The sequence below is a fragment of the Tateyamaria pelophila genome (genome assembly GCF_019966495.1).
GTDB lineage: Bacteria > Pseudomonadota > Alphaproteobacteria > Rhodobacterales > Rhodobacteraceae > Tateyamaria > Tateyamaria pelophila.
The window spans coordinates 1-56746 of record NZ_JAIMIA010000003.1 but is presented as its reverse complement, the minus strand read 5'-3'; the positions used below and the strand labels follow the sequence as shown (position 1 = coordinate 56746).

General features: G+C 59.2%; 55 protein-coding genes and 4 tRNA genes. 28 read left to right on the top strand and 31 right to left on the bottom strand.

Annotated features, from left to right (window positions below; all coding sequences use genetic code 11):
- Nucleotides 1-12 precede the first annotated feature (12 nt).
- From LC354_RS01895 to LC354_RS01885, 3 genes are all read left to right on the top strand, one after another.
- The gene (locus LC354_RS01895; protein ID WP_223421137.1) at nt 13-1098 is read left to right on the top strand and encodes an ABC transporter permease; all 1086 of its coding nucleotides are present in this window, start codon (nt 13-15) and stop codon (nt 1096-1098) included.
- A 15-nt stretch (nt 1099-1113) separates the two neighbouring features.
- Entirely contained in the window at nt 1114-2565 is a 1452-nt protein-coding gene (locus LC354_RS01890; protein ID WP_223421136.1) for an ABC transporter permease, read from the top strand.
- Nucleotides 2566-2670: 105 nt separating this feature from the next.
- Nucleotides 2671-4758, top strand: a complete 2088-nt coding sequence (locus LC354_RS01885; protein WP_223421135.1) for a dipeptide ABC transporter ATP-binding protein — start codon at nt 2671-2673, stop codon at nt 4756-4758.
- A 560-nt stretch (nt 4759-5318) separates the two neighbouring features.
- Here the strand turns inward: LC354_RS01885 and LC354_RS01880 are convergent.
- Nucleotides 5319-5906, bottom strand: coding sequence for a lytic transglycosylase domain-containing protein (locus tag LC354_RS01880; protein ID WP_223421134.1), 588 nt, complete (start codon nt 5904-5906; stop codon nt 5319-5321).
- 183 nt (nt 5907-6089) lie between these two features.
- Between LC354_RS01880 and ssb the strand changes: the two genes are divergently transcribed.
- Nucleotides 6090-6593, top strand: coding sequence for a single-stranded DNA-binding protein (gene ssb / locus LC354_RS01875; RefSeq protein WP_223421133.1), 504 nt, complete (start codon nt 6090-6092; stop codon nt 6591-6593).
- A gap of 204 nt (nt 6594-6797) precedes the next feature.
- Here ssb and LC354_RS01870 read toward each other — a convergent pair.
- The 9 genes from LC354_RS01870 to tgt all read right to left on the bottom strand — a co-directional run bounded on the left by LC354_RS01870 (nt 6798) and on the right by tgt (nt 14324).
- Nucleotides 6798-6874 (bottom strand) — tRNA-Asp (locus LC354_RS01870).
- A gap of 48 nt (nt 6875-6922) precedes the next feature.
- Nucleotides 6923-6999: transfer RNA gene (locus tag LC354_RS01865), tRNA-Asp, on the bottom strand.
- Between the two features lie 274 nt (nt 7000-7273).
- Complete coding sequence (locus tag LC354_RS01860) at nt 7274-8212, bottom strand: pirin family protein (protein WP_223421132.1); 939 nt, start codon at nt 8210-8212, stop codon at nt 7274-7276.
- 175 nt (nt 8213-8387) lie between these two features.
- Nucleotides 8388-8463 (bottom strand) — tRNA-Val (locus LC354_RS01855).
- Nucleotides 8464-8551: 88 nt separating this feature from the next.
- Nucleotides 8552-9127 carry a histidine phosphatase family protein gene (locus LC354_RS01850; RefSeq protein ID WP_223421207.1) on the bottom strand — a complete coding sequence of 192 codons (576 nt, stop codon included), beginning with the start codon at nt 9125-9127 and terminating at the stop codon, nt 8552-8554.
- 251 nt (nt 9128-9378) lie between these two features.
- A tRNA-Val gene (locus LC354_RS01845) sits at nt 9379-9453 on the bottom strand.
- 59 nt (nt 9454-9512) lie between these two features.
- Nucleotides 9513-9968 carry an HU family DNA-binding protein gene (locus LC354_RS01840; protein ID WP_223421131.1) on the bottom strand — a complete coding sequence of 152 codons (456 nt, stop codon included), beginning with the start codon at nt 9966-9968 and terminating at the stop codon, nt 9513-9515.
- A gap of 218 nt (nt 9969-10186) precedes the next feature.
- Nucleotides 10187-12595, bottom strand: coding sequence for an endopeptidase La (gene lon, locus LC354_RS01835; protein ID WP_223421130.1), 2409 nt, complete (start codon nt 12593-12595; stop codon nt 10187-10189).
- A gap of 601 nt (nt 12596-13196) precedes the next feature.
- Nucleotides 13197-14324 (bottom strand): tRNA guanosine(34) transglycosylase Tgt, encoded by a 1128-nt coding sequence (gene tgt, locus LC354_RS01830; RefSeq protein WP_223421206.1) that lies wholly within the window; start codon nt 14322-14324, stop codon nt 13197-13199.
- 122 nt (nt 14325-14446) lie between these two features.
- Between tgt and LC354_RS01825 the strand changes: the two genes are divergently transcribed.
- From LC354_RS01825 to LC354_RS01810, 4 genes are all read left to right on the top strand, one after another.
- Nucleotides 14447-16003 (top strand): pentapeptide repeat-containing protein, encoded by a 1557-nt coding sequence (locus tag LC354_RS01825; RefSeq protein WP_223421129.1) that lies wholly within the window; start codon nt 14447-14449, stop codon nt 16001-16003.
- Entirely contained in the window at nt 15955-16470 is a 516-nt protein-coding gene (locus LC354_RS01820) for a pentapeptide repeat-containing protein (RefSeq protein ID WP_223421128.1), read from the top strand. The genes LC354_RS01825 and LC354_RS01820 overlap by 49 nt, the downstream gene beginning before the upstream one ends.
- A 62-nt stretch (nt 16471-16532) precedes the next feature.
- Nucleotides 16533-17909, top strand: coding sequence for a 30S ribosomal protein S6--L-glutamate ligase (gene rimK, locus LC354_RS01815; protein ID WP_223421127.1), 1377 nt, complete (start codon nt 16533-16535; stop codon nt 17907-17909).
- A gap of 69 nt (nt 17910-17978) precedes the next feature.
- Nucleotides 17979-18575, top strand: coding sequence for a pyridoxamine 5'-phosphate oxidase family protein (locus tag LC354_RS01810; RefSeq protein WP_223421126.1), 597 nt, complete (start codon nt 17979-17981; stop codon nt 18573-18575).
- A 99-nt stretch (nt 18576-18674) separates the two neighbouring features.
- Here the strand turns inward: LC354_RS01810 and LC354_RS01805 are convergent, their stop codons facing one another.
- Entirely contained in the window at nt 18675-19481 is an 807-nt protein-coding gene (locus LC354_RS01805) for a hypothetical protein (protein WP_223421125.1), read from the bottom strand.
- A 294-nt stretch (nt 19482-19775) separates the two neighbouring features.
- Here LC354_RS01805 and LC354_RS01800 point away from each other — a divergent pair, with 294 nt between their 5' ends.
- On the top strand, nt 19776-20909 hold the full coding sequence (locus LC354_RS01800) for a carboxylate-amine ligase (RefSeq protein WP_223421124.1): 1134 nt from the start codon (nt 19776-19778) through the stop codon (nt 20907-20909).
- A gap of 120 nt (nt 20910-21029) precedes the next feature.
- Here the strand turns inward: LC354_RS01800 and LC354_RS01795 are convergent, their stop codons facing one another.
- Entirely contained in the window at nt 21030-21614 is a 585-nt protein-coding gene (locus LC354_RS01795; protein WP_223421123.1) for a GNAT family N-acetyltransferase, read from the bottom strand.
- Nucleotides 21615-21990: 376 nt separating this feature from the next.
- On the opposite strand from LC354_RS01795, the gene LC354_RS01790 reads away from it, so the two are divergent.
- On the top strand, nt 21991-22542 hold the full coding sequence (locus tag LC354_RS01790; RefSeq protein ID WP_223421122.1) for a GNAT family N-acetyltransferase: 552 nt from the start codon (nt 21991-21993) through the stop codon (nt 22540-22542).
- Nucleotides 22543-22863: 321 nt separating this feature from the next.
- Nucleotides 22864-23226, top strand: a complete 363-nt coding sequence (locus tag LC354_RS01785) for an SUF system Fe-S cluster assembly protein (protein WP_223421121.1) — start codon at nt 22864-22866, stop codon at nt 23224-23226.
- Nucleotides 23227-23534: 308 nt separating this feature from the next.
- Here the strand turns inward: LC354_RS01785 and LC354_RS01780 are convergent, their stop codons facing one another.
- Complete coding sequence (locus tag LC354_RS01780; protein WP_223421120.1) at nt 23535-23684, bottom strand: hypothetical protein; 150 nt, start codon at nt 23682-23684, stop codon at nt 23535-23537.
- 287 nt (nt 23685-23971) lie between these two features.
- Between LC354_RS01780 and LC354_RS01775 the strand changes: the two genes are divergently transcribed.
- From LC354_RS01775 to LC354_RS01765, 3 genes are all read left to right on the top strand, one after another.
- On the top strand, nt 23972-24352 hold the full coding sequence (locus LC354_RS01775; RefSeq protein WP_223421119.1) for a HesB/IscA family protein: 381 nt from the start codon (nt 23972-23974) through the stop codon (nt 24350-24352).
- Nucleotides 24315-24677, top strand: coding sequence for a TfoX/Sxy family protein (locus LC354_RS01770; protein ID WP_223421118.1), 363 nt, complete (start codon nt 24315-24317; stop codon nt 24675-24677). Before LC354_RS01775 ends, LC354_RS01770 begins: the two co-directional genes overlap by 38 nt.
- A gap of 128 nt (nt 24678-24805) precedes the next feature.
- Nucleotides 24806-25039, top strand: a complete 234-nt coding sequence (locus LC354_RS01765) for a hypothetical protein (protein ID WP_223421117.1) — start codon at nt 24806-24808, stop codon at nt 25037-25039.
- A 183-nt stretch (nt 25040-25222) separates the two neighbouring features.
- On the opposite strand, the gene LC354_RS01760 is transcribed toward LC354_RS01765, so the two are convergent.
- Nucleotides 25223-26125, bottom strand: a complete 903-nt coding sequence (locus LC354_RS01760; protein ID WP_223421116.1) for an isopenicillin N synthase family dioxygenase — start codon at nt 26123-26125, stop codon at nt 25223-25225.
- A gap of 90 nt (nt 26126-26215) precedes the next feature.
- On the opposite strand from LC354_RS01760, the gene tpiA reads away from it, so the two are divergent.
- Nucleotides 26216-26962: a triose-phosphate isomerase gene (gene tpiA / locus LC354_RS01755; RefSeq protein WP_223421115.1), complete on the top strand. Its 747-nt coding sequence runs from the start codon at nt 26216-26218 to the stop codon at nt 26960-26962.
- Between the two features lie 83 nt (nt 26963-27045).
- On the opposite strand, the gene LC354_RS01750 is transcribed toward tpiA, so the two are convergent.
- The 5 genes from LC354_RS01750 to LC354_RS01730 all read right to left on the bottom strand — a co-directional run bounded on the left by LC354_RS01750 (nt 27046) and on the right by LC354_RS01730 (nt 33601).
- Nucleotides 27046-28587, bottom strand: a complete 1542-nt coding sequence (locus LC354_RS01750; protein WP_223421114.1) for a TRAP transporter large permease — start codon at nt 28585-28587, stop codon at nt 27046-27048.
- 3 nt (nt 28588-28590) lie between these two features.
- A complete protein-coding gene (locus tag LC354_RS01745; protein ID WP_223421113.1) occupies nt 28591-29280 on the bottom strand; it encodes a TRAP transporter small permease in 690 nt (229 codons plus the stop codon).
- 113 nt (nt 29281-29393) lie between these two features.
- A complete protein-coding gene (locus LC354_RS01740; RefSeq protein WP_223421112.1) occupies nt 29394-30395 on the bottom strand; it encodes a DctP family TRAP transporter solute-binding subunit in 1002 nt (333 codons plus the stop codon).
- Between the two features lie 246 nt (nt 30396-30641).
- Complete coding sequence (locus LC354_RS01735) at nt 30642-31871, bottom strand: sigma-54-dependent transcriptional regulator (RefSeq protein ID WP_223421111.1); 1230 nt, start codon at nt 31869-31871, stop codon at nt 30642-30644.
- Nucleotides 31868-33601 (bottom strand): sensor histidine kinase, encoded by a 1734-nt coding sequence (locus tag LC354_RS01730; RefSeq protein WP_223421110.1) that lies wholly within the window; start codon nt 33599-33601, stop codon nt 31868-31870. Before LC354_RS01730 ends, LC354_RS01735 begins: the two co-directional genes overlap by 4 nt.
- A gap of 74 nt (nt 33602-33675) precedes the next feature.
- Here LC354_RS01730 and LC354_RS01725 point away from each other — a divergent pair, with 74 nt between their 5' ends.
- Nucleotides 33676-34851, top strand: a complete 1176-nt coding sequence (locus LC354_RS01725) for a cytochrome P450 (RefSeq protein ID WP_223421109.1) — start codon at nt 33676-33678, stop codon at nt 34849-34851.
- 45 nt (nt 34852-34896) lie between these two features.
- On the opposite strand, the gene LC354_RS01720 is transcribed toward LC354_RS01725, so the two are convergent.
- Together LC354_RS01720 and LC354_RS01715 are read right to left on the bottom strand one after the other, a co-directional pair.
- A complete protein-coding gene (locus tag LC354_RS01720) occupies nt 34897-35379 on the bottom strand; it encodes a hypothetical protein (RefSeq protein WP_223421108.1) in 483 nt (160 codons plus the stop codon).
- A 144-nt stretch (nt 35380-35523) separates the two neighbouring features.
- Nucleotides 35524-35991, bottom strand: coding sequence for an Lrp/AsnC family transcriptional regulator (locus tag LC354_RS01715; RefSeq protein ID WP_223421107.1), 468 nt, complete (start codon nt 35989-35991; stop codon nt 35524-35526).
- A gap of 141 nt (nt 35992-36132) precedes the next feature.
- Here LC354_RS01715 and cysG point away from each other — a divergent pair, with 141 nt between their 5' ends.
- The 6 genes from cysG to LC354_RS01685 all read left to right on the top strand — a co-directional run bounded on the left by cysG (nt 36133) and on the right by LC354_RS01685 (nt 41753).
- Nucleotides 36133-37569: a siroheme synthase CysG gene (cysG, locus tag LC354_RS01710; RefSeq protein WP_223421106.1), complete on the top strand. Its 1437-nt coding sequence runs from the start codon at nt 36133-36135 to the stop codon at nt 37567-37569.
- Nucleotides 37569-37868, top strand: a complete 300-nt coding sequence (locus LC354_RS01705) for a DUF2849 domain-containing protein (RefSeq protein WP_223421105.1) — start codon at nt 37569-37571, stop codon at nt 37866-37868. Before cysG ends, LC354_RS01705 begins: the two co-directional genes overlap by 1 nt.
- On the top strand, nt 37868-39535 hold the full coding sequence (locus LC354_RS01700; RefSeq protein ID WP_223421104.1) for a nitrite/sulfite reductase: 1668 nt from the start codon (nt 37868-37870) through the stop codon (nt 39533-39535). Before LC354_RS01705 ends, LC354_RS01700 begins: the two co-directional genes overlap by 1 nt.
- Before the next feature lie 5 nt (nt 39536-39540).
- Nucleotides 39541-40353, top strand: coding sequence for a phosphoadenylyl-sulfate reductase (locus tag LC354_RS01695; RefSeq protein WP_223421103.1), 813 nt, complete (start codon nt 39541-39543; stop codon nt 40351-40353).
- A complete protein-coding gene (locus LC354_RS01690; RefSeq protein ID WP_223421102.1) occupies nt 40350-40760 on the top strand; it encodes a DUF934 domain-containing protein in 411 nt (136 codons plus the stop codon). The genes LC354_RS01695 and LC354_RS01690 overlap by 4 nt, the downstream gene beginning before the upstream one ends.
- Before the next feature lie 141 nt (nt 40761-40901).
- Nucleotides 40902-41753: a ferredoxin--NADP reductase gene (locus LC354_RS01685; RefSeq protein ID WP_223421101.1), complete on the top strand. Its 852-nt coding sequence runs from the start codon at nt 40902-40904 to the stop codon at nt 41751-41753.
- A gap of 230 nt (nt 41754-41983) precedes the next feature.
- On the opposite strand, the gene LC354_RS01680 is transcribed toward LC354_RS01685, so the two are convergent.
- The 3 genes from LC354_RS01680 to LC354_RS01670 form a co-directional block, all read right to left on the bottom strand.
- Nucleotides 41984-42253: a glucose-6-phosphate isomerase gene (locus LC354_RS01680; protein WP_223421100.1), complete on the bottom strand. Its 270-nt coding sequence runs from the start codon at nt 42251-42253 to the stop codon at nt 41984-41986.
- Nucleotides 42254-42519: 266 nt separating this feature from the next.
- Nucleotides 42520-42747, bottom strand: a complete 228-nt coding sequence (locus tag LC354_RS01675) for a hypothetical protein (protein ID WP_223421099.1) — start codon at nt 42745-42747, stop codon at nt 42520-42522.
- 412 nt (nt 42748-43159) lie between these two features.
- Nucleotides 43160-44083, bottom strand: coding sequence for a translation initiation factor 3 (locus LC354_RS01670; RefSeq protein ID WP_223421098.1), 924 nt, complete (start codon nt 44081-44083; stop codon nt 43160-43162).
- A 254-nt stretch (nt 44084-44337) separates the two neighbouring features.
- Here LC354_RS01670 and infC point away from each other — a divergent pair, with 254 nt between their 5' ends.
- Entirely contained in the window at nt 44338-44838 is a 501-nt protein-coding gene (gene infC, locus LC354_RS01665) for a translation initiation factor IF-3 (RefSeq protein ID WP_223421097.1), read from the top strand.
- 280 nt (nt 44839-45118) lie between these two features.
- Here the strand turns inward: infC and LC354_RS01660 are convergent, their stop codons facing one another.
- The 5 genes from LC354_RS01660 to LC354_RS01640 form a co-directional block, all read right to left on the bottom strand.
- On the bottom strand, nt 45119-45907 hold the full coding sequence (locus tag LC354_RS01660) for an FAD binding domain-containing protein (RefSeq protein WP_223421096.1): 789 nt from the start codon (nt 45905-45907) through the stop codon (nt 45119-45121).
- Between the two features lie 95 nt (nt 45908-46002).
- The gene (locus tag LC354_RS01655; RefSeq protein ID WP_223421095.1) at nt 46003-48363 is read right to left on the bottom strand and encodes a xanthine dehydrogenase family protein molybdopterin-binding subunit; all 2361 of its coding nucleotides are present in this window, start codon (nt 48361-48363) and stop codon (nt 46003-46005) included.
- Between the two features lie 127 nt (nt 48364-48490).
- Complete coding sequence (locus tag LC354_RS01650) at nt 48491-48976, bottom strand: (2Fe-2S)-binding protein (protein WP_223421094.1); 486 nt, start codon at nt 48974-48976, stop codon at nt 48491-48493.
- Nucleotides 48977-49108: 132 nt separating this feature from the next.
- Entirely contained in the window at nt 49109-50101 is a 993-nt protein-coding gene (locus LC354_RS01645; protein ID WP_223421093.1) for a molybdopterin-binding protein, read from the bottom strand.
- On the bottom strand, nt 50098-51063 hold the full coding sequence (locus LC354_RS01640; RefSeq protein WP_223421092.1) for an XdhC family protein: 966 nt from the start codon (nt 51061-51063) through the stop codon (nt 50098-50100). The genes LC354_RS01645 and LC354_RS01640 overlap by 4 nt, the downstream gene beginning before the upstream one ends.
- A gap of 266 nt (nt 51064-51329) precedes the next feature.
- Here LC354_RS01640 and LC354_RS01635 point away from each other — a divergent pair, with 266 nt between their 5' ends.
- Together LC354_RS01635 and grxD are read left to right on the top strand one after the other, a co-directional pair.
- Nucleotides 51330-51569 carry a BolA/IbaG family iron-sulfur metabolism protein gene (locus tag LC354_RS01635; protein WP_223421205.1) on the top strand — a complete coding sequence of 80 codons (240 nt, stop codon included), beginning with the start codon at nt 51330-51332 and terminating at the stop codon, nt 51567-51569.
- A 215-nt stretch (nt 51570-51784) separates the two neighbouring features.
- Complete coding sequence (gene grxD / locus LC354_RS01630; protein ID WP_223421091.1) at nt 51785-52147, top strand: Grx4 family monothiol glutaredoxin; 363 nt, start codon at nt 51785-51787, stop codon at nt 52145-52147.
- Between the two features lie 113 nt (nt 52148-52260).
- On the opposite strand, the gene LC354_RS01625 is transcribed toward grxD, so the two are convergent.
- Both LC354_RS01625 and LC354_RS01620 read right to left on the bottom strand, forming a co-directional pair.
- Complete coding sequence (locus tag LC354_RS01625) at nt 52261-52653, bottom strand: cell division protein ZapA (protein ID WP_223421090.1); 393 nt, start codon at nt 52651-52653, stop codon at nt 52261-52263.
- Nucleotides 52646-53137 (bottom strand): hypothetical protein, encoded by a 492-nt coding sequence (locus LC354_RS01620; RefSeq protein ID WP_223421089.1) that lies wholly within the window; start codon nt 53135-53137, stop codon nt 52646-52648. The genes LC354_RS01625 and LC354_RS01620 overlap by 8 nt, the downstream gene beginning before the upstream one ends.
- A gap of 295 nt (nt 53138-53432) precedes the next feature.
- Here LC354_RS01620 and tkt point away from each other — a divergent pair, with 295 nt between their 5' ends.
- The 3 genes from tkt to LC354_RS01610 all read left to right on the top strand — a co-directional run bounded on the left by tkt (nt 53433) and on the right by LC354_RS01610 (nt 56544).
- Nucleotides 53433-55448, top strand: a complete 2016-nt coding sequence (tkt, locus tag LC354_RS01615; protein ID WP_223421088.1) for a transketolase — start codon at nt 53433-53435, stop codon at nt 55446-55448.
- Nucleotides 55449-55864: 416 nt separating this feature from the next.
- Nucleotides 55865-55990 (top strand): hypothetical protein, encoded by a 126-nt coding sequence (locus LC354_RS27635; protein WP_263289272.1) that lies wholly within the window; start codon nt 55865-55867, stop codon nt 55988-55990.
- Complete coding sequence (locus LC354_RS01610) at nt 55987-56544, top strand: SIS domain-containing protein (RefSeq protein WP_223421087.1); 558 nt, start codon at nt 55987-55989, stop codon at nt 56542-56544. The genes LC354_RS27635 and LC354_RS01610 overlap by 4 nt, the downstream gene beginning before the upstream one ends.
- Nucleotides 56545-56746: the final 202 nt, after the last annotated feature.

Genomic DNA, 56746 nt, shown 5'->3' with positions numbered 1-56746 from the left:
CAGGGGCGACATATGGGACTATTCATTCTTCGACGACTGGGCGTGATGATTCTGACGGCAATTTGCCTCACATTCATCGTGTTCTTTTTGACAAATCTTTATCCAAACCTGGAAAAGCTCGCCAAGACCCAAGGCAACTTCCGCATGTCCGAAGAGGAGGTGCAGAGCTGGCTTGAGCCGCGTGGCTATACGGATCCGATGTTGATCAAGTACGGCCGCTGGCTGGGGGTCGCGCCGGGATGGGTCAATGTGGCCGCGGATGGCACAGTGACCGGAAAGTGCTTTACCGAGGACACGCCCGTCGAAGAGCGGCCCACCTTCTGCGGTGTGCTTCAGGGCAACTGGGGCACGTCTCTGGTTTTTCAGGACGACGTCGGCAGTCTGGTTGCCACACGACTGGCAGCCACAGGCAAGCTGATGGGCTTTGTACTGCTCCTGATGGTGCCGCTCTCGCTGCTGGTCGGCGTGCTTGCGGGGATGCGCGAAGGCTCTGGGCTTGACCGGTCGCTCTCGACCTTCTCGATCGCAACGACAGCCACGCCGGAATACGTCTCCGGGGTTGTGTTCATCGCCCTTCTCGCCTCGTCCAAATTCGGCATATCGCCCATCTTGGCGGAATGGGGCTGGATCGATGGCAGAACACTGTTTTCCGGCTCCGCCACCCAGGCGATCGACAATGCGACATTTGCGAACTTTACCCTGCCCGTCCTGACGATCGCGCTTTACGGGATGGGGTATATCGCGCGGATGACGCGGGCATCGATGACCGAAGTGATGACGGCGCAGTATATAAGGACTGCACGGCTCAAGGGGGTCAGCTTTGGCAACATCGTGATGAAACATGCCCTGCGCAACGCGCTGATCGCGCCTTTCACCGTGATCATGTTGCAAATTCCGTGGCTTCTGAACGGTGTCGTCATTGTCGAGACGCTCTTTAACTATAAGGGCTTTGGCTGGTTGCTGGTACAGGCGGCGGGCAACAATGACATCGAACTTCTTCTGGCCGTTTCGGTCGTCTCTGTGGTCGTGGTGCTGATCACGCAGCTGATATCGGATATCGGCTACGTCTTTCTCAACCCACGCATCCGCATTTCTTAAGGGAGGGTCAGAATTATGGAACCTTTGACGTGGACAGGCACCGTTGGCGAATTTCTCGATCCGGTGACCTTTGTTTTGGGCATTCTCTTTGCATTGACCGTGACGGCGCAGATCGTTTTGAGCGTGGTCAGCAGCGGCGACAGGGTCGTGACAAACCCGGATGGCACGCTAAGCTCAGCCGGTGGCGCTTATGGAATGGTTTCGATGGGCACCCGTTGGCTGGGGACAAGCCTGATCGGACTGGCGCTGCTCTATATCGTGATCGGCGCGATTTCAGGCCCAACCGGCGTCGGCATTGTCGGCGGTATGAGCCAGCAATTGATCCCGGTCTGGATCGCGCTGATCGTCACCTTTGTCGTTTCGATCAAGTTCAAGCGCAAACTGGGACTTTATGGCAAACTCTTTGATTCGACCGTGGGCATGATTGGTTTTGCGCTGGTGATGTTCTGGGTCTTTGCAGGGGTTATGGCCGGTGTGTTTGACTGGATCACCACCTTCGACAGCCTCAGCCAGGTCTCCGGCATGAAGAACAAAGGCCCCGGAACACCGCTCTTTGGCGCGGAAGATGGCGAATACCCCTGGTACCTGCTGGGTGGTGACAACCTTGCCCGCGACGTGTTCAGCCGCCTGTTCAAGGGCGCATGGGTGGTGGTGCAGATCGCACCGCTGGCCACGCTTTTCGCCTTTATGGTCGGCATCACGCTGGGCCTGCCTGCGGGATATTATGGCGGCAAGCTGGACACGGTTCTGTCCTTTCTTGCCAACTTGATCCTCGCCTTCCCGGTGATCTTGCTGTTCTACCTGCTGGTGACGCCGGAAATCGTGGCCACGGGCATTCCGAATTACATGGCGACGGTCCTCTTTGTCTTTCCGCTGGTCTTTGTCGGTGTCTTGCTGAACTCGCGCTACTACACGCAGCCAAGCATCCGCACGCCGCTCTTGATCGTGGTGTTGGGCATCATGGGCTGGATTTACCTGTCGCTGATTTCAGACAGCGGAACGAAGGTGAACTTGCTGCCTGAGTTCCTTGACCTCTTTGACATTGAGGGCGGCATTCTGGTGGTCTTTGTATCCGTGGTCTTTGTGAACGCGCCAACCGTGTTTCGGATCGTCCGGGGCCTGGCACTGGATATCAAGACACGCGACTACGTGGCAGCGGCCCAAACCCGCGGTGAAGGACCCTGGTACATCATGCTTTGGGAAATCCTGCCCAATGCGCGGGGTCCGCTGATCGTCGATTTCTGTCTGCGTATCGGCTATACCACGATCCTGCTGGGCACTTTGGGCTTCTTTGGTCTGGGTCTGGAAAGCGAAAGTCCGGATTGGGGCACGACCATCAACACCGGTCGCCAACTTATTCGCGCCTACGTTCATCCCCTTCTGCCGCCTGCGCTGTCTCTGATGACGCTGGTGCTGGGTCTGAACCTGTTGGCGGACGGATTGCGCGAAGAGAGCCTGAAAGACTGAGTTGAGAATGCGGGACCGGGGGCCAGCCCCCGGACCCCCGGGATTTGTTAGAACAGAGAAGCAGGGGACACTGTATCCCCGCACCTCCGACAGGGAGAGCAACACATGGCGAAACTGGATTATGAAGGCCCGATCCTCGAGATCGACAAGCTGAGTATTTCCTTTTTTACGCGGCTGCGGGAAATTCCTGCGGTCATGGATTTTTCGGTGACGGTGCAGCCCGGTGAAGCGGTCGGGCTGGTGGGCGAATCGGGTTGTGGGAAATCCACGGTGGCGCTTGGCGTCATGCAGGACCTTGGCAAGAACGGGCGCATCGTTGGCGGCTCCATCAAGTTCAAGGGTCAGGATTTGCAGGAGATGACCGCCGACGAGTTGCGCGCCATTCGCGGCTCGGAGATCGCAATGATCTATCAGGAGCCGATGGCTTCGCTGAACCCCGCGATGAAGATCGGACGGCAGTTGATGGAAGTGCCGATGATCCACCAGGATATGTCGGAAAAGGATGCCTATGACCGCGCGCTGCAGGTGGTTACCGACGTCAAGCTGCCCGACCCCAAGCGGATCCTGAACTCCTTCCCGCACCAGCTTTCGGGGGGTCAACAGCAGCGGATCGTGATTGCCATGGCGCTGATGTCGGAGCCATCCTTGCTGATCCTGGATGAGCCGACCACGGCGCTTGATGTAACCGTCGAAGCAGCCGTGGTTGAGTTGGTCAAGGATCTGGGCAAGAAATACGGCACGTCCATGCTCTTCATTTCGCACAACCTTGGTTTGGTTCTGGAGACCTGTGACCGGATTTGTGTGATGTATTCCGGCGAAGCCGTGGAACGTGGCAGCATCGAACAGGTCTTTGACGAGATGCAGCACCCCTACACGCAGGCGCTGTTTCGGTCGATCCCCCTGCCCGGCGCGGACAAGAACGCGCGTCCGCTTGTGGCGATACCCGGCAATTTCCCCCTGCCCCATGAACGGCCGCCCGGATGTAACTTTGGCCCGCGCTGTGACTACTTTGAAGCGGGACGTTGCGATGCGGATAAAACCATCAGAATGGCCCCGGCCAATGAGGATGGCAGCCATGAGACCCGGTGCCTGAGATTTCAGGAGATCGACTGGAACGCCCCGATGGAACTGGCCGACGTCAAGACCAAGGGCGAGATCGGCGATGTTGTCCTGAAAATGGACAACCTCAAGAAGTACTATGAGGTTGCGGCCTCTGCGCTCTTTTCCTCCGGTGAAAAGAAGGTGGTCAAGGCCAATGAAACGTTGAGTTTCGAGGCGCGCGAATCCGAGACCCTCGCCATTGTGGGAGAATCCGGCTGCGGCAAGTCCACCTTTGCCAAAGTGTTGATGGGTTTGGAAACCGCTACCGAAGGGACCATCACCCTGGGCAACAACCAGATCCAGGATATTCCGATTGAGAAACGGGACACGCAAACCGTGGCCGACATTCAGATGGTGTTTCAGAACCCGTTCGATACGTTGAACCCCTCCATGACGGTGGGGCGCCAGATCATCCGCGCGCTTGAGATTTTCAAGATCGGCAAGAACGAAAGTGAGCGGCGCGACCGGATGTTGGAACTGCTTGATCTGGTAAAACTGCCCCGTGAATTCGCCGGCCGGATGCCGCGGCAATTGTCTGGCGGACAAAAGCAACGGGTGGGGATTGCCCGCGCCTTTGCCGGGGATGCCCGCATCGTTGTAGCGGACGAGCCTGTGTCGGCCCTTGATGTGTCGGTGCAGGCGGCCGTCACGGATCTTTTGATGGAAATTCAGCGCGAGCACAAAACCACGCTGCTGTTCATCAGTCATGATCTGTCGATTGTGCGCTATCTCAGCGACCGGGTCATGGTGATGTATCTTGGCCATGTCGTGGAGCTCGGCACGACGGATCAGGTCTTCTCCCCCCCCTATCACCCCTACACGGAAGCGCTTTTGTCGGCGGTTCCCATTGCCGATACCAGCGTACAGAAACAGCATATCGTGCTCGAGGGCGACATTCCGTCGGCGATGAACCCGCCACCCGGTTGCCCCTTTCAGACCCGCTGTCGCTGGAAATCGGAAGTGCCGGGCGGGCTTTGCGAGAAAGAGGTGCCACCGGTGCGCATGCTGGCACAAGGTCATCAGGTCAAATGCCACCTCAGCGACGAAAAACTGGCCACGATGGAGCCGGTCATCAAAATCGCGGCCGAGTGAGAAACAGGTCGCATCCTGCGGCCTGTTTTCCGGTATTCTGCGATCCTCTGGGTGAAATGCGCGGAGGGGTTTCACCCTGTGAGTTTGGGGCGCACGGCAAAGTGGCCGCTTGGCAGATGTGTGCCGCATTCAAAGTGGCGCCAGCGCAACACGCAAGAACAAACCGGCGTCCATATTGTCGATCGTCATCAGTATATTGGACGCTTAAATATCCCGTTCTGCGACAGAAAAAGCCCCATTTGCATTCAATGCGTAGGATTGAAATTACTCTGTGCGAGCGCCATCCGACCTGAAATGCCCCTCTGCACTTCACCGCATTTTCTTGCGGGTCGGACCCACGCTCTTGGCGGGTAAATGGAGTGCGTGCAAAAGGATGCAGGGTCTGACTGAGCTAAGCCATCGTGAAATCCGGCATCCGCACATTGCAAACCACTGGTGGCATACGGTTGCTGTCGGACACCTTCGTTCATCTGGATTGGAAAGTCGCAAGGTGTCTGCAAGCTGACCTGAAAATTCGGCCAAGGTGCATCGGAACGTTCGGGAAAATGCTCAGGGCAGGATCAGCTGCCCCAGATCACCCGGACGTAGTTGCGGGTTTCCTTGTAGGGCGGGACACCATTGTGTCTTTTGACCGCATTCGGCCCGGCATTATAAGCCGCCAGAGCGAGGCGCCAATTGCCAAATGTTTGAAATTGCTGCTTAAGATAGCGCGCGCCGCCCTCCAGGTTTTCGGCGGGATCCTTACGATCCACGCCCAATGCACGGGCGGTTTCAGGCATCAGCTGGGCCAGACCATAGGCGCCCTTGTGTGACACAGCTTTGGAATTCCAACCTGATTCTTGCTGCACCAGCCGCAAAAACAGGTTCACCGGCACACCATGTTTCTGTGCCGCAGATTTGGCCATGGTCAGGTAAGGCCCGTTGTACTTGCCCTTGAATTTCAGGCCCTGGCCGTCCCATTTGGTGGGCGTCACCACGGTTGGCGGTTTCAGGCGCACCGAATTGGAATACTGTTTGGACGCGCGATTATCGAGGATACCAGTTTGAGATTTGAACAGCTTTGATCTGCTTCGGCTGGAAAAAACATCCGCCGCGGCGGCCTGTCCCATCAAAGCAAAAATCACCAATACACTTGTTGCTGCCCGCATCGTGCCTACTGTCCTCAAACGAATTATCTTCCGCTTCGCGTATCAAATAGCCCTTTTTTTGCATTTGATCCAGTCAGAAGCTTACACACGGCTTTAACCATGTTTCGGCGAAGTATAGGTTGGCGAAAACCAAGGGTGCGGTACGGAATCGGTATCGCCCGCAAAGACAAGAAGGGGAATCACATGGCAGGGTCGGTGAACAAGGTCATACTGATCGGCAATCTGGGGCGTGACCCGGAAGTGCGCACGTTCCAAAATGGTGGAAAAGTCTGCAATTTGCGGATTGCAACGTCAGAGACGTGGAAGGATCGCAACACCGGCGAGCGCAAGGAACGGACCGAATGGCATTCGGTTGCGATCTTCTCGGAACCGCTGGTGCGTGTCGCCGAGCAGTATCTGAAGAAAGGGTCCAAGATTTATATCGAGGGCCAACTCGAAACGCGCAAGTGGCAGGACCAGTCCGGACAAGACAAGTACAGCACCGAAGTCGTATTGCGCCCCTACCGGTCCGAACTGACCATGCTGGATGGTCGTGACAGCGGCGGTGGCGGCGGGAACTTTGGCGGTGGCGGTGGTGGTGGCCAGATGGGTTACGATGATCGGGGCGGAGACTATGGCGGCGGCGGGGGTGGCGGATCAAGCAGCCCGGCACCCAGCCGCGATCTTGACGATGAAATTCCGTTCTGAGCGATTGTCTTTCTAAACGCCGAAGTCAGAAAAGTTTTGGACAGGCTGCCTTCCCGGCAGCCTTTTTTTCGACTTGATCAACGTCTCGGTCTGTCATGGCTTCGGCGAAACAGACCCGTCGCGCAGCCATTTTCCGACACGGAAAATGGCCAGAAAACCTACTGTTTTCTGTTTCGGCCAAAACTGTCGGCTTGGGGAGGGAAGTGGCGCGGTTGACGGGGCTCGAACCCGCGACCCCCGGCGTGACAGGCCGGTACTCTAACCAACTGAGCTACAACCGCGCATTTGCCTTTCGGCGTGCCCATTTCTCCGGGACCAGAGTGCAGCAGTGGCGCGGTTGACGGGGCTCGAACCCGCGACCCCCGGCGTGACAGGCCGGTACTCTAACCAACTGAGCTACAACCGCCCGCTGCGTTGTGCGGTCATATGTGCAGTGCGGTGGCGCGTCAAGCCGGGTTTTGCCTGAAACTCACCGAATTCTGCGTTCAACGTATCGCAACCATTTCGGTCGCCCCTCTTTTGTGTCCTCACCCTCCAGATTGCGCTCGCTGTCACACCATCTGCAGAGGCCGACTTCATTCTGATTTCACAGATCGACGTCTGCATCACCCACATCAAACCCAAGACCAGGCAAACCATTCTTCAGCTCAAAACGTCCGCGTGCCGGTTTGTACTGTCCCTTATCTCTCGGGCAGTGGAATGAACTCATCCTCATCACCAGGAGGCAGGTGAAACCGACCATGCGCCCAATCGCCCGCGCGCCAGGCTTCCTTGGCAGCCTCAATCCGCTCTTTGCTGGATGCCACAAAATTCCACCAGATATGACGCGATCCCTCAAGTGTTGCGCCCCCCAGCAGCATTAGTCGCGCACCGGCCTCGCCTGCCGTGACGGACATCTGATCACCGGGCCGGAAGACCATCATCTGTCCGGCGTCATAGCTTTGTCCCGCGACCACGATCGATCCCTGCACCACATAGATCCCGCGATCCTCGTGATTGTCCGGCAAGGGCATGCGCGCCCCTGCCTCCAACACCGCATCGGCGTAAAACATCTCGGACGCTGTCTTTACCGGTGCCCGTTCGCCCCAGGCGTCCCCCAGAATCAGCCGCACTTCTTTGCCTTCGCCCTCCAGAACGGGCAGCGAGTCTTTCGGGGCATGTTCAAAGGCCGCCGGATCATCCTCGGCATCCTTGGGCAACGCGACCCAGGTCTGAATGCCAAACAGGCTGTGCGGTTTTTCGCGCACCTGCCCATCGGTCCGCTCGGAATGAGTGATTCCATGTCCCGCAACCATCCAGTTGACCGCCCCCGGGTCGATCCATTGATCCGTGCCGACACTGTCACGGTGATGGATTTTGCCCTTGTAAAGATAGGTGACAGTTGCCAGTCCGATATGCGGGTGCGGGCGGACGTCAATCCCTTTGCCGGTGACAAATTCGGCGGGACCCATCTGGTCAAAAAAGATGAACGGGCCCACCATCTGGCGTTTGGGCGCAGGCAAAGCCCTTCGGACTTCAAACCCGCCCAGATCGCGGGCGCGGGGGACAATTATGGTCTCAATCGCATCCACGGCGTCGCCTTTCGGGCAATCGGGATCGAGTGCGGGGTTCCAGCTCATGTGCGATACTCCTTGTGCGCTTTAAATGAAGATAACGCGATGATGTATTCACACAACAGGCAAGTCATGAGGGCTTTGGTGCGCAAATGAACACTGGTAGCCCCTGTGCCTACCATGGCGCCAGATGGGAAAGCGCATGGCAATTTGCCCTAAAAATCTTCTTGGAAAGAGGGAATGGTGGGTCGTGAGAGGCTCGAACTCCCGACATCTTCGGTGTAAACGAAGCGCTCTACCAACTGAGCTAACGACCCGATTGCGCTGTCTTACTCAAAGGCGCAGGGCGCTTCAACCCCTTTCATCGACTGTATTGCAAACGCGTAAATCGGCGGGCGTGTGACGCTATTCAGCCAGGCATGTCTGTCGCCCGCTGGACAGATGATAGATCACGCCCTGCCCTCCCGGCAAATCGGAAAATGCCCCTGAGTCCAGTCCGAGCGCATGACAGCGCAGCATCCGGGAGGTGATCCCATGGGTAAACACGACGGTCGGTTTGGTACGTTCCGCGAGAAAGGCTCCGGTTCTGACATAGAGCGCTTCCAGCCCCTCGCCGCCGGGCGCGTGATCGTACCAGATCATGTTATCTTCCGGCTCAAACAAATGCGGCGCGGTTTCCATGATCTTGGTCCGCGACGCACCGGACCATGCGCCCAAGGTGATTTCCGCCAAACGGCCGTCCAAAACAACCTGTGACATGGTGCCTTGCAGGGCGAGCTGCGCCGTTTCGGTGCACCTGCCTTGCGGACTACAGAAGATATCCCACCCTGAAATGCCAAACTCGTTCAGCAATCGCCCTTGGGCTGCGGCCTGCGAACAGCCCTGTTGTGTGAGTGGACTATCTGCCTCGCCCTGCATGCGGCCAAGGCGATTCCATTCCGTCTCACCGTGTCGAAGAATGAGGAGGTCTGGATACGTCACAGCCAAGGGTTATCCGCACTTGAACGCGGGAAAACGTGCCGTAGTCGTTGCTTCGACATCTCCTGTTTGCACCTTGTCCACCCTCCGCCCCAAGCACGTCGCATGTATGCATCGGCATTTAGAAACGGCTTTGCAAGTTTGTTTTCGTATTTCGCAGTGCACCAGATCGTCCGCCACTGTAGGCTGTTGCGCGCGTAGAACGACACTCCCAAGCGATTGATTTTCAGAAGGTATTGCCAGAGAAAGTCAGATGGTGGGTGATAAGAGATTTGAACTCCTGACATCTTCGATGTGAACGAAGCGCTCTACCACTGAGCTAATCACCCAAACTGCGCGCGTCCTAGCCAATCAAAACGCTGTACGCAAGAGGCCTTCCCCGCAAATATCAGTCGGCCGAAGGGGACATATTGCCCTGCGACGCGGTATCCGGGTCGTCCGCAACAACGCTGGGCGGCAGATCGCGGGCCTGCCGTATACGCGTGATCAGCACCTTGCCGACGGCCAATTTCTTTTCACGGTTCACTTTCACCTTGCCCAAAGGTTGCAGATTCAACTCGCGCCCATCTTGCAAGGCCGATCCGAGCACCTCCAGCATCGCCTCGATCACGGGCTTTGCGTCTTTCTTCTTGATGCCGGACTTGGCGACAACCGCATTGATCAACTCTTTTTTCCGCATCATTGGTCCTGCCACAACGGGCTGCGGTGCGTTGACGACGACAGATGGCGCCGGTTCCGGTGACACCGGTTTTGCACCGGTGGCTTTGGCCTTTGTCACGGCTGTTTCGCCAGTGGACGGGGTCTTGCGGGTTGATGTTCTGGTCGTTTTCTTGGTCGTTGCCATGGGTGCCTCACTTTATGACTGCTTGGGCTGCGTATAGCGCAAATTCACTTAGACATCTATAATGCCGATGCAGTGTGTGGCCAAAGGCATACCATATTCCTGCGCCTTTGCGACCGGTCATCCAGACGAACGCCAGTCCCGTGATGCGCAGAGAGAGTGCAAAAAAAATGCGCGCAACCCGGGAGTTGCGCGCAGTCTTGCATTTCATCTCAGATGGGTCAGTGCGCCGTGGCGCCTGCACCGCCCGGTTGCGCCTGGGCCGCGGCGGCTGCCGCCGCTTCTTCGGCGGCCTCATCCCATTCGATCGGTACCGGAGCTTCGATCAAGGCACGTTCCAGCACTTCCCTGACGTGGGACACCGGGATGATTTCCAACCCTTCCTTCACGTTGTCGGGAATCTCGGTCAGATCTTTCTCATTCTCTTGCGGGATGAGAACCGTCTTGATCCCGCCACGCAGGGCCGCCAACAGTTTTTCCTTCAACCCGCCAATGGGCATCGCATTGCCGCGCAGGGACACTTCGCCCGTCATGGCAATATCGCGGCGCACGGGAATGCCGGTCAGCACCGACACGATCGACGTGACCATGGCAAGACCCGCAGACGGGCCATCCTTGGGCGTCGCACCGTCCGGCACGTGAACGTGGATGTCGATCTTGTCGAACTTGGTCGGCTTGACCCCGATCTGCGGGCTGATCGAGCGCACATAGCTCGAGGCGGCGTCGATGCTCTCTTTCATCACATCGCCCAGCTTGCCGGTCGTCTTCATCCGACCTTTTCCGGGCAGTTTCAACGCTTCGATGTGCAAAAGATCACCGCCCACTGACGTCCAGGCCAGTCCCGTGACAACACCGATCTGATCGGCCTGTTCGGCCAGACCATAGCGGTGTTTTTTGACACCCAGGAAGTCGTCGATGTTTTCGGCCGTGACGCGGACGGTCTCGGCCTCTTTCTTGACGATCTTGGTCAGCGATTTCCGCGCCACCTTGGCAATCTCACGCTCAAGGTTCCGCACGCCCGCTTCACGGGTGTAATAACGGATGATCGACGACAAAGCCTCGTCCGTCAGTTCGAACTCGGACTTTTTCAGGCCGTGGTTCTTGATCTGCTTGGCGATGAGGTGCTGTTTCGCAATCTCGCGCTTTTCGTCCTCAGTGTAGCCCGCCAGCGGAATGATCTCCATCCGGTCCAGCAATGGCCCCGGCATATTGTAAGAGTTCGACGTGGTCAGGAACATCACGTTCGAGAGATCATACTCGACCTCAAGGTAGTGATCCACAAAGGTGGAGTTCTGTTCCGGATCAAGCACTTCAAGCATGGCCGACGCCGGGTCGCCCCGGAAATCCTGGCCCATCTTGTCGATCTCGTCGAGCAGGATGAGCGGATTGGTTGTCTTTGCCTTTTTCAGCGCCTGAATGATCTTGCCAGGCATCGAGCCGATATAGGTCCGGCGGTGGCCGCGGATCTCGGATTCGTCACGCACACCACCCAGCGAGATGCGGATGAACTCGCGTCCCGTGGCCTTGGCGACCGACTTGCCCAGGCTGGTTTTGCCCACGCCCGGAGGGCCGACCAGACACATGATCGGGCCTTTCATCTTTTTCGACCGCTGCTGCACCGCGAGGTATTCGACAATGCGTTCCTTGACCTTTTCCAACCCATAGTGATCGTCGTCCAAGATTTTCTCGGCGCGGCCCAGATCCTTTTTCACGCGCGATTTCACGCCCCACGGGATCGACAGCATCCAGTCCAGATAATTGCGCACCACGGTCGCCTCGGCGCTCATGGGCGACATGTTCTTCAGCTTCTTGATCTCGGCATCGGCCTTTTCACGGGCCTCTTTGCTCAGCTTGGTAGCCTCGATCTTGGCTTCCAACTCGGCGACTTCGTTCTTGCCGTCCTCGCCATCGCCCAATTCGTTCTGAATGGCTTTCATCTGCTCGTTCAGATAGTATTCGCGCTGTGTCTTCTCCATCTGGGATTTGACGCGGGTCTTGATCTTTTTCTCGACCTGCAAAACGCTCATCTCGCCCTGCATGAGGCCGTAAACCTTCTCCAGGCGTTCCGAGACGGCGAGCGTTTCCAGCAGGTCCTGCTTCTGCTCCACTTCGATGCCCAGATGACCGGCAACCAGATCGGCCAGTTTCGCAGGCTCGGTTGTTTCCCCGACGGCAGTCAACGCCTCTTCGGGGATGTTCTTTTTCACTTTGGAATAGCGTTCGAACTCGTCGCCGACAGACCGCAGCAACGCTTCGGTCGTGGCCGGATCTCCCGGCATCTCGGTCAGATACTCGGCGCGGGCCTCAAAGAAGTTATCATTGTCGAGGTATTCCGTAATGCGCACCCGCGCCTGCCCCTCGACCAGCACCTTTACGGTACCATCGGGCAGCTTCAGCAGTTGCAACACATTGGCCAGAACCCCGGCCTTGTAAATGCCAGAAGTATCCGGGTCATCGACGGCCGGATCGGTCTGGCTCGACAGCAGGATCTGCTTGTCATCTGCCATAACCTCTTCCAAGGCGCGCACCGATTTCTCACGGCCCACGAACAGCGGCACGATCATGTGTGGAAATACGACAATGTCACGCAGCGGCAAAACCGGGTACGAGGCATTAAGTGGCTCTTGCATGCTCTTTTCCTTATCTTTGGCAAAACAGCGCGGTCCCGACTGCGGCAACCTTGGCTGTCTCCTTATACTGGCTACTGATTTGTGTCCGCAGCCCCCTTGTTTCAAGGTCCAGAATGACGCGCCCCGGCCATGGACGCAATGGGACCTTGCAAACTGTCCCCAGTTTTTTTGGCACTACAGATAGAGAATTCCACCGTATTTCCTGCTAAATATGCGCAGTTCGGCCCAAATCAGACGTGAAAATCGCGCAAATCGGTTCAAAGGACGTAAGCGCGGCCCTCACCGTGCACCGATGCAATCCTCTCAGTCTCTTGAGCTGAATCTGCAGTCCATATTTGCGCACAATGCTGAAACCGGTGCCCCGAACGTGGCCCATAGCAGGGGGGCGTGACGACACGAAACGCGCCACGCGTCCCAAACGCCAGCCCGCCCCCGTTGTCCTTTTCAGGCCAGGACCAGGACGGCCAGAACAATCACTGCGCACCAGATTACCGAAAACATTCCAAATATCATTACGACCTTCCCCAAAAGGCATCACACACAAAAGGGGACAATAGCCTGCAAATACTTCACAACAGATGGCGGAATACCCTACCTTTTGTCACAAAGGGTCGATATCGCCCTCGGCCCGCCCGGCATGAAACGCCGCCTGCCAGGCCGCGAAGGTGCCCGCCGCAATCGCCGTTCGCATCCCCACCATCAGGTCCTGATAATAGCGCAGGTTGTGCCAGGTCAGCAGCATCGCACTGATGATCTCCTGACTGCGGAACACGTGGTGCAGATAGGCCCGCGAATAGCCGCGACAGGCGGGGCAGTCGCAGTTTTCGTCCAGGGGTCGCGGATCATCCATGTGCCGCGCGTTCTTGATGTTGAGCACCCCGCGCCGGGTAAAGACCTGTCCGGTGCGCCCAGACCGCGACGGCAGTACGCAATCCATCATATCAATGCCGCGCGCCACCGCCCCCACGATGTCATCGGGCTTGCCAACGCCCATCAGGTACCGCGGCTTGTCGGCGGGCAACTGCTCCGGCGCATAATCCAGACAGCCAAACATCGCCTCCTGCCCCTCGCCCACGGCCAGTCCCCCGACGGCATAACCTTCAAAGCCGATCTCGCGCAGCGCCTCGGCGCTCTGACCGCGCAAGTCCTGCTCCAACCCGCCCTGCTGAATGCCAAAAAGCGCATGGCCGGGCCGATCTCCGAACGCCTCACGCGACCGCTTGGCCCACCGCATCGACAACTCCATGCTTTGCGCAAGCCGGTCACGATCCGCAGGCAGCGCGGGGCATTCGTCAAAGCACATCACGATGTCAGAGCCCAGCAGGCGCTGGATCTCCATCGAGCGTTCGGGGGTCAACTCATGCTTTGAGCCGTCGATGTGGCTTTTAAAGGTCACGCCGTTCTCGGTCAGTTTGCGCAGATCGGCCAGGCTCATCACCTGAAAGCCACCACTGTCGGTCAGAATGGGACGATCCCAATTCATGAACTTGTGCAGCCCCCCCAAGGCATCAATCCGCTCGGCGGTCGGACGCAGCATCAGGTGATAGGTGTTGCCCAGCAGGATATCCGCCCCCGTCTCGCGCACGGAACCGGGCAGCATCGCCTTGACGGTGGCCGCCGTACCCACGGGCATGAAGGCCGGCGTGCGGATATCTCCGCGCGGCGTGGAAATGACACCCGTGCGCGCCCGTCCGTCCGTCGCCTTGAGATCAAAGGAAAATCTGCTCATGTCGCCCTCGCGTGCCGCATTTCGCGCCTCCATATCCCCCACCCTGCCCTTTGCCAAGCTCACCGCTTGACGCAAAACGCAACGTGCATTCATAGTCAGGTATTTGAAGACGGTATTTGTTGATGGCAGATCTACCAACCGAAGTCGCCCGCATCAACGCGCTAACGACCAATGCGCGCACCACGTGGTTCGCCCTTCTGGGTGTGCTGGTCTTTGTGGGCATCACGCTGATGGGTGTCGAGCATATCGACTTTTACGGCGTGAACCGCGCCACAAAACTGCCGCTGGTCGATGTCGAGGTGCCTACGCGGCTGTTCTTTATCGCCGCCCCCATCCTGACCTTTGCGATCTACGGGTACTTCCACCTCTACCTGATCCGGCTCTGGGATGCGTTGGGCGCGGCGGATGCCTTTGTCAAACGCACGCCCCTGGGCGATGTAATCACGCCCTGGCTGGTCAGCGATGCCGCGCTGCATCTGCGCAACAAGAAACGCGAGGACCGTTGTACCACGCCCAGATCGCTCGAAGGTGCCGCGATGGTGCTGAATGTGGCGCTGGCCTGGGGCTTTGGTCTGATGATCCTCTTTGCCTTGTGGATGACGTCGATGGCCGCGCGCAGCCCGGACATGAGCTTGGTGGCCGGGCTCATGCTGATTGCGGCAGGTTGGATCGGGCTTGCCTCGTGGCTGGTGATGCGCCGACGCATGCGCGGCTTGAGCGTGACCGACAAACGCCCGCTTTGGGCGTGGGCGGCGCTTGGGCTGGGCGGGGCTGCAGCGATTGTATTCGTGGGGGCCGTCAGCATTGAACGCACCTCGGGGATGCTGGGGTTTTACCCTCGGGCCGCAGCAGCGGAGGCGGCCATCGGCACATGGCTGGCGCGCAACGACCCGCCCGAGGCGGATGACGCCTTCGATTTTCCGGAGAACTTCTGGTCCCTTGGCCTGCTCACGCTCGGCCCGGTCAATCTGGTCGGCGAAGCACTTGTCGAAAAGCCCGACAACTGGCTGCCCCATGATATCGCGCGCAGCGAGTTTCGCCCAAAATGGTGCGAGCGTGAGGCTGTGGACTGCCAGAATATGTCCGCACAGCAAGCCGACGCGTTTCAAGCCGAATGGGTAACCCGCCGCAGCGCACAGATCGACGCCCTTGGCAAACCGGAGGTCAACCACGTCAACCCGACGCAGTACCGGGAAATGAACGCGGACCTGCGGGCGTTTGTCAGGGCGAATGGTTTGGATTTGCGCAAGCTCGACATGAGGGGCGCGTTTTTACCGGGGATGAATCTCGTGGCTGCGGACCTGAATGGGGCAAAACTCGACGGTGCCGTTCTGGAGGGCGCAGATCTCTTCGAGGCTCAGATGCAGCAGGCGAACCTCAGCGCCGCGCAAATGGAGCGGGCGAACCTCAATTCAGCGCAAATGGACGGGGCCATTCTCAATGCGGCGCAGATGGATGGGGCGGACCTGCGCTTCGCGCACGTGAAGGGAGCGAACCTTGTCGACTCGCACCTGACGCGGTCAGACCTGCGCGGCACGCATATGCAAGGAGCGGACCTCAGCTTCGCATCCCTTGTGGCTGCTGACCTGCGCAGCGCGCAAATGGAGGGGCAGACCTCAGCTTTGCGGCTATGGACGGAGCGAACCTCAGCGGTGCGCAAATGCAAGATGTGGACCTGAGCGGCGTGCGATTGGTGGAAACAAACCTCTTTCTCACGCAAATGGAGCGGGCGAACCTGCGCTACTCACGGATATTGGGTTCGACAGAGCGCAACGCCGCCTTGGGCTATGCAAATCTAAGCGCGACCATCAATTACGGTGGCGCGATGAGGTTTGCAAAAATGACCAATGCCCTGTGGGACGACAAGACGGATTTCCGCAACGCCTTCATGGATGCCACCGTCCTCAGGAGTGCAGAGTTTGAGACGCGCATGGGCAATCCCTGCCAATGGGTCGGTGAGGCACTCGATGATCAGGAATTTTTTTCTGTCTGGCACTGGTGGGTCAAAAAGACTGAAGTGCCCAGATTTCTCATGCCGTCCGACCTGCGTAACGTCCCCCTCCCCACCCCCGAACGCCTCGCAGAACTGGGCCTCACCGACTGCGAGCCGGGACAACCTTTTGGCCCCATGCCCACCACCGACTAAGTTGTATCTTCTGTCAGCGATATGTTACGCCGAACCTTCACACAGATCGGGGACATAAGCGCATGGAAAATCTGAACTTTGGCTGGGAAGAATGGATCGGCCTGCCCGAACTGGGCCTGCCCGCGCTCAGGGCCAAGGTCGATACCGGTGCGCGCACCTCTGCGCTGCACGCCCACGACATCGAAGTGTTCGGCCCCGCCGCCAAGCCCAAGGTGCGCTTCAACGTGCATCCCATCAGCGGGCAGGATCAAGTCTCCATCACCTGTTCCGCCCCGATCCTTGACCGGCGCGAAGTCACGTCTTCCAATGGTGAAGCCGAGTTGCGCTATGTGATCGAGACAAGGCTCGAGGTCGCGGGCCAGTCCTGGCCGATCGAAATCACGCTGACCAACCGGTCATCGATGGCAAGCCGTATGCTTCTGGGCCGCCAGGCGCTCAGCGAGCACATCACCATCACCGCGTCGGAAAAACGGCTTCAGCCGGACCTGAGCTACGACGTCTACCATTCCTCCGCCATGCGCAAGGTTGCCCCCAGCCGCGCGCTGCGCATCGCCGTGCTGAGCCGCGAAAACAACTATTCCACGCGCCGCCTGGTCGAGGTGGGAGAATCGCGCGGCCACACCGTCGAGGTGATCGACACCACCCGCTGCTATATGGCGATCAACGCTATGGCGCCCGAAGTACATTATGACGGCAAGCGCCTGCCCCGCTATGACGCGGTCATCCCGCGCATCGGAGCCTCCGTCACTGCCTATGGCACCGCCGTGATCCGCCAGTTCGAGACCACGGGCACCTATTGTGTCAACGGTTCCGCCGGAATCACCGCCAGCCGCGACAAGCTGCATGCGCATCAAATCCTCGCCTCCAAGAAAATCGGGATGCCGACCACGGCCTTTGCCGCCTCGCCCCGCGACACCGCGAACATTCTGGGTCTGGTCGGGTCCGCCCCCGTCATCGTGAAACTGCTGGAAAGCACGCAAGGCAAGGGCGTCGTGCTGGCGGAAACCAAGAAGGCTGCTGAATCCGTGATCGACGCGTTTCGCGGATTGCGCGCCAACTTTCTGGTGCAGGATTTCGTCAAAGAAGCGGCCGGCGAAGACATTCGCTGTCTGGTGATTGACGGCAAGGTCGTGGCGTCGATGAAACGCACCGGGGCGGAGGGCGATTTCCGCTCCAATCTGCACCGGGGCGGATCGGCCAAATCGGTCCGCATCACCAAGGAGGAACGCGACGCCGCCGTGCGCGCGGCGCGTGCCTTTGGGCTGGGGAAATCCGGCGTCGACCTGCTGCGCTCCGAAACCGGGCCGAAGGTGCTGGAGGTGAACTCCTCGCCGGGGTTCGAGGGGATCGAAGGTGCCACCGGCAAGGACATCGTCGGCATGGTCTATGACATGATCGAAACACGCGTAAAGGCAAAGCCGACCCGGAAGCGTCGCTAGCACTTCGTCCGGCGCCGCCGACAGCCATATTCACCGGCCAAAGTCCGAGACGTAAAGGGGACAGGAACAATGACACCGGAAAAACTGCGCGAGATCTATGGCACACCATCCGCCATCCCTGCGACGAAGGTGATTTCAAAATTTGACCGTCATTGCAGGCAGTTCATCGCGAACTCCACTTTTCTCGTTCTGGCAACATCCGATGGTCAAAGCCTCGACGTATCGCCCAAGGGCGATCCCGCCGGGTTCGTCGAGGTCGAGACCGATACCACCCTGCTGATCCCGGACCGCCCCGGCAACAACCGCATCGACGGCTTGTTGAACATCTTGTCCAATCCGCAGGTTGCGTTGCTTTTCATGATTCCGGCAGTCGATGAAACCCTGCGCGTGAACGGCGTGGCTGAAATCAGCGACGACCCGACGCTGTGTGATCGCTTTGCCGTCAAGGGTCGCAGCCCCAAGACCGTGTTGCGCGTCACCGCCGAAGAAATCTTTACCCACTGCGGCAAAGCACCCTTGCGGGCCGGATTGTGGCGGCCAAAGACATGGGCGCCGGACCGGCCGGTTGCGTCCCTATACGAAATGCTTCGGGATCACACGGATGCCCCGATACCATCGACCGAGCAGGCCGCCGTCGATGACCTGTACCGCAAGACGCTGTATTGACGCCTCCGCATCGCAGGGCCAGCGATGGCATACGGCGCCGTCGGGCGCGTGACGGTGAGGAAAGCCTGCGGCGCGATCACCTTCGTTTGAGATGATCTTTCACGCCTGATGCGCCACGTTTTGCGCCACCGATGCAGGGACCAGCGACAGTTTTCGCACCCCGGCACGCGGGGCACGTTTGCCGCCGACGGCACCAAAGAACGGTGCGAATACGGTGACAGCCTTGGACAGGCACATCTCCAGCGTGTCCATGGACAAGTCTGCGGTCTTCAGAGACAGCGCAATACTGACGGGGCCCTCCGTCCCGGACGTTTCATCGGTCATATTGCGCTGCTTGTCTTTCATATCGGCCACACTGGGTGTCGGGGAGCCCGGCGGGCAGGATGGGCAAAGCGACCATGCGCGCGGAGCAATGTCAGTCGCGCTGATATGACCGGCACTTGCGCGCTCTTGTTTGAGCGCACGGAAGACCCGCGGCGCGCCCTTGCGGAACCGCTTCCACACATCCTGGCGCAGCTTTTCAGAGGCGAACCCGGGCACGAACACTCCCATGTTCACAATCCCCGGCGTGAATTCAAAAAACAGGACCGCGCCATTCTCCCCCGACGCGTCCGCATCGCGTTGTGCAATCTCGAGCCAAAAGCGCTCGGGCGATTTGCGCAGGCGCGTCGTCTGGGTGATCATCGGCAAAACCCGGCTGTTCAACGTGGCCTGCGCCCCGATCGCCGCGATCAGCCGTGCCCCCACCCGCTCAACAGCGGCAAAACCTTGGCGGATGCTGTGACGATCGGACGGGCGGAGGGTGTCTGCGTCGCGGTATTGCACATCCCACACGGCATCGATCAGCCTCAGATCGACGTCTGCAATGGCGGTCTTGATCGTTAGATTGTCTGCGATTTGGGTCATTGTCACGCTCGTCTGCCAAGGATCGTTAACCAATTCACCATAATTCAGGGCATCCGTCAGACAGAAATGAGGCAAAACCGTGACGGCCTAAAAACTGTGTTGATCGCGTCACAGCCGCTTTTTTCAAAAAAGAGCAGCCATATTGCGCCGTCGCACCCCGATTCCTCGGCCAAGAGGATGATTGATTTCCCTTCGAAGAGGTCAGTAAGTTGGATCAAGAGCGCGCAAAGACATTTACCAAAACAGCGCAAATAATAACTGCGATCTCCGCGTCGCCCCGACATGAGGCCCGTCATGAGCGAAACCGCCCCCACCTTCACACTCGGCATCGAAGAAGAATACCTGATCGTGGATGCCGAAACGCTTGATCTGGTCCCCGCTCCCGACGGGCTGATGCAACACTGCATCGATCAGTTGGGGGAAAAGGTCAGCCCCGAATTCCTGCAATGCCAGATCGAAGTGGGCACGGGCGTGTGTCACACCGTGGCGGACGCGCGGGCGGACCTCACGCACCTGCGCCGCACCGTCAAGGCCGCCTGCAACGCGCACGGGCTGGAGCCCATCGCCGTCTCGACGCACCCTTTCGCCAAATGGCACCAGCAGGTGTTCACGGACAAGGAACGCTATCGCAACCTGGAAAAGGATCTGGGCGGGGTCGCACGGCGCATGCTGATCTGCGGCATGCACGTGCATGTGGGGATCGAGGACGAAGACATGCGCATCGACCTGATGAACCAGTTTTCATATTTCCTGCCCCATCTTCTGGCGCTGTCCACCTCTTCGCCGTTCTGGGAAGGCGGCGATACCAGCCTGAACTCCTACCGGCTGAGTGTGTTCGACAACCTGCCCCGCACCGGCATCCCGCCCCTGTTCAACAGCTTTGGCGAATATGATCGCTCGATCAAGACCATCATCAAATCCGGCATCATCGAGGACGGGTCCAAGATCTGGTGGGATCTGCGCCCGTCCGCCAAGTTTCCAACCGTCGAATCGCGCATCTGCGATATCTGCCCCCGCCTGAACCACACCGTCGCGCTGGCGGCCCTGACGCAGAGCCTTTTTCATATGCTCTATACCTTGCGCCGCGAAAACAAACGCTGGCGGCAATATGACCGGTTCCTGATCGAGGAAAACCGCTGGCGGGCGCAACGCTATGGCATCACCGAAGGGCTGATCGATTTCGGAATCGGTCAGATCGTCCCTTTCAGCACCTTGCTTCAGGAACTGATCGACCTTGTCACGCCCCATGCCGCTGCGCTGGGATGTCTGGCCGAGGTTCAAAGTGCTGCGGCCATTCTGGAAGACGGCACGAGCGCCACGCGCCAGGTGTCAGTCCTGCGCGAGGCCCGCGACGGCGGCGCAAGCGAGGAAGACGCACTGAAAAACGTCGTGCGCTCCCTAATCACGGATTTCAGCGCCGACTTGTAGGCTGCGGATCGCGAGAACTGCCTGAACGGGCAATGCGGTTGATCCCGATACCAACAGTGGCTCAGACCCGGCAGTGCGGATGAACCGGGCTTTCCCTTTTCCTGCTTGTCGTTTTTCTTCCTAGGCACTGGCCCTCTTTGCCGGTCTCACCATCGTGATGACCTTTGGGTGACCGCCGACATCTATTGTATAGTGCGGTCTAAAGCCAAACCTCTCGTAGAACGGTACATTCTCTGGCTTTGTCGATTCGAGATAAGCGATGGTTCCATCCCGATCGCACATAGTTAATCCATGCGTCATCAATGCCGCACCTATGCCCTGCTTCTTCATAAACGGATCAACACCCATCAGCGGCAAGAACCAATGAGGCTCTGATGGGTGCGCGCGATCAAATTCAGCATAAACATCAAAGAGTTCAGCCTTCGCGTCCGGCGCAACACTGCGCTCCAAAAGCGCATCAAGCGCCTTTTCGTCAGGATGTATATCCGGTGGGACCCAAAGTGCTGCACCACGATCACTGCAAATATGGGCACCGCCACAGTCCACGCCCTTCTCGCCATAAATTCGCACGTATTCCGGGAAAAATTCGAGATACTGGGATGTATTTGGGTAGAGATACCGGCACACGGGATCGTCAATAAAGCAATGTGTCATCAGCCTGATAGCGGCTTCGAATTGATCAGGACTTGCGGCGACGACGTTCATTTTGATCTGCTCTTCAGCATTTCTTTGATGTTTCCCTTATCCTCTACCATCTGCCAATGCGATCAATCAAGTTTCGTTCCCGCCGGATTTGAATACGTTCAAAGAAAACGCTTCACTTGGCAAGTCGACAGCGCGGACGAAGGCGCGTTTTTTACGTATTCAGCCAGACTCTCTGACGTTCGAGTGGTCGGCAACCTGAAACACCATGGTCAGAACGTGGATGTGGCGATTTTTATGCGTCTAAGTTAGCGTCCGAGACCGAAAAAATGAGAAATCAACCTCATACCGCTGGACAATGCCGCAATGCAGCATAAGTACAGCGTGGGAGGTTAACACAGCGACTAAAAACGCTGACTCAACCGTGATGCCCGATTTCATGAAAACTGAAGTAACCCATATCAGACCCGACATAAGGCGATTGTTGCAATCCGACCAACCCGACCTCGTCGACTTCTTTAACAGAACGGACCTGCAAACACGTCGCCTCAGATTTTGTTCCCAAGTGAGCGATGATTACGTCACGAGTTACGCTGAAGGTTTGGTGTCTTCCGATAGCGTGGCCTATGGAGCATTTACCGATCAGGCGTTGAGGGGCATATCCGAATTGCGCATTCTTCCGGGCAGTTGGCCCCGCACTGCGGAAATTGCCCTGATGGTTGAACCTGATTGGCAAGAAAGAGGCATCGGCGATGCGCTTTTCGACCGTGTTCTCACCGCAGCACAGAACCGTAACATCAAATCGATTTACATGCTCTGTCTGAGAGAAAACAAACGCATGCAGCACCTGGCGAAAAAGCATGACGCAATTCTGCAATTCGACATTGGCGAGGTGGAAGCAGCACTGACCCCGCCTTGGCCAACGCCTATGTCGCTCTTTTATGAGATGTTCACTGAAACGCGCGACTATCTGCAGTTGATTTCCCGATAGCTCGGCATTGGTACGTTAGGGCTCAGACCGGACATCCCAATGTGTGTCAGTAGACCCCAGAGCCATGTTGTGCTGACTGTACGACAGCGCACATGTCACCGTGGCGCAATGCCGCCCTGCTCTCAAACACCCCTCGTCAGTGCACGTTATTTGAACGCAGGCCCCAATGGACGATGCAGCGCCTCCGTTTGAAAGCAACAGGCGCAGTTCTCCCAACCGCGCCTGATCGCGTATGCACTCTGGTGCCGACCTTATGAGCGCCCCCTTTACCACACCCCGCCCTATCCCTATATAAAGACTCAGGAACAGAGCGAGGGGCCGATGAACCAACCCAATGACATGCTTGAAGGAACGCCGCTGATTGCGCCGTCCTCCACCGATCACCCGCTGCACGAGGCCGTGGTAGAGGCGTGCCGCTCCGTCTATGACCCTGAAATCCCGGTGAATATCTTTGAGCTGGGGTTGATCTACACGATCGACATCTCCGAAGAGAACGAGGTCAAGATCATCATGAGCCTGACAGCCCCCGGCTGTCCCGTGGCGGGCGAGATGCCCGGCTGGGTCGCCGACGCGGTCGAACCTTTGCCCGGTGTCAAACAAGTAGACGTCGAACTTGTCTGGGAACCGCCGTGGGGCATGGAGATGATGTCGGATGAGGCGCGTCTTGAATTGGGCTTCATGTAAGCAATCCTAGTCGTGTTGACCGATCCACAGCCTGTCGCAAAACAGTCACGTCTGCGTTTGAAAACCGTAATATCGTTGTGGCAATCATACACACGCCGATATGCGCCTTGTTGTCTGATGTCCCCATTTGCGTTGCGAGTGCAGGCATACCGGCACTGTCCACGCCTCAGGGCCGCCGCATTGTCCGGCGGCCCTCTTTTTTGAGATGTATTTTAGGCAACGTGGTCTCGCCGCGCATAAAAGCCAGATGCCGTCGCACGGATCGCTCCGCACGACATCCATTCAGGGCGCGGCGTCAGGTAAGCGGCTTACTTTGGAAACAGGAGCGTCACGACAAAACGAACATTCCAATCCGGTCCACCGTCTGGTGCATCGACGCAATAGCGGTATCCGGCCTGAAGGCTGACAGGCTGTTCCCCAAACTTGCCCAGCTTACTGATGCCGATGTTGATCGGCACAGTCCACTCCTCGCTTTCCCAGTCATAGGTCGGTTCGGTGTTTAACGAATATGTCCACCCGTCCGGTGTCGTGTAGGTCAGAAATGGCTGCAGGAACGTCTTGTTGACTTTTTTGCGATCCGATGGCGCATCGAAGCCTCAGATATGGTTGAAAAGCCCAGTATGCCTTTTGAAAGCCGTCGGCTTGACGTTCACGCCGACCCTGCAAACATGTCACGCACCCCCCCCTCTTGCAGCGCGCGGCGCAAAGCCCTACCTTAACAGTCAGATAACCTGAGGTGCATTCCATGTTCTCGATACCCGGCAAACAGGCCGTCAGCATCACCGACCGTGCCGCAGCACACATTTCCAGACTGATGGCCAAGGACGGACATCAGGGGTTGCGCATCGGCGTGAAAAAAGGCGGCTGTGCGGGTATGGAATACACCATGGAATATGTGGACGTCGCGGACCCCAACGATGAAACTGTCGAACAGGACGGCGCGCGTGTCATGATCGCCCCCATGGCACAGATGTTTCTTTTCGGAACAGAAATCGACTACGAAACATCGCTGCTCGAATCCGGGTTCAAATTCAACAACCCAAACGTGTCCGATGCCTGTGGCTGCGGCGAATCGATCAGCTTCAAGGGTGTCGACGAACTGGCCGCCGATCAAAACGCCTCCTGAAGTGGCCCTGTCGAACGAAGAGATCGCACATGCGCGCGACCTTTTCGACGCGCTGGGGGAACTGACGACGCGCAAGATGTTTGGCGGGCTGGGGATTTACCACCGCGGCGTAATCTTTGCGGTGATGTTGTCGGATGGGAGGATCATGCTCAAAGGTCAGGGCGAAATGCAGGACCGGTTTGATGCTCTCGGGATGAAACGCTGGACCTCCGTCCGCCCCGGCAAATCCCCCACCGCCATGCCCTATTGGACCCTCCCCGACAGCGCGCAGGACGACGCAGAAGAAGCCGTCGCACTGGCCCGCGCAGCACTGGCCTGTCTATAAACACCAGTCCAACACATCCGCCGATTTGTCGCGGCCATCGCACCGTCTGCGATGCGGACAAGGCGACAATTGCAATCGGTTTTAAATCCACTAGTTTTCGCGAAAATTTAGCGTTCAAAGGTCATATCGTGGAAAACAGAAGACTCACATCGCTGTTCGAAATCTCGGGTTCCGTTCTTGCGATGGCTTATGCACTGCTGATCGCGTCCAATACGGGCAACGAATTGATTGGCTTTACCCTGCTGCTGGTTTCGTCGGCGTTGTTCGCCGCCTGGGCACTCATCGACAAACGATGGACCTTCCTTTTACTCCAGGGCTTCTATGCAACTTCAGCCGTGATCGGTTTGATCCGTTGGGCTTAGGTTCCGCCCTGACTATCTGAGACGCGAAGCGGACATATGCGTCGAACACGCCCAAAAACCGAAAAATTGCGCGCCGCGTCCGCGACGTCCGGGAACAAACATGAGGGCATTGGACGGTCCGAACCGCGCCGTGATCGTCGTCCCCGCCTCAGTTGCGCCGTCTATCATGCTCGGCGCCCACGCTCACGAACCACCCTGCAAATGCACGTAGGTGGCCCGGAAACGCGCGGAAAGGTGATCGCCCGCCAACATCACCGGCGCTCCAGCCGGTGCGATATTGGTGTCGTACGTTGGGTTAAAGAACATCGGTACCGAAATGCGCTCTGCGGTCCCCCCGACAACCCGGTGCGGCGTGGCGGTGACACGGCCACCGGTCCAGAACTCCAGCATTTCGCCAAAATTGATCACGAATTCCCCCGGCGGTGCGCTGACCGGAATCCAGCCGCCACCGCGTTTGCGCACCTCCAACCCCGGTGATCCATCGGTGGCCAACAGTGTCAGACAGCCGTAATCCGTATGTGTCGCAATGCCGAAATCCTTTGCCCCCGCCCATGTCGGACGGGCGGGATAAAAATTGCCCCGCAGCAAGGCCATCGGCGTTTCAAAAGCCCCTTCGAACCGCGCATCGTCCATGCCAAGCGCTGCTGATATGGCCGAAAGCAGGCTCTTTGAAATTGCCAGCGCATCATCGTAATAGGCTGAAATAACCCGCTTGAACTCAGGGTCTTCAGGCCAGAGGTTCGGCGCATAGAACACCTTTCCCGCCAGCGGATGCCCGTCGTGCAACTGAAAGCCCACGTCAAAGAACTGTTTGTAATCGGGATTGGCATCCGGATCGACCTGCTCGGATCCCGGCGCACCCCATCCCCGGTTCGATCCGGTCTGCGCCATATCCAGCTGGCGCTTTTGCGCTGCGCTGCGGTGAAAGAACGTGCGGTAGGTTTCAATCACCTCCGTCACGCGCGCGGCACTCAGGGCAGTGTTGTGCACCGTCGCAAACCCTGCCCCCGTGGCAGCATCGCGCAACGCGTCAAGGCTTGACGCATCCCGTGCCACCAGTTTTTGTGCATCCAGCCGTGGGATCATAGCCACCTCCATACGCGATTGGCGCCAGCACTAGCCGAGGCGCCGCACGGGTGCTAGGACCAACGGGATATAATTTTAGAGGTAAGCGACATGCGGCGCAAACTGGCAGCAGGCAATTGGAAAATGAACGGCGATAGTGGGCTATTGGACGAACTGGGGACCCTGGCAACCAGCCAAACCGCCCAAGCCCCTCAAATCGTGATCTGCCCGCCCCACACACTGCTGACCCTTGCGTCATTCAGGGCACAAGGCAGCCCCGTCGAAATCGGTGGCCAGGACTGCCACGCGGAGACCAAAGGCGCTTATACCGGTGACATCGCTGCGTCGATGATCGCCAATACCGGCGCCACACACGTGATCGTCGGCCACTCCGAACGGCGCGATGGCCACAACGAGAGCAACGAGATGGTCCGCGCCAAGGTACAAGCCGCATGGGCTGCCGGGCTCAATGCCATCTTGTGCATCGGCGAAAGCGAAGCGGAACGTGCTGGTGACGCCACCCTTGAGATTATCGCGGCACAGCTTCAGGCGTCCCTGCCCGACGATGCCACCGCCGCCAATACTGTGGTCGCTTATGAACCCATCTGGGCCATCGGCACCGGCAAGGTTCCCACGTTGGATCAGATCGTTGAAACCCACGATATGTTGCGGGCCGAACTGATCGATCGTCTGGGCGTAGAAGGTGCGCAAATCCGGCTGCTCTATGGGGGTTCGGTCAAACCTGCCAACGCCGCAGAGATCTTTCAGGCACAAAACGTGGACGGCGCGCTCGTCGGTGGTGCATCGCTCAAGGCGACAGATTTTCAGCCCATCATCGACGCCCTCGCGGAATCCTGATCTTCTTTCGGCCTTAAATATCCCGGGGGGCGCCGCACCGCGGCGGGGGGGCAGAGCCCCCCAACCGCACCCGGCGACCGGCTCTATCTTATGATCACCTCGGGGCCCATCATCATCGTCGGCAACCAGGTCGAAATGATCGGGATATAGGTCACCATAATCAAAAAGACGAAAAGTACGGCGGTGAAGGGCAACGCTGCGCGCACCACCGACATCATCGGCATGTTGGCCACGCCCGACGTCACGAACAGGTTCAGCCCTACAGGTGGCGTGATCATCCCGATCTCCATGTTCACCACCATGATGATGCCAAGGTGAATGGGATCGATCCCCAGCTCGATCGCGATCGGGAACACCAGTGGCGCCACGATCACCAACAAGCCCGACGGCTCCATGAACTGACCACCGATCAGCAAGATCACGTTAACGATGATCAGGAACACGATCGGCCCGAAGCCCGCATCCAGCATCGCGCCCGCGATTTGCTGCGGGATCTGCTCATCGGTCAGAACGTGCTTCAGGATCAACGCATTGGCAATGATGAACATCAGCGTAACGGTCAGCTTGCCCGCCTCGAAGAACGCGTTTTTTGTGTCCTTGTGCACCAATGCCAGCGGCATCCGGGCAAAGTCACTTACAATGCCGACAGGGTTCAGGGGCAGGCCCCGCATGAGCCGCTCGGCCACGGCGACCCCCGCCGCCGCGACAAAGCCGATCAGCGTCGCCGTAGTCAGCGCAACGCTGCCCCCCGTGATCAACCACAGCATGATCCCGAAAAACAGGCCAAGCATCAGGGTGATTCCGGTAAAGTTCCCGGCCTTTGGCGGGTAATGGGCAAAAACGCCCATATCCCGATAGATGAAGCTGGCGATGAGAAAGGCATAGACCGCCGCGACGGCCGCCGCTTCGGTGGGAGTAAATATCCCGCCATAGATCCCACCAAGGATGATGATGATCAGGAACAATCCACCGGAAGCCGTACCGGCGGCTGATGCCACCTCGCCCCAGCCTTGCCATTCTCCCTTTGGCAGGTTTCTGACACGTGCGATGATATAGATGGTCGTCATCAACATCATCCCGGCCAGCAAGCCTGGAATGACGCCGGCAAGGAACATCCTGCCCACGGACACATCGGTGGCGGATGCATAGACCACCATGACGATGGAGGGGGGGATCAGAATGCCCAATGTACCTGCGTTGGCGATGACGCCTGCGGCAAAGTCCTTGGTATACCCAACCTGACGCATGCCCGCGATCACGATGGATCCGATGGCCACCACCGTCGCCGGGGACGATCCCGACAGGGCCGCGAACATCATACAGGCAAACACGCCCGCAATCGCCAGACCGCCTGGAAAGTGCCCCACCAGGGCAATGGAGAAACGAATGATCCGTTTCGCGACACCACCTGTCGACATGAAGGTCGACGCCAGAACAAAAAACGGGATCGCCAGCAAGGTATAGTGCCCGGCCATAGCCTGAAACAACGTCTGCGCAATCGACGCAAGCGAGGTATCACTGAGAAACAGCAGAAAGATGATGGACGACATGCCAAGGCTCACCGCGATCGGAACACCGATCAGCATCAAGCCCACGACCATGATAAAAAGAATTGCAACTTCCATGGCTTATGCGCCCTCATTCATGTGTTTGACGGCTTCGACCTCGTCTTCAGCTTCGTGGCTGACGATCAGGCTGGTGGCTTCTCCACGGATCAGGCGCATCGTGGCCTGAGCAAAACGAAACAGCAGCAGGGCCATGCCAAAGGGCAGGATTGAATAGGGAATGAAACGGGGGATTTTCTCGTAATCTTCCCCCTCATTCATGATCGGCTGGATCCAGCGCAACCACTCGGGGAACGGAATATCGATGGTCTCGTACCAGCCGCGATAGGATGAGCGGCGCATCTCTTCGAACCCGGTGGGAAACCATTTGCCCGTGGTCTGCGGCAGGTTGGCAAAATTCGCCCAGTAATCCCACGCCCCCTTGAGCAGCAGGAACGCATAGGCGAGGCAGACGGTGGCCGCGATCAGAGCCAGTACTTTGCGCACCGGTGGCGAAAACAGGTTGATCACCGCGTCCACGCCCAGATGGGCAGTGATCTTGACGGCATAGCTCACCCCGAACAGGACCAGCCAGGCAAACAGAAATGTCACCGCCTCAAGGCCCCAGACAAGACCCGTGTTGTACCCATAACGGAGCACCACGTTGATGAAGGTGATAATCGTCATTCCCGCCAGCAGGAGCGCGATCATGGTCTCTTCGATTTCGTTGACGATACGGCCCAAGGTGCTTTTTGGCTGTGCGTGATGCGCCATAAGCTGCCCCTTTCAGATGTACGGAGAAAATGCGGTGTACGAGGTGTGCAACGCTGAAGGGTTCGGGTTGCGCACCGGAACGGGCCGGAGCGCAACACCATGACGTCGTCAGATCAGAAGCCTGCGTTGATCGCCTGTGCGGCGTCAATGTTGTCCTGACCCACGTCGTCCTTGAACTCGTCCCAGACGGGGTTCATGACGGCGACCCACTCGGCGCGCTGTGCTTCGTCCAGCTCGCGCACCACGCCACCCGCAGAGACGATGGCCGCTTTGGCTTCGTCGTTCACCCGTGTCGACTCGGCGTTCCGGGCCGTTGTGACTTCGTCCAGAATGGTCGCAAGCTGATCACGCGTGTCATCCTCCAGGCTGTCCCAAAAATCGGTTGAGGTCACGACAAGATAGTCGATGATGCCGTGATTGGTCTCGGTCACGCCGTCCTGAACTTCAAAGAACTTCTGGCCGTAGATGTTCGACCACGTGTTTTCCTGACCATCGACAACGCCGGTTTGCAGGGCGCCGTAAACTTCGGAGAACGCCATGGGCTGCGGCGATCCACCGATGGCGGCCATCTGCGCCTTGAGCACGTCCGAGTTCTGGACCCGGAATTTGAGGCCGTTGGCATCCGTCGGGCTGATCAGCGGGACATTGGCGGACATTTGCTTCATGCCATTGTGCCAGAACGCAAGTCCCAGCAATCCACGGCGCGTCATCGACTCTTTCATCGCCTGCCCGGTTTCCGAGGTCTGGAATGCGTCGACTGCGTCGATGTTCTTGAACATGAAGGGCAGATCGAAGATCCGGAACTTCTTGGTAAATTGCTCGAATTTCGACAGTGATGGTGCGGCCAACTGCACGTCGCCTTGCAGCAGGGCTTCGAGAACCTGATCGTCATTGTACAGCGTCGACTGTGGGAACACTTCCATGCAGGCTGTGCCGTTCATTTCATCATTCACCCGTTGCTGCAGCAAGGACGCTGCAATGCCTTTGGGGTGCTTGTCGGTATTTGTCACGTGGCTGAACTTGATGACGATTTCGCCGTCATCACAGGCGGCGGCAACAGCGCCCGCACTTACGGTCAAGGCCAATGCCGTGGCGGCAGCGGTCATAAATTTCATGGTATCTCCTCCCAGAGAGTTTAAGGGCTTTGCATCCGCCGCTCCGTAACAGGCAGCGTCACCGTATAGAGACCAAGCCGTGCAACCTGACCCAAGCACTAAAGTTATCAGATTCTAGAGTCCTGAATTTATACTTTATTACATGTACTTGCAGGTTGTTCTTAAGGAATGCGCCACATCGCTTGACTTTCAAAGTGCGGAAATCCACACACGACACAGAAGCTGTGTGCGAAATTCCGCACAGTGTTAGCGCCGATAGTCTTCGGCGCGAATCCCGTAGCGTGTCAGCTTGTCATAAAACGTCTTGCGTGGCAGTTTCAGTGCTTTGGCCGCATCGCTCGCATGCCCGTTTTGACGCCCCAATGCGGCGATCAACAGGGATCGTTCGACCCGCGCCAATTGCTCTGCCAGCCCCAGATCGACCTCATGTGTGACCTCTTCGGGCATGCCAAGCACAAAGCGCATGGCCGCACTCATCAGGGATCGTGCATTTCCGGGCCAGTCCTGTGCCATGAGCGCAGCCATGTGATCGGGGGCCAGTTCAGGCGCTGACAGCCCGGCCTGTTCCGCAGCCTGCGCGACATAGTGACGAAACAGCACCGGAATGTCTTCGGGCCGCTCGCTCAGCGACGGCACGCGCACGGGCATCACGTCAAGTCGGTAGTAGAGATCCGCGTTCAATGCGCCCTGCTCTGCCGCGGCCGCCAAATCGCGCGTGCTGCCTGCAATCAGGCGCGCGGCGCATCCCGCCTCCAGCGCCTCCAGCAACGCCAGTTGCGCCGCGGCGGGCAGGCCCGCGACCTCGTCCAGAAATAGACTGCCGCCCTTTGCGCTCTCCAACGCATGCGCCAGATCGTCCGCGCCCAGATCGGCGGCCGCCCGTTTCACGAACGGGGCCTTGGAGCGCAGCGAGGACAGGTGAATGACTTCGGCCACTTTCGAGATTCCCGTGCCCGGCGCACCGGTGACCAGCACTTCGGTCTCCAGCGGTGCCACCCGCCTCACCCGCGCCCGCAGCCCATCGGCCAATTCCGATTGCCCGAACAACATCCGGGCAGCGGGATCACCGCTTTCGACCAACGCCCGCAGGCGGCGGTTTTCCAAAACCAGTGTGCGGGTTTTCAAAGCCCGCTCTAGAACGGCCAGCAAATCATTGCGCGCACAGGGTTTTTCCAGAAACCCAAAAGCCCCCTCGCGCATCGCACGGACGGCCATCGGGATATCTCCCTCTCCCGTCAGCAGAATCACCGGCAGGTCCGCATCGATCTTGCGGGCATGCGCCAGCAAATGAAACCCGTCGCGCCCCGGCATCCGAATATCCGACAGGATGACGCCCTCGAAATCTTCGGCGATGTGGTCCTTGGCCACCACGAAAGAACCCGCGCTGATCGGCTCGAGATCCGCCAACTCAAGCGTCTGGGACAGCGCATCGCGCACGGCGGCATCATCATCCACAACCAGAAACTTGATCGTCACGCCGCGACCTCCTCAGCCCAAGGCTGCAATTCCACTATGAATTCCGCGCCGTCGGGCCCGTTGCCGATGCGGATTTCGCCGCCAAAACTCTGAACGATTCCATAGGAAATGGACAGGCCCAGGCCCATACCCTCGGATGCGCCCACTTCCTTGGTGGAATAAAACGGGTCAAAGACGCGATCGGCAACTTCGACCCCTGGGCCGGTATCGCGCACCGTGGCGACACCAGCTGCGATCTCGATCGTCAGCACGCGCACGTCGCGGCCAGACATCGCGTCGACCGCGTTGGTGATCAGGTTGACAAAGACCTGTCCCAGACGCACCTCGCCCCCTGAAACCCATATTTCCTTGTCCGGCGGATCAAACACCAGCGTCACCGCCTCTTGCCTCCGCCGCGGTGCGGTCAACTCCAACGCACTGTTGATGACAGCGACCAGATCCACCCGGACCGCCGGCGCGCTTTCCTGACGCGAAAAGGCCCGCAGGTTCTTGATGATTCGCCCCATGCGCCGCGCCATGTCCGAAATGCGGCCCAGATTGTCGCCCACCCGCTCGGTCTTGTTCCGCTCCAGAAATTGCACGGCGTTTTCGGCATAGGTCTGGATGGCCATCAGCGGTTGGTTCAACTCGTGGCTCAGGCCGGCACTCATCTGACCGAGCGCGCTAAGCTTGCCGGCCTGCACCAGATCGGCCTGTGCGCGCGCCAGTGCGGCCTGTGCTTCTTCGCGTTCTTCCGCCTCACGGCGCAACTGTCTGTTGGTGTCCAGCAATTCAGCCGTCCGTTCCGCCACCCGCGCCTCTAGCAATGCGTTGGCTTGCGCCAAAGTACGCCGCCGCTCAGTCGCCAGAAACAACAACGCGCCAAAGGCAAGGCACAGGCCCGCAACGGCGGCCGCCTGCAACCCTGCCAGACGACGCGCGGGGGCCACATCGATCAACGCTTCGCCCCGCATTCCGATCACGGGCAGATTCCGACTGATATGCAGCGCGTTGCGCGGCAGATACGGGCCCCATCCCATTTGCCACACCTCGTGCCGCCCCAGATTGTAGCTGTCAAAAGGCAGGGGCTGCCCGTCTGTCGGGGTCAGGCCCGGTGCGTTTTCGGGGCGCTGCCAAAACACGATTTCGGAGCGGTTGGTGATGAACACCCGGTCCGAAGCATCGGTAAAGAATACCGCCGGGTTGGACCCGACCCAGTCCCACTCGATGCTCGACAAATCGGCAAACACCACAACGGCCCCGCGCACTGTCGTCAATGCGTCAAAAACCGGAGCCGCGTAGGCGAACACGCGCGTGCCGGTTGTGGTTTGCCCGCTGCCCCATCCCAGCGCGCCCTGCATGGCCCGTTCGACCAGCGGACTGATATCAACGCCGCTTGTCGTGCCGCGCGCCTCCGCCATCAGAACCCCATCTGCATTGGTCAGCAGGATTTCCGCGGCGGCGGTCTTGTCCGCGATTTCCAGAAAAAGCGCTTCGGCGGCCGCGACGTCCTCACCTGCCAATACCGCCCCGATCTGCGGATGATCAGCCACCAGAACGGCCAGTTCCCGGTAGCGCTGCAACTGACCCTTGAGCCGGTCACTGGCCAACGCGAGGTCCGACGCCCCCTGCCGGTCCAACTGATCCAGCGCCTGAAAATAGCCATAGCGCCACACACCGCCCGCCACAGCGGCGACCAGTGTTAGAAACGCCAGCACGCCCGCCAGCCGTCTGATGACCCCATCACTCATAAATGTAACCTATCTTGACCGCCCCGCCGTTGGCCAGTCTTGCCAAGCACCGCCGGGCCTGAGACACAGCGCCTATGCTGATCCAGTCGCCCCATGCCCCCGATTTCATACAGGACCCATATTCCGTCTATGACCGTGCCCGTGCGGACGGCCCGGTCCTGTTCTGGAAGGACTATGGCATGCTCGCCGCCTTTGACCACGCCTCGGTGCACCGCCTGTTGCGCGACAAACGACTGGGACGCGCGATGCCAGAAGCCAAACGTGGCCCCGTTCCGGGTCATCTGACGGCCTTCGACGCCGTAGAGCGGCATTCACTGCTGGAACTTGAGGCGCCGGAGCACACGCGCTTGCGTCGACTGGTCTTGCACGCCTTCACATCGCGCCGGATCGCCGGGCTGACCGGTGACATTCACGAGATTTGCGCAAATTTGCTGGATGCGCTGCCCCGCGGCGAGGTGGATCTGATCCCGACCTATTGCCAACACGTCCCCGTGCGCGTGATCGCGCGCCTCCTGGGTGTGCCCGAAGAGATGGGGCCGGACCTGCTGCGCTGGTCGAGCGCGATGGTGGCGATGTATCAGGCGGGCCGCACCCGCGCCATCGAGGACGCCGCCAATCAGGCGGCTACCGAATTCACCGATTTTTTGCGTGGGTATATCGAACAGCGCCGCAATGATCCGCGCGACGATCTGATTACCGAACTGATCGCCGCCGAAGAAGACGGCACCAGACTGTCCCGCGAGGAAATGATCGGCACCTGCATTCTTTTGCTGAACGCGGGCCATGAGGCCACGGTTCACAGCCTCGGGAACGCCGTAAAATGCCTGATCGAGACCGGGTCGGTGGAGGCGCTGGCCCCGGACCAGATTGCAGGCACGATCGAAGAACTGCTGCGTTTCGATCCACCGCTGCACATGTTCACACGCTACGCCTATGACGCGGTTGAAGTCGGCGGCCACGTGATGCAGCCCGGCGACGAGATCGCGCTGATGCTGGGGGCTGCCGGACGGGACCCCGCAATTTATGACGATCCGCATAGGTTCGATCCGGCTCGCAAAGCCCCCGCACACCTCGCCTTTGGCGGCGGTCTACATTTTTGCGTGGGCGCGCCCCTGGCCCGACTGGAAATGCAGATCGCCCTGCCCGCCCTGTTCGAGCACGCCCCGAACCTGCGGATCAGCCAGGCTCCGCACTATGCAAACAGCTATCACTTTCACAAATTGGATCATTTGATGGTGACAGCGCGCTAAATCATACCGGAGCTTCAGCGCGGGCTGTTCGGGCTTTGGTGTATTCTAACGCCGTTTCCCAGCCAAAACATGCGCCAAGCCGACCAAAGCCAACCATATCGGCAAAAGAATGGGCCATCCGATGATAGCCAGCGGTAATACGAACGCGCCCGCAGCAATCGCAAGGATGTCACTGGCCTGAAACCCATCAGACAGAAGATCCGGTGCGAGACCAAAAGCGCTTCCGATGATGCCTGCACAGGTCGTTGCCAGGAAACCGCCAACAAAGGCAAGCAGCCATCCAAAAATGCCCGATTTGCCGAACCAGCCCGCCAGGATGTAACCGGCAAGTGCGCCACCCAGCCCCATTGCAAAAGCATAGCGCACGATCAATCCAACGGGGAGGTTAGTCCAATCGGCGGTGGCGAATTCACCAATGTCTTCGAAAATCATCGCAAGAAACAAAGCGAGGCTGGCCAGTGCCAGTACGACCGCAACCACCCTCTTGCGCGCAGCTTTGTTCACGTTTTGCGTCTGTTGCTGTGTCATGGACGCACACGTTACGCAAAACTATTGGGCCGAAGCAAGCCTGATGATATTTTCCGCGCCCGTTCAGAATTCCGGCGGACGGAACACAGGCCGACTTCAGCCGTGCGAGGCCGGACTTGAACGCAATGCAGCCGCCAACACCGATCAAATCTCCAACGGCAGCATCGTCGTCGATTTGATCTCTTCCATCGACAACAGCGCCGTCACGTTGTGCACCCGCACCTCCGAGATCAGCGCCTGGTAGAACGCATCATAGGCGCGCGCGTTGCGGACCCGCACTTTCAGGATGTAGTCGATATCGCCCGCCAGACGGTGCGCCTCTTGTACCTCGGCGCGATCTTGCAGCGCTTTCAGAAAGCGTGCCTGCCAGTCTGCATCATGTTCCGATGTGCGGATCAGAACAAAAAAGCACGCCTCGAACCCGAGTGCCTCCGCATCGAGGAAAACGGTCTGCTGGCGGATGACGCCAGCCTCTTTCAATTTGCGAATCCGGTTCCAGACCGGCGTTTTGGATGAGCCCACAGCGCGGGCGATATCGTCCAGCGACTGGCTGGCATCGCGCTGCATCTCGGCCAGAATTTTGCGATCCACCCCATCAATGCGAACAGCCATTCCATTCCACTCCTGTTTTGCGAACAAACGCTCTAAACTGACATCGAACCAGAACACACGTCCTTATATGCGTGAGGTACTGGCGGATATCCAGAACAATTTCCTATATTGAGCACAAGCTACAGCGATCAGAGGCCCGTCATGAACCACTTCCCAATCTTCCTCAACACCGCAGGCCGCCGGATCGTGCTGTCGGGTGGCGGCGATGCGGCACAGGCCAAGCTGCGCTTGCTGATGAAAACCACGGCCAATCTGACCGTCATTGCGCCTGATGCGGATGCCCAAATCAAGGCCTGGGCAAACGCCGGGAAACTGACCCTGATCGAACGCACGATGGAACCCGGCGATACGCTCTGCGCCGCCCTGTTCTATGCCGCCGACGAAGACGCTGCCGAGGACAAGCGCACCGCCGCCATCGCCCATGCCGACGGCGCGCTGGTCAATATCGTGGATAATCTGGCCGACAGCCAGTTCATCACCCCCGCCATCGTGGATCGTGACCCTGTCACAATCGCCATCGGCACCGAAGGGGCCGCCCCTGTGCTGGCCCGCGCCATCAAGGCCGACCTCGAAGAAAAGCTGCCCACGGGGCTCGGCACCCTTGCGGCCATCGGCAAGGCGTTTCGCAAGGCTGCGGACGCGCTGCCCTTCGGCCGCCCGCGCCGTGACTTCTGGCGCGACTACTATTTCAACGCGGGCCCAAGGGCGATGGCGGACGGCGTCGAAGCCATACAACCCGCCCTCGACGCACTCCTGTCGGATCACCTGATGCGCGACACGCGTCAGGGTCATGTCGCCTTCGTCGGCGCGGGTCCCGGCGATCCTGAATTGCTGACGCTCAAGGCACGCAAGGCACTGGATGAGGCGGATGTCGTGATCTACGACCGCTTGATTTCGCCCGAGATACTCGAACTGGCCCGCCGCGAGGCCACGATGATCGATGTCGGCAAAGAGGCGTTCGGTCCGTCCACGCCCCAAGACGTGATCAACGCCCTGATCGTCGAACATGGGTTGAAAGGCGCACAGGTGGTGCGGCTCAAGTCCGGCGACGCCACCGTCTTTGGCCGCCTCGACGAAGAGATCGACGCCGTCACGGATGCAAATATCAGCTGGAACATCGTGCCCGGCATTACATCCGCTTCCGCCGCCGTCGCCTCGATCGGGCAATCGCTGACCAAGCGGGGCCGCAATTCCTCCGTCCGCTTTCTGACCGGTCACGACATGAAAGGCTTTGCCGATCATGACTGGAAAGCGCTGGCCCAAACCGGCGAAGTCGCCGCGATCTATATGGGCAAGAAATCCGCGCGTTTCATTCAGGGCCGCCTGCTGATGCACGGGATCGATCCAGCCACACCCGTCACCGTGATCGAAAACGCCTCGCGCCGCGATCAACGGGTGCTGAGCACGACCGTCTCCGACATGGAGCCGACGATTTCAAACGCAGGTCTGGACGGCCCGGCCCTGACTTTCATCGGCCTCGCCCCGCGCGCCGCGCAAAACGCGCTGTCCGGCCTGCCACCCCATACGCAACCCATGCACCCTGTCGCTCAATCCGACACCGCACGAAAGGTTCTGTGATGCCCAAACCCTTCACACCCAAAGTCGTCACTGCCAACCACCTGCTGCAAGGCGACGTGATCTATCAGACCGCCGCCGGTTGGACACGCCGCCTGCAGGACGCCGAGGTTCTGACCGATGAGGCGGATGCGGACCTGCGGCTCATCGATGCCATACAGCAACGGGATGTCGTCGTCGGGGCCTACCTCGCCGAGATCACCCTGCAGGACGGCCTGCCGACACCCACGCATTTTCGCGAAGATTTTCGCGCAACAGGCCCATCGAACTACGCCCACGGCAAACAAGTGGAGTTGCACTGATGTATAGCTATTCCGAATTCGACACCGACTTCCTCGCCGCGCGCAACGCCCAGTTTCGTACCCAAGTCGAACGCCGCATCGCAGGCAGCCTGACCGAGGATGAATTCAAACCCCTGCGCCTCATGAACGGTCTTTATCTGCAATTGCACGCCTACATGCTGCGCGTCGCCATCCCCTACGGCACGCTGAACGGGGCCAAGATGCGCAAACTCGCCGAGATCGCTGAACGGTGGGACAAGGGCTACGGCCATTTCACCACGCGCCAGAACATCCAGTTCAACTGGCCCGCGCTCAAGGACGTGCCCGACATGTTGGACGCGCTGGCCGAGGTCGGCATGCACGCCATCCAGACGTCCGGGAACACCATCCGCAACGTGACGGCCGATCACTTTTCCGGTGCCGCCGCGGACGAGATCGCGGACCCGCGGCCCGTTGCCGAGCTTTTGCGCCAATGGTCTACGGATCATCCCGAATTCCAGTTCATGCCCCGCAAGTTCAAGATCGCGATCACAGGCTCGCCCAACGACCGCGCCGTGACCAAGGCACATGACATCGGCCTGCGGATGCTGGAACGCGACGGTGCGCGTGGTTTTGAAGTCATCGTCGGCGGTGGCCTCGGGCGCACACCAATGATCGGCAAGGTTATCAATGACTTCTTGCCCGAAGCGGATCTGCTGCCCTATCTCGAGGCCATCGTCTCGGTTTGGAACCAGATCGGTCGGCGCGATAACAAGTACAAGGCGCGGATCAAGATCACCGTGCACGAACACGGCATCGATGAAATCCGCCGCCTGGTGGACGCACGCTTTGTCAAAACCCGTGCCGCTTTCACCGGCGTGGATCAGCAAATGCTGCGCGAAATCGAGGGCCACTTTGCCCCGCCTAGCTTTAAAGCCACATCCGAAGCGCGTTTCAAAGACGCCTATCACAGCGATCCGGTGTTCCGGTCATGGGCCGACACCAACCTGACCGCCCACAAGGCTCCGGGCTACAAGATCGTGTCCATCTCCTTGAAAAAGCACGGCGCGACACCGGGCGATGCGTCCTCTGACCAAATGCGGCTGATGGCCGATCTGGCCGAAGAGTTCGGCCACGACCAATTGCGGATCAGCCATGAACAGAACGTGATTCTGCCCCATGTGCACATCTCAGACCTGCCAGCGCTGCATGCACGGCTCAAATCCGCAGAACTGGCCACTGCCAATATCGGCCTGATCAGTGACATCATCGCCTGCCCCGGTATGGACTATTGCGCGCTGGCCACTGCCCGCTCGATCCCGATCGCCCAGCAGATTGCCAACCGCTTTGACGATATCAAGCGTGAACACGATATCGGCCAACTAAAGATCAAAATCTCGGGCTGCATCAACGCTTGCGGGCATCACCATGTGGGCCATATCGGCATCCTCGGCCTCGACCGGGCTGGGGTCGAATCCTACCAGATCACACTGGGCGGCGATCACACCGAAACGGCCGCCGTCGGCGACCGCGCAGGCCCCGGCTTTTCCGCAGACGACATCATTCCCGCAATCGAACGGATCGTCGACGCCTATCTTGATTTGCGCACCAACGAAGATGAGCCATTCCTCGACACCTACAGGCGCACCGGCATGGCCCCATTCAAAGCGGCCCTCTATCCCGAATCCAAAGCCGTCGCAGCGGAATAGATCCCATGCTTCATCTTGCCCAAAAAACTCTCCCCGAAGGGTCGGCCAGCCACGCAGCCGATACGCTCGTGGCGGCGCTGAACGCCCGCCTACAGCACCACGGGGCGACGGACGTCCTGCGCGAAGCGCTCGCGGCAATCCCCGATCTGGCGCTGGTTTCGAGTTTCGGGGCGGAATCGGTGGTCTTGTTGCACCTCGGTGCAATGATCAAACGGGACATTCCGGTAATCTTTATCGACACCGAAATGCTGTTCGCCGAGACGCTGGTCTATCAGATGGAGGTTGCCGAACGTTTGCGGCTGCAGAATGTCACTGTCATCCGCGCCGAAAATACGAAAACCCATGATCCGGACAGCACCTTGCACCTGCGTGACACCGATGCGTGCTGTGCTTTGCGAAAAACCGTCCCCTTGCAAAACGCGCTCAAGCCTCATGCGGGCTGGATCACCGGACGCAAACGCTATCAATCGGACAGCCGCGCAGGTCTGGATTTTTTCGAGGTCGAAGACGGGACAAGCAAGATCAAGGTCAATCCGCTGGCCCGCTGGGCGGCGCAGGATATTTGCGACTATATGGACGAAAACCGCCTGCCCCGGCATCCGCTGGTGGCGCAAGGCTACCCCTCCATCGGCTGCGCGCCCTGCACATCCCGCGTGGCAAGCGGCGAAGACCCGCGTGCAGGGCGCTGGCGCGATCAGGACAAGGAAGAATGCGGCATCCATTTTGTCGACGGCAAACTCGTGCGCGCAGGCACTGTACAAAATGATCTGCGCGCAGGAACGCCACAAGATGACGCCCGAACAGGAGCAACAACATGACAATTCTCGTAACGGATCAGGGCTTTGGCCCGGACACATGGGATCGTGGCTACACCCCTTTGGGCGAGGCCGCCAATGACGCTGTGGCGCTGGACGTGCCTGCGGATGCCGACCCCGACACCATCCCGCTCTGCGCCGATATCATCCGCGTGGATTTCCCCAGCTTTGCCGACGGGCGCGGCTTTACCATCGCGCGCATGTTGCGCCTGCGCGGATTCAAAGGGCGCCTTCGGGCGCACGGCCATGTCATAGCGGACCAATACGCCATGGCGCGCCGTTCCGGTTTTGACGAGGTCGAGATCAGCCAATCCCTTGCGGCCCGCCAACCCGAAGACGAGTGGCAGTTTCGCGCGGATTGGCAGTCTCATGACTATCACGCCCGTCTGCGCGGGGCTTCAAACCACTAAGCCCGGACAAAACTGCTAAGCACCGGATTTGCGGCGCGCATTGACCCACATCATGGTGAAACGCGCGTTTCAGCTTATTTCCGTACCAGAAAACCCTTTCCATAGAGAGCGGCGCAATTGTAAACTTGCGTTGACATGAGCATGACCGAGCAAACACCCGTGAATGAATCCTCCGCCGTCAAGGCGACCCCAACCCTCCCCGACGCCCAGACCGTTACATCCGTTCAGCACTGGACGGACCGCCTGTTTTCCTTTCGGGTGACGCGACCCGTCTCCTTGCGGTTCCGCTCGGGCGAGTTTGTGATGATCGGCCTGATGGGCGACCCGGATCCAAAGACCGGCAAGCAAAAGCCATTGCTGCGGGCCTATTCCATCGCCTCCCCATCCTGGGACGAAGAGTTGGAGTTCTACTCGATCAAGGTCCCTGACGGACCGCTGACCTCTCGTCTTCAGCACATCCAGCCCGGTGATGAAATCATCCTGCGGCCCAAACCCGTGGGAACGCTGGTGCATGACGCGCTGATCCCGGGCAAGCGCATCTGGTTTTTTGCCACCGGGACCGGCTTTGCCCCCTTTGCTTCGCTCTTGCGCGAACCGCAGACCTATGAAGATTACGATGAGGTCATCATCACCCACACCTGCCGCGAAGCGGGCGAATTGGAATATGGTGCCAAGCTGATCGAAGACCTGAAATCTGACGAGCTGCTGAACGAGGTCATCGGCGAGGGTTTCTGGAAAAAGATTAAGTATTATCCCACCACAACCCGCGAGCAGAGCCCCAAGATGGGCCGCATCACCGACCTGATGAATTCGGGCGAAGCGTTCACGGATCTGGGCGTCGCGCCTCTGAACCCGGACACGGACCGGGCCATGATCTGCGGCAACCTCGCCTTTAACCTTGAACTGAAAGAGATGTTGGAGAATTACGGCCTCGAAGAGGGTGCAAACTCCAAGCCTGCCCAATATGTCGTGGAAAAAGCCTTCCTCGATTAAGCTTGCGGCGACCTGAAACAAAAAACGCCTCGGCGCTCCACAAGAGCATCGGGGCGTTTTTTTTAATCAGCCAAAGACTGACTTGCTGCTGTCAGGCGCGCGCGTATTCGGAAATAAATGAAGATATCCGATTTCACGATGACACACGCGTCGCAATATTTGCCACCAGCGCACAAAAACATACGCTGGTGTATCCATTATTTTAGGTCAGTCGTGGCCAAGACCAGAGATCAGGGGCACTGAACCGGGAAAGTCGAACCGTCAGGACGTGTGCCGACGCAACGGGCTTGTGGTTGTTGGTTCTGCGCAACGGCAACGCCGGCCGCGCCGCCTGCCAAACCACCGATTGCCTTTGCAGTTGAGCCACCGCCCAATGCGCTGGCCACGCCGACACCGGCAGCGGCCCCCCCGAGTGCACCCGCAGTGGTGCGCGCCTGGCTGTCCATGTTCTCGCAGGCCGTAAGTGCTACGACGGCGATCATCATTGCAAGATATTTCATTTTTCATTCCTTTGTGATGTCAGCACGTCCGGCGCCAGGGCGCCATCGGCCAACGCTGCTTATCGTCATGGTACTTTGTTACTGTGGCGCGAATTCGCCGTAAAGGGCTGGATTCCCGGTTCGACGACGCTCGGCTGCGAACCGCCGGAAAAACTCTTCGATCTGTCGAGCTATGACACCGCCTTTTGGTGCCCAAATTCAGTTTCCAGGGCGGACGGTACAGCGTGTAAACTCTAACAGTTTCCGGCTCGCGGACTGGCAACTGCTCAACGCGGCACCCGATGATCGTCCGACGGAATAACCATCGCAAGCGTCCAATCCTCGCGGCGGGTCAGGATCGATCCGGTATTGACCGCTGCGGACACCCGGGCAGCGGCGCATTGTCTCTGGCCGTCGAATTGCGTGGTCAAATCTTCAAAGACATATCGCGCTGCAACCCCTGTTCCGGGATGGCGGGTCATCACCGGGTGGCGCACGCGGTGTTTATGGGCCATCGGATCCCACTCTATCTCGCGCTTGCAGTCGGCAATGCTGGCGTCGCTGTACCCTGTCGACATCCTTTCCAACGACGCGCACAAGCGCGCTGAGATTACATCTCAGACCGCCGTCATTTAAGCGAAATGGGTATCACCGTCGCAGGGCGGACTCGTCTGGGCCGACAGAATCAAAACCAAAGCCTGTATCTGGACATAGGAATGCGACGTGGACCATGTTCCACGCGTGATCTTGCTGTGGTCACTTCGCCTTCAAACCTGCGCATTGTGCCGACAGCGTCCTCATCGCCCAATCCGTCATACCCGGCGCTTTTGCCACAAGACCTTGCCCGAGGGCCCGACAGTGGCCAAAAAAAACCGCGCTCTGGAAACCAGAGCGCGGTGTGTCATCGCATCAACACGAAGATGTCGGTTACCGACCCATCGCGGTTTTGACCTGATCCAGAGCGCCTTGCAGCAATGCAGGGTTGTTTTGTGCTTGCTCAAGGCTCGTTTTCAACGCGGTTTTCTGCACGATGCTCAAATCCGATCCGTCGATCATGTCGGACACTTGACCAAGGTCAAATCCTTCGACGGACAAGGGATCGGGCGTGGTCGCTTCGGTTGTTTCTGCGGTCACGGCCTCAGATACGTCTTCCGCTGCCTCTTCAGTCGCATCCGTTGCGTCTGCCGCGGCTTCACTTGCGGCATCCGCAGCGTCCGTTGTCACATCCTCCGCCGTATCGGCGATCTCGTCCGTTGCTTCACTTGCGGCGTCAGTTGCGTCCGTTGCCGCGTCCTCTGCTGTATCCGCAATCTCTTCCGTTGCTTCACCTGCAGCATCCGCCGCATCGGTTGCCGCTTCCTCCGTTGTATCCGCGACATCCGCAGCAGCGTCACTCGCAGCATCCGTTGCGTCCGTTGCCGCTTCTGTTGCGTCCGCAGCAGCTTCCGCCGCTTCGTCGGTCACATCCGCCGTTGCTTCGCTCGCAGCTTCGGTTGCGTCCGTTGCCACATCCGACGCAGTCTCGGTCGCATCTTCCACAGCGTCTGTCGTCGCCTCTACAGCATCCGATGCAGCCTCTTCCGCCGCTTCCACGCCTTCGGTTGTCGTTTCCACCACTTCATCCGCAATCGCAGTTGCTGTCTCTTCAGCATCCGACGCAGCTTCGGAAACAGCCTCTACGGTAGCATCGACCGCTTCTTCGACAGCTTCACTTGCCGCGTCCACCGTCTCTTCGGGGCTCAAAGCTTCCGTTGCCTCGTCGATGGCCTGTTTCGGTGTCTGGCCGGAATATAACAGGAAAGCACCCCCTGCGATTACAACAGCCACAATAATCCAGATCAGATTTTTCATTTTCCTGTCCCTTTCAAGCGGTACACGATGGTGCATATGCACATGTTTCATCCTGAGGTGTCAGATGCGCGTGCCGATGGAAAGGTACAAGAGGTAAAATCGACAGTTTCGGCACAGGACAGCCGATTTGCGGCTTGAAGATAGCTGGTGCAGAGGCTACGTTTTGGCCTCAATTTTCTGCCAACCATCAAAGGACGACCATCATCGCTCGAAGACCCCACAACGCGCCGCCGCAACGTGACACTGGCCCGCGCGTGAACGAAAAAATTCGTGCCCCCGAAATTCGCCTGATCGGCGCAGATGGCGAGAATGTCGGTGTTGTGACACCGACGCGCGCCATGGACATGGCGGAAGAAGCAGGCCTCGACCTGGTCGAAATTTCGCCCAACGCCAACCCGCCCGTGTGCAAGATCATGGATTTCGGCAAGTTCAAATACGAGACACAGAAACGCGAAGCCGAAGCGCGCAAAAAGCAGAAGATCATCGAGATCAAAGAGGTCAAGTTCCGCCCGAACACGGACACCAATGACTACGATGTCAAAATGCGCAATGTTTTCAAGTTTCTGGAAAACGGCGACAAGGTGAAGATCACGTTGCGCTTCCGTGGACGTGAAATGGCACACCAGAATCTCGGTCGCGAGTTGCTGGAGCGTGTGGCCGAAGACACCAAAGAGCATGGCAAGATCGAGAACTTTCCCAAGATGGAAGGCCGTCAGATGGTCATGCTGATCGGACCGCTGCCCACCAAGGGCTGATCGATATAACGACTGCAAACGACAAGGGGCCAGATTTGTCTGGCCCTTTTTCGTTGCCCACAAGCCCGTCAAACCGGTGTTTCAAGGGTCCCGCTGCCGCCGTAGCATAAGCTGCGAGATAGGCCAAAAGGGTCTCAAGGGGATTGTCAGCCTCAACGTCACGGCCGCCTCACAACAAAAAAGGGACGTCCAATCTACCGACACGACCCGCCAATAAAAAAGCGCAGCGCCCAAAATCGAGCGCCGCACTAAAATACAGAATGTTTAGATCGAGCGGAGATCAGCTGGCTGCCGCAACCGCCCGTTTGGTCATGACGGCACAGAGATGCGCTCTGTAAGCGCCCGTGCCATGCAGGTCAGAGATCATATCGTCCCCGCTCAAAGACAAGCCATCCAGCGCCTCAGGGGCGAAGTTGGCCGACAGCGCCGCTTCTGCCTCCGACCAGCGGAACACACCGTCATTGGACGCCCCCGTGATAGCCACACGCACACCATCCGCGTATTTGGCCACGAACACGCCGACCAGCGCAAAGCGCGACGCAGGTTGCAGAAACTTCTGATAATTGGCCTTTTCCGGCACCGGAAAACGAACCTCGGTGATGATCTCACCCTCCTCCAGGGCCGTGGTGAACATCCCCTGAAAATAGTCATCCGCCGCAATCTCACGGGTATTGGTCACGATGGTCGCGCCGGATCCCAATGCAGCTGCCGGATAGCAGGCGGACGGATCATTATTGGCCAAAGAGCCGCCAATGGTGCCACGATTGCGCACGGCAGGATCCCCGATATGCGCTGCGGTCGCTGCCAGCGCAGGATAGGCGCCGCCCTCCGTCGCGACGGTCGCGTGGTTCGTGGCGCCACCAATGCACAAGGCCCCGTCATTGGCAGTGCAAATGCCCTGCATTTCGGAAATGCCCTTCAGGCTCACCAAAACGGCCGGGCTGGCCAGCCGCTGTTTCAGCGTGGGGATAAGCGTCTGCCCGCCCCCAAGCGCTTGGGCATCTTCCGCACCGAGAGCTGCAACGGCGTCGGCGACCGTCTCGGGCTTTTCAAACTCAAAGTTATACATCTTCGGTCCTTTCGATCAGCAAGACAGATCCTTCTTCATCTTGCCAGATAAACTCCGGGGGTCCGGGGGCTGGCCCCCGGTCCCGCGCTTTCAACTTATTGCATCGCTGCCCAGACACGGTCCGGCGACAGCGGCATATCGATATGGGTGACTTCCTTACCCGCAGAACGCAGCGCATCCACAACCGCATTAACCACCGCCGGAGGCGATCCGATCGCCCCCGCTTCGCCGCAGCCCTTCACACCCAGCGGGTTGTGGGTACAGGGCGTCTGGCAGGAATGATCCACATCGAACATCGGCAGATCGTCCGCCCGCGGCATCGCGTAATCCATATAGGACGCGCTCAGCAACTGGCCGTTCTCGTCATAGGCACAGTTCTCCAACAACGCCTGCCCGATCCCTTGCGCAATCCCTCCATGGACCTGACCGGTGACGATCATCGGATTGATGATGTTGCCAAAATCATCCGCAGCGGCAAAGCTTTCGATCGTGACCTTGCCGGTCTCCGGATCCACTTCAACTTCACAGGCATAGGCCCCGGACGGATAGGTGAAGTTCGACGGGTCATAAAACGCCGTTTCCTCCAGACCCGGCTCAATGTCCTCCAGCGGATAGTTGTGCGGCACGTAAGCGGCCAAAGTCACATCGCCCCAGGCGACGGACTTGTCCGTGCCCGCGACAGAGAACGCACCGTCCTTCAGTTCGATGTCGCTTTCGGAGGCTTCGAGCAGATGAGACGCGATCTTCTTGGCCTTGTTGATGATCTTCTCGGTCGCCCGCACCATGGCCGAGCCACCGACTGCAATCGAGCGCGAGCCATAGGTGCCCATGCCCATCGGTACTTTGGACGTATCCCCGTGCACGATCTCGATCATCGATTCGTCAATGCCGATCATTTCGGCCACCACTTGGGCAAAGGACGTCTCGTGCCCCTGTCCGTGGCTGTGCGAGCCGGTCATCACAACCAGACCGCCGGTGGCATTCACCCGCACTGTGGCACTTTCATACAGCCCCGCACGCGCGCCCAACTGGCCCACCAGGTTCGACGGCGCGATGCCGCAAGCCTCGATATAACAGTTCACGCCCAGACCGCGCAGCTTACCCTTGGCCTCGGAAGCCTTGCGGCGCGCCGCAAATCCGGGCAGGTCAATCATCTCTTCGAGCTTGTCCATGGTCGCGTGATAATCACCGGTGTCATATTCCACCGCCACGGGCGTGGCATAGGGGAACTCTGTGATAAAGTTCTGACGTCGCAGGGCAATCGGATCAACGCCCAACTCGCGCGCGGCCTTGTCCACGACACGCTCCAACTGGAAGGTCGCCTCGGGGCGGCCCGCCCCGCGATAGGCATCGACCGGCACTGTATTGGTAAAGACGGCCTTCACGTTCACATAGATCAGCGGGGTCTTGTAATTGCCCGCCATCAGCGTGCCATGCAGCCAGGTTGGGACCGACGGCGCAAAGGTCGACAGATACGCGCCCATATTGGCATAGGTATCCGTACGCAACGCAGTAAAGTTGTTGTCCGCGTCCAGCGCCAGCTCGATCTTGGTCACGTGATCGCGTCCGTGGGCGTCCGACATAAACGCTTCGGTCCGCGACGATGTCCACTTGACGGGCCGGTTACAGGCCTTGGCGGCAAAGGTGCAGAACGCCTCTTCCTGATAGTGGAAGATCTTGGTGCCGAACCCGCCACCGACGTCCGGCGACACGACGCGCAGCTTGTGCTCCGGAATGCCAAGAACAAAGGCCCCCATCAGCAGTCGGATCACGTGGGGGTTCTGCGACGTGGTGAACAGCGTGTGCTCATCCGTGCCACGGGAATAATCTCCAACGGCGACCCGGGGCTCCATCGGGTTGGCCACAAGACGGTTGTTGACCAGCTCCAGTGTGGTCACATGCGCGGCCTCCTCAAAAGCCTTGTTCACCGCGTCCTTGTTTTCCTCGACAAATCCCCAGTCATAGCACAGGTTGCTGGTCAGATCGTCGTGGACCTTGGGCGCCCCCTCTGCCACGGCCGCCTTCATATCCATCACAGCGGGCAATTCGGCAATATCGACCACGATGGCCTCCGCCGCATCGCGGGCCTGTTCCAGCGTTTCGGCCACGACCGCTGCAATGGGTTCGCCGACATGGCGCACCTTGCCATGGGCCAGCACAGGGTGGCGGGGCTCCTGCATCACTTCGCCATGCTTGTCCGTGACCTGCCAGCCGCAGGGCATCCCGCCCACAGCCTCGAAATCCGCACCGGTAAAGATTTGCACCACCCCCGGCATATCTGCCGCCGCACTGGTATCCACCGTTGTCAGGGTTCCGTGCGCCACATCAGAGCGCAGGAAAAACACATGGGCTTGCCCATGCATATTGATGTCGTCTGTATAATTTCCGACCCCTGTCAGAAACCGTACATCCTCGCGCCGTTTGCTGCTGGCGCCGATGCCTCCGTCTTTTGGCATTTTAGTCCTCCCGGAATGTGACGGCAGAGATCTGCTCCGCCAAATCAGATGTCCCGGTCCTCTTTCTCTGTTGGAAAAAATCCCGGGGGGTCCGGGGGGCTGGCCCCCCGGCGGTTCAAATACGTGCTTACTCGGCCGCGATGGCGCTGACATCCTGTCCGGATGCCGCCATGATCGCCTTGACGATATTGTGGTAGCCCGTGCAGCGGCAGATATTGCCTTCGAGATAGGCCCGCACCTCACCTTCGGATGGCTTGGGGTTTTCCTTGAGCAGAGCCGCCGCCGACATCACCATGCCCGGCGTGCAGAACCCGCACTGAAGTCCGTGATGGTCCTGAAACGCCTGCTGGATCACGTTGAGCGACCCGTCCGCATTCGCCTGACCCTCGATGGTCGCCACATCGGCCCCATCGGCTTCTGCCGCCAGCATTGTGCAGGATTTCACCGCGACCCCATCCACATGCACCACGCAGGCGCCGCATTGAGACGTGTCGCACCCGACATGGGTTCCTGTCAGTTTGAGCGTGTCGCGCAGGAACGACGACAACAACGTGCGCCCTTCCACTTCGCCAGACGCAGTCTTTCCGTTCACAGTCATTGAGACCTGTGCCATGGCATCCTCCCTTTTGGCATTCTTGTTGGAGCGGAGTTAAGCACGGAGATCGTCGGTTGAGAACACCTATTTTTTCCGATCCCGAAAAATCGCAAGATCATGCAAGACCTTAAGCGAGCCGACCGATTGACCCTAGGACGCGCGCGGGCGCGGCCGGGTCGGAATTTCCTTGAGCAAACCACCGACCCCCATTGCAGAAATGCTCGCCTGCGTCAGACGCTGCCCGCAAATGATCCGCTCCATCACCCAATCCGCCCCGTTGAGTGCGGGCGAGCGGGCACAGCCCGGCAAGCCGATCACCGGCTTTTCCCCCAGCCAGCCCAGGAACAAAAGGTTGCCCGGATCCACCGGCATGCCGAAGGCCGTGACCGTACCGCCCGCCTGACGCAGCGCCTCCGGCCCCACATCATATGGGTCGGACGTGGCCGAAGCGGTCAACACAAAGATCACGTCGCCGGGCGCGACAATCAGCGCCTGCGCCAACGGTTCGGCCACGTGATCCACCATAATACGCGGGCTGAGCGTCAGGCCCAGCCGATCCAGGCGGCCGGTCAGCGCCGCCCGGCCCTTGGCCGCGGGCGGATCCTCGCCCACCACGGTCTCGATCAGGGTTGCCGTGGCGTAGGTCGGGGCGGCCACATCCAGCGCGCCGATACCGACGCCGCACGCATCGGCAAGTGCCGCTTCTGATACCGCATAGGCAATGATCTTGATCGTCGCGATCATCGTTCCGTCTTCCACCCTGTGAAATGGCGGCACGGTAGCAATAGTGATCATCGGATCAACCGCATTGACTGCGTGAATGGCCCGCTCGTCGATGCGCACGACGCCCGGTCCCACCGCATAAAGATTCACCCGCCCTGCCCCGGCCTGCGCAATCCGCAAACCCTGCGCATCCGGATCATTGGCAATGGCGTGCGCAAGGCGCGTGGCGGCGGCGTTTTCCTCCACATCGCCCGGCTCAAGCCGCGCGACCACAAGGCTTTCATGCCCGCTCGCCTGCAATTGCGCCACATGGGCGGGCTCCAGCATCGTGCCTTTGGCAATGCGTCCCTTTGTACCCGTCATGGAATGGGCGAGAACAGCGCCGATGGCGTCTTGCGCTGTAACGGGTCCGAACTTCACGCGCCGCGCCTCAGGGTCTGCACCATCTGCCCCAGGATCGACACGGCGATCTCTGCCGGGCTGGCCGCCCCGATATCAAGTCCCACCGGGCCTTTGATGCGCGCAATATCGGCCTCGGAAAATCCGGCCTCGGTCAATCGCTCCACCCGTTTCGCATGGGTGCGGGTCGAGCCGAGCGCACCGATGTAAAAGACCTCTGATTTCAGAGCGATGTGCAAGGCCGGGTCATCCAGCTTGGGGTCATGGGTCAGCAAAACAAGCGCCGTGCGGGCATCCAGACCAACCTCTCTCAAAGCATCGTCCGGCCAGTCATTGATCACCCGTTCGCCGGGGAACCGCGCTTCGGACCCGAACGCACCGCGCGGGTCGATGACCACCGGGTCATAGCCCGCAACCCGCGCCATGGGCACGAGGGCCTGTGCAATATGCACGGCCCCGACGATGGCAAGCCGCAGAGGGGGATTGTGGATGGTGACAAAGGTCTGGCCATCGGGTTCGACACCGGTACGATCATTGGCGAAGCGCGCGGCAAACCCGCTGTCGTCCAGACGCCGGGTCCAATCCTCCAGATCAACCACATAAGCCATCCTTTGGCGCGCGGCCCGCGCGCTGACCAAAGCCTTCAACATCTCCACAGGCATGGCTGCACCAACGGGTTCCACCAGAATGCGGATGGTGCCACCACAGGCCAGGCCGACGGCAAAGGCGTCGCCATCACTGATCCCGTATTCCAACAGACGGGGCTGTCCGTCTGCCAAAGCGTCCATCGCTTCGACAACGACAGCGCCCTCGACGCAGCCGCCGGACACCGATCCCATCATCTCGCCAGTGCCCGACACGACAAGTTGAGCCCCTGCACGACGCGGCGCGCTGCCCCAGGTTTCGATCACAGTGGCAAGGGCCGCGCCGATGCCCGCCTGATGCCACGCAAGGGCCTGTTCGGGTGCTGTTTCCATGCTCATAAATCGCGCCTCCGCAGGTCATATTGGGCGGCCCCCGGTGATGCGGGCCATAATCCGGGACATTTTGATGCGCGCGCAGAATTTTGCACGTGCTTCGGATCAAGCACCGCGCAAGGTCTGGCCCGGACAAAGCCTATGCTCCAGCCGACCGAAATGACAAGCCCCTGCGCATCGCAAACACGCAGAGCACTTTGTGCCTGTCCAAACGCTTGCTTCCCGCGGACCTGCGCCCTAAATCTGACGTACAGGAACCGGAGAGCCACCACATGCCAATGCAAGCCCAAGAGATCGAAGAGTTGATCCGCGAAAGCTTCCCCGCCGCCAAGATTACGATCACTGACCTCGCCGGTGATGGAAATCACTATGCCGCCGAGGTTATCGACGCGTCCTTTGCAGGCATGAACCGAGTGCAACAGCACCGTGCCGTAACCAAGGCGCTCAAGGGCAAGATGGACGGCAGCCACGGGGAGTTGCACGCACTGGCTCTGACCACGAAAGCCCCCTGATGCACGTCAATTCACATATCAACACCGACCCGTTTCACAATGGCACGCAGCACGCATTGGCGGCGCTGCGGAAGGACGCGTTTGAACGAAACCATATCAAACAGACACAACTCAACGGATCGGTCTGGGAGCGCTCCGACACCCAGACCCGATGACCGAACACGAAACCCATGCCGCGCGCTATCACGGCGCCTTTATCAGGAAAGACAGCTGACATGACCGATGCAAACGCACGTATCACCGAAACCATCACCTCCAACGATGTGGTTCTGTTCATGAAGGGCACCAAGTCCATGCCGCAATGCGGGTTCTCCAGCCGGGTGGCTGGCGTGCTGAACTACATGGCCGTCGATTTTGCCGATGTGAATGTGCTGGCCGACGAAGAAGTCCGGGCCGGGATCAAGGAATTCTCTGACTGGCCCACGATCCCACAGCTTTACGTCAAAGGCGAGTTCGTCGGAGGCTGCGATATCATCACCGAAATGACGCTTTCGGGTGAATTGGACACACTCTTTGAAGAAAACGGTGTCACTTACGACAAGGACGCCGCTGAAAAGATCCGCGAAGCAAACGGCTGATCGGGCGCGGGGCGCATCAAGGATGCGCCTTACGGCTCCCCGATTGGATTGTAGGCGCGCCGTGTGGATGAGCCCCGTAAGGCGCAGTCATACTGCGCCCTAGGTCACATCGTTCAGCGTGCCTTTTCTTCGATATCCGCCGCCAATGCTTCAGCCCGCGCGGCCAGTTCGGCCAGCGTGTCATGCACTGACTGAGGCACGACAGGCACTTCGATGCGCTCTGGCTCGGGCGCGCCCATGGTTCTGAGGCCTTCAAGCTCCGCCTCGCGCTCGGCAAGTACCGCCCGAACCTCGACGATTTTGTCTTCGACACTTGCGGTCTTGTCGGCCAGCATCAGCCCCGCCATCAGGAGCATGCGGGCTTCGGGCATTCGACCCACCTGATCCGAAAGCACTTGCGCCTCGTCGTCCAGCATCTTGGCCGCCGTATGAAGATAGTTTTCCTCGCCTTCCTGACAGGCGACCGAGAATTGGCGTCCGCCGATGCTAATGGTAACCTCAGGCATCTGTATCTTCCTCTTTGGGTGCTTCCAACTGATCCAGCAATGGCGTCAAAGCGCCGATGATGCTGGTGGCTTCGGCAACATCCGCCGCGCGGGCCGCGCGCAGCGCTTCCAGTTCCGCCATCATCGCGGTGTTGATCAGATGCGGCGCGCCGACACCTTCCTCATTGGCGTTGCGCAAATCCGTGTTGGATTGGCGCAGCAGGTCATTCGCCTTGCGCAACCGTTGCAGTTCAAGATCCAGGTCCGCCACACGTGCATCCGCTGCATCCTTTACCGCCTGCCCTTCGCGCATCGCCGCGTCATAGCGGTCATTGAGCGTCTGCAACCGCTCCGTCAGCTGCGCATTGGCCAGCTTTTCCTCGTCCAGCGCGGCGGCCAGTGCGGCGGCCGCCCCGACATCGGTTCCCGCGACGCTGTTCAGGCCGCTGGCGATCCTGTCCATCGCGGCGGTGATCCGTCGTTGCAACTCATCTATGTCGCTCATGTTTTTGCCCGTCCCCTCCGGTCGTTCGTGAAGTTTTATCCAGACCACCAAATCCATGGCCCGCGAATCGCATCATCCTCTGATTGGACCCAAGTCTAGACAAAGGATTTGGAAATTGCGCCCCCCTTTGCGATCAACAGCTTGCAGGGCGGCGTTGAAGTGCACAATCGATCAAGGCACCGGTACGGCCGGATTTTACGGCCCATTGACGCCGTCTGCACATGTCCACATCGCCTTGATCTTTGGCCATTGACTGTTATTCAGCCTGAAATCTCTTTGCCCAAAGGACACATTCGTGGATCTGACAGCCCTTCGCACCGCCCATCCTGACCACTGGTCCAAAGCCACGGCCATCCGTGCCCTGACGCTGGATGCGGTGGCCGCCGCCAATTCCGGCCACTCCGGCATGCCCATGGGCATGGCCGACGTCGCCACCGTGCTTTACGAAAAGCATCTCAAGTTCGATGCATCCGCCCCCAACTGGCCGGATCGGGATCGGTTCATCCTGTCGGCGGGCCATGGCTCGATGTTGCTCTACTCGCTGCTGCACCTGACGGGCTACGAAGACATGACGTTGGAGCAGATCAAGAATTTCCGCCAGTGGGGGTCTATCACGGCGGGCCATCCTGAATATGGACACGCCACCGGGATCGAGACCACAACCGGCCCGCTGGGCCAGGGGATCGCCAACGCAGTCGGGTTTGCCATGGCCGAGGAAGTGCTGCGTGCGCATTACGGCAAGAAGATCGTCGATCACCACACCTATGTCATCGCGGGGGACGGATGCCTGATGGAAGGTGTCAGTCAGGAAGCGATCACCCTGGCGGGCCGTCAACAACTGGGCAAGCTGATCGTGTTCTGGGACAACAACAACATTACGATCGATGGTCCGGCCACGCTGTCGGACACCACGGACCAACCCATGCGCTTCAAATCCGCAGGCTGGGCGGTGATCGAGATCGACGGCCATGACCCCGACGCCATTGATGCCGCAATCACCAAAGCCAAGACGCAGAAGAAACCGACGATGATTGCGTGCAAGACCCACATCGCTTTGGGTCACGCGGCGCAGGACACCTCCAAAGGCCACGGCGCGCTGACCGATGCGGACCAGATGTCCGAAGCCAAGGCCGCCTATGGCTGGACAACCGGACCGTTCGAAGTACCGGCGCATGTCAAATCAGCCTGGGAAGCCATTGGTGCACGCGGCGTTTCGGATCGCGAAGCATGGGAAGCCCGTTTTGCCGGCGTCTCGACCAACAAGCAGAACCAGTTCAACCGGGTCATGGCGCGCGACGTGCCCAAGAAACTGACGGCCACCGTGAAGGCGTTCAAAAAGCAGATGTCGGAAGCCGCGCCGAAACTGGCGACCCGGGCCGCCTCCGAAAAAGCACTCGAAGTGCTGAACCCGGTCATGCCCGAAACCTTTGGCGGCTCTGCTGACCTGACGGGATCAAACAACACCAAAACGGCCGATCTGGGTGTGTTCGACATTGACAACCGCGGCGGGCGCTACATGTATTGGGGTATCCGCGAGCATGGTATGGCCGCGGCCATGAACGGCATGGCGCTGCATGGCGGCATCCGCCCCTATGGCGGCACGTTCATGTGCTTCACCGACTATGCCCGCCCTGCCATGCGTCTGGCGGCCTTGATGAAAATCCCGACGGTCTTTGTCATGACCCATGACAGCATCGGTCTGGGCGAAGACGGCCCCACCCACCAGCCGGTGGAGCATCTGGCGATCAGCCGGGCAACGCCAAACACCAACGTGTTCCGGCCCGCAGATGCGATTGAAACCGCCGAGGCGTGGGAACTGGCGCTATCCTCCACCGCAACCCCGTCAGTATTGTCGCTGACCCGTCAGGGCCTGCCGACCGTGCGCACGGAGCACAAGCTCAAGAACCTGTCGGCACAGGGGGCCTATGTCCTGGCCGACGCCGAAGGCAAGCGACAGGCGCTGTTGATGGCGACCGGTTCCGAGGTCTCGATTGCGCTGGCTGCACGCGACATCCTGCAAGAGGCCGGGATCGGCACCCGCGTGGTGTCCATGCCCTGCTGGGAACTGTTCGAGGAACAAGACGAGGCCTACCGCCGCCGCGTATTGCCCGCAGGCCCCGTCCGGGTCGCGATCGAAGCAGGCATCCGTTTCGGCTGGGATCGGTGGCTTTACGGAGAGCGCGGCAAACGCGAAAAAGGCGCGTTCGTCGGAATGCACGACTTTGGCGCCTCGGCGCCTGCGGACGTGCTGTTCAAAGAGTTCGGCATCACGGCAGAGGCCGTCGTCGAAAAGGTCAAGGCGATGCTGTAACCCAATGGCAGTCGGGCCGCTTTTCAGGCGGCCCGAATGCTCTTGTTACCTTGGTATTCCGAAGATTTATTGAAACCGTTGGTTGATGTATCAGTTACCAAATCCTGCATCTGGCAGTTGCCCGCGATAAACGCCCCGAGTGAATCGCAATTCAAACTGTCAGTACTCAAATCCTCCGGAACAATCTGATCCGCGTGATATGGAAGTTTCCGGTTTGGCGACGTGAACAGACGGACGCATCGAAGAACTTCCTGACCTTTGCTGAATATGCCCCATGAATGGTGGCCGGATGGCGAGACTCCGTTGCCGCCTCGGGTCATCCTGCTTACGCATGAGTGTGTTGACTTCACGACGGGTAGTGACCGAAATATCTCCATCAACGTGGTTTGTCCCGGTCCAAGAAAGGAAACGGTTTCATGAATGATCACCCCACAGACATCCCCGCGCGTGCGCAGGAATGTGGATTAAACGATCAGCAACCAGACACAGGCTTTGCAGTTATCTCCGCGCGCGCATGTGACGATGTGATGGCGACGACATGAGTCTCAGCGCCACAGCCGCCTCCGCAATTGCCGAAGTCGGGGCCGTGCTGGACCGGGCCATCCCGCAACAGGTCGAGGCGATGGCCGCTCCACTTCTGACAGCCAACCGGATCGCCCTTTATGGCGTGGGCCGCGAGGGGTTGATGATGAAATCCCTTGCCATGCGTTTGTTTCATTTGGGGCTGGATGCCCATGTGGTGGGCGACATGACAACGCCATCCTTGGGGGCCGGCGATTTGCTGCTTGTCAGCGCTGGACCCGGACAGCTTTCCACAGTCGAAGCGTTGATCGAGGTCGCCAAAACCGCAGGCGCTGCCACACTGTGCGTTACCGCAACCCCTGACGGACCGGCGCCTCGACGCGTCGATCACGTCATACATCTCGAAGCGCAGACCATGGCGAACGACCAGAATGGTGGACAATCCGTATTGCCAATGGGCTCGCTCTATGAGGCCGTGCAGTTTCTGTTTTTCGAAATGCTTGTCCTGCATCTGCGAGACAAGATGGGGCTGAGCGCCGATGCAATGCGCGCCAACCACACGAATCTTGAGTAGCCACCGAAAAGGCTGGATAGGTTTTCGGTCGCTGGCAAGATTATTCTCGTCAACAAACCGCACGCCCTTTGCTGTCTTTGATAGCAAATGCATCAACGACAAATTCGGGCTCCTGCTTGCCATTCAGTGAAGGACCACCGGCTGACGCCGGAGGCATCATTTGTCGGAATGTAATTCCAGGTACTGCTTGATGACATCGTCT

What these genes read in the sequence shown, in the direction of transcription:
- LC354_RS01840 (WP_223421131.1), bottom strand. Translation starts at nt 9,968, where the DNA reads ATGGCAACGACCAAGAAAACGACCAGAACATCAACCCGCAAGACCCCG.
- LC354_RS01670 (WP_223421098.1), bottom strand. Translation starts at nt 44,083, where the DNA reads ATGAAAAATCTGATCTGGATTATTGTGGCTGTTGTAATCGCAGGGGGT.
- LC354_RS01620 (WP_223421089.1), bottom strand. Translation starts at nt 53,137, where the DNA reads ATGAGCGACATAGATGAGTTGCAACGACGGATCACCGCCGCGATGGAC.
- LC354_RS01705 (WP_223421105.1), top strand. Translation starts at nt 37,569, where the DNA reads ATGCCCAAACCCTTCACACCCAAAGTCGTCACTGCCAACCACCTGCTG.
- LC354_RS01895 (WP_223421137.1), top strand. Translation starts at nt 13, where the DNA reads ATGGGACTATTCATTCTTCGACGACTGGGCGTGATGATTCTGACGGCA.
- lon (WP_223421130.1), bottom strand. Translation starts at nt 12,595, where the DNA reads ATGCAAGAGCCACTTAATGCCTCGTACCCGGTTTTGCCGCTGCGTGAC.
- ssb (WP_223421133.1), top strand. Translation starts at nt 6,090, where the DNA reads ATGGCAGGGTCGGTGAACAAGGTCATACTGATCGGCAATCTGGGGCGT.
- LC354_RS01695 (WP_223421103.1), top strand. Translation starts at nt 39,541, where the DNA reads ATGCTTCATCTTGCCCAAAAAACTCTCCCCGAAGGGTCGGCCAGCCAC.
- LC354_RS01795 (WP_223421123.1), bottom strand. Translation starts at nt 21,614, where the DNA reads ATGAACGTCGTCGCCGCAAGTCCTGATCAATTCGAAGCCGCTATCAGG.
- LC354_RS01730 (WP_223421110.1), bottom strand. Translation starts at nt 33,601, where the DNA reads ATGAGTGATGGGGTCATCAGACGGCTGGCGGGCGTGCTGGCGTTTCTA.
- tgt (WP_223421206.1), bottom strand. Translation starts at nt 14,324, where the DNA reads ATGAGCAGATTTTCCTTTGATCTCAAGGCGACGGACGGACGGGCGCGC.
- LC354_RS01715 (WP_223421107.1), bottom strand. Translation starts at nt 35,991, where the DNA reads ATGGCTGTTCGCATTGATGGGGTGGATCGCAAAATTCTGGCCGAGATG.
- LC354_RS01690 (WP_223421102.1), top strand. Translation starts at nt 40,350, where the DNA reads ATGACAATTCTCGTAACGGATCAGGGCTTTGGCCCGGACACATGGGAT.
- grxD (WP_223421091.1), top strand. Translation starts at nt 51,785, where the DNA reads ATGACCGATGCAAACGCACGTATCACCGAAACCATCACCTCCAACGAT.
- LC354_RS01760 (WP_223421116.1), bottom strand. Translation starts at nt 26,125, where the DNA reads ATGATCCCACGGCTGGATGCACAAAAACTGGTGGCACGGGATGCGTCA.
- LC354_RS27635 (WP_263289272.1), top strand. Translation starts at nt 55,865, where the DNA reads ATGAATGATCACCCCACAGACATCCCCGCGCGTGCGCAGGAATGTGGA.
- LC354_RS01680 (WP_223421100.1), bottom strand. Translation starts at nt 42,253, where the DNA reads ATGAAATATCTTGCAATGATGATCGCCGTCGTAGCACTTACGGCCTGC.
- LC354_RS01685 (WP_223421101.1), top strand. Translation starts at nt 40,902, where the DNA reads ATGACCGAGCAAACACCCGTGAATGAATCCTCCGCCGTCAAGGCGACC.
- LC354_RS01700 (WP_223421104.1), top strand. Translation starts at nt 37,868, where the DNA reads ATGTATAGCTATTCCGAATTCGACACCGACTTCCTCGCCGCGCGCAAC.
- cysG (WP_223421106.1), top strand. Translation starts at nt 36,133, where the DNA reads ATGAACCACTTCCCAATCTTCCTCAACACCGCAGGCCGCCGGATCGTG.
- LC354_RS01785 (WP_223421121.1), top strand. Translation starts at nt 22,864, where the DNA reads ATGAACCAACCCAATGACATGCTTGAAGGAACGCCGCTGATTGCGCCG.
- LC354_RS01660 (WP_223421096.1), bottom strand. Translation starts at nt 45,907, where the DNA reads ATGTATAACTTTGAGTTTGAAAAGCCCGAGACGGTCGCCGACGCCGTT.
- LC354_RS01725 (WP_223421109.1), top strand. Translation starts at nt 33,676, where the DNA reads ATGCTGATCCAGTCGCCCCATGCCCCCGATTTCATACAGGACCCATAT.
- LC354_RS01750 (WP_223421114.1), bottom strand. Translation starts at nt 28,587, where the DNA reads ATGGAAGTTGCAATTCTTTTTATCATGGTCGTGGGCTTGATGCTGATC.
- LC354_RS01820 (WP_223421128.1), top strand. Translation starts at nt 15,955, where the DNA reads ATGGACGGAGCGAACCTCAGCGGTGCGCAAATGCAAGATGTGGACCTG.
- LC354_RS01885 (WP_223421135.1), top strand. Translation starts at nt 2,671, where the DNA reads ATGGCGAAACTGGATTATGAAGGCCCGATCCTCGAGATCGACAAGCTG.
- LC354_RS01745 (WP_223421113.1), bottom strand. Translation starts at nt 29,280, where the DNA reads ATGGCGCATCACGCACAGCCAAAAAGCACCTTGGGCCGTATCGTCAAC.
- LC354_RS01775 (WP_223421119.1), top strand. Translation starts at nt 23,972, where the DNA reads ATGTTCTCGATACCCGGCAAACAGGCCGTCAGCATCACCGACCGTGCC.
- LC354_RS01740 (WP_223421112.1), bottom strand. Translation starts at nt 30,395, where the DNA reads ATGAAATTTATGACCGCTGCCGCCACGGCATTGGCCTTGACCGTAAGT.
- tpiA (WP_223421115.1), top strand. Translation starts at nt 26,216, where the DNA reads ATGCGGCGCAAACTGGCAGCAGGCAATTGGAAAATGAACGGCGATAGT.
- LC354_RS01650 (WP_223421094.1), bottom strand. Translation starts at nt 48,976, where the DNA reads ATGGCACAGGTCTCAATGACTGTGAACGGAAAGACTGCGTCTGGCGAA.
- LC354_RS01825 (WP_223421129.1), top strand. Translation starts at nt 14,447, where the DNA reads ATGGCAGATCTACCAACCGAAGTCGCCCGCATCAACGCGCTAACGACC.
- LC354_RS01890 (WP_223421136.1), top strand. Translation starts at nt 1,114, where the DNA reads ATGGAACCTTTGACGTGGACAGGCACCGTTGGCGAATTTCTCGATCCG.
- LC354_RS01675 (WP_223421099.1), bottom strand. Translation starts at nt 42,747, where the DNA reads ATGGCCCATAAACACCGCGTGCGCCACCCGGTGATGACCCGCCATCCC.
- LC354_RS01800 (WP_223421124.1), top strand. Translation starts at nt 19,776, where the DNA reads ATGAGCGAAACCGCCCCCACCTTCACACTCGGCATCGAAGAAGAATAC.
- LC354_RS01610 (WP_223421087.1), top strand. Translation starts at nt 55,987, where the DNA reads ATGAGTCTCAGCGCCACAGCCGCCTCCGCAATTGCCGAAGTCGGGGCC.
- LC354_RS01790 (WP_223421122.1), top strand. Translation starts at nt 21,991, where the DNA reads ATGAAAACTGAAGTAACCCATATCAGACCCGACATAAGGCGATTGTTG.
- LC354_RS01720 (WP_223421108.1), bottom strand. Translation starts at nt 35,379, where the DNA reads ATGACACAGCAACAGACGCAAAACGTGAACAAAGCTGCGCGCAAGAGG.
- LC354_RS01655 (WP_223421095.1), bottom strand. Translation starts at nt 48,363, where the DNA reads ATGCCAAAAGACGGAGGCATCGGCGCCAGCAGCAAACGGCGCGAGGAT.
- LC354_RS01860 (WP_223421132.1), bottom strand. Translation starts at nt 8,212, where the DNA reads ATGAGCTGGAACCCCGCACTCGATCCCGATTGCCCGAAAGGCGACGCC.
- LC354_RS01635 (WP_223421205.1), top strand. Translation starts at nt 51,330, where the DNA reads ATGCCAATGCAAGCCCAAGAGATCGAAGAGTTGATCCGCGAAAGCTTC.
- LC354_RS01640 (WP_223421092.1), bottom strand. Translation starts at nt 51,063, where the DNA reads ATGAGCATGGAAACAGCACCCGAACAGGCCCTTGCGTGGCATCAGGCG.
- rimK (WP_223421127.1), top strand. Translation starts at nt 16,533, where the DNA reads ATGGAAAATCTGAACTTTGGCTGGGAAGAATGGATCGGCCTGCCCGAA.
- LC354_RS01805 (WP_223421125.1), bottom strand. Translation starts at nt 19,481, where the DNA reads ATGACCCAAATCGCAGACAATCTAACGATCAAGACCGCCATTGCAGAC.
- LC354_RS01810 (WP_223421126.1), top strand. Translation starts at nt 17,979, where the DNA reads ATGACACCGGAAAAACTGCGCGAGATCTATGGCACACCATCCGCCATC.
- LC354_RS01880 (WP_223421134.1), bottom strand. Translation starts at nt 5,906, where the DNA reads ATGCGGGCAGCAACAAGTGTATTGGTGATTTTTGCTTTGATGGGACAG.
- LC354_RS01625 (WP_223421090.1), bottom strand. Translation starts at nt 52,653, where the DNA reads ATGCCTGAGGTTACCATTAGCATCGGCGGACGCCAATTCTCGGTCGCC.